This window comes from Oceaniglobus roseus, from assembly GCF_002869745.1.
Lineage (GTDB): Bacteria > Pseudomonadota > Alphaproteobacteria > Rhodobacterales > Rhodobacteraceae > Oceaniglobus > Oceaniglobus roseus.
Map to the genome: position 1 here is coordinate 56,719 of NZ_PNOS01000012.1, position 47,662 is coordinate 104,380.

Below are 47,662 nucleotides of genomic sequence, written 5' to 3' on the forward strand. Positions count from 1 at the left end.
CGGAGGTGCGGATCGACGCGCCGGTGGGCGGGGATGTGTCGGCGGTTGGCTTCTCGGTCGCGCTCGGCCCCGGCGCGACGATCGGGGGCAACGCGCGGCTCGGCGGCGGCTCGGTGCGAATCGCGGCGCCCGTCGCGGGGGCGCTGGCAGCCAGCGCCGGGGCGCTGACCCTCGACGCCCGGATCGGCGGCGACGCCCGGATCACGGCGCGCACGGTGACCTTCGGGCCGGACGCCACGGTGGCGGGCACGCTGCACCTCGCGACGGCCGAGCCGGTGGCCGTGCCCGCATCGGTGGCACCGCCCGAGCGGGTGGTGATCGGGCGGATCGCGCCGGACGACATGCCTATGCACGCGCCCGACTGGGCGCCGGGCTGGGTGCGCGCCTGGTCGGGGCACTGGATGCACGGGGCGGGGGAGGCGTGGCGGGCGCCGCCCCCGGCGGTCCTGCTGGCCGGGTCGCTCCTGACCTTGGCCTTCCTGTTGGCCCTCGGCGCCGCCGCGCTGGCCCTGCTGCCCGAGCGGGTCGAGACGCTGCGCCGCCGGGCCGCCGGGCACCCCTGGCTGGCGCTGCTGACCGGCCTGCTGGGGCTTGGCACCCTCGTCGGTCTGATCCCGGTGGCGGCGCTCACCCTGATCGGGCTGCCTCTCGTGCCGGTGGCGATCCTCGCCCTCGTCGTGGTCTGGACGCTCGGCTATCTCCTTGGCACCTACAGCGCCGCCGCCTTCGTGCTGGAAGGCTTCGGGCGGCGCGAGGGGCCGCAGGGCATGGCGCGGCGGCTGGGCGCGCTGGCGCTCGGGCTGGCGGTGGCGACGGTGCTGAACTTCATCCCCGTTCTCGGCTGGATGGCGAACCTCGCGCTGGTCCTCATCGGCATCGGGGCGCTGGCCGCCGCGGTCTTCGGCAGGCTCGGCGCGATGGTCTCGGCGGTTCCGCCGACCGCCGGGGCGGCATAGGGCTGGCGACGGCACGACCAGAGGGGCCGGATCGTCCGGCCGGACAGAAGCGGGAACAGCGCATGGACAGGATCAGGATCGAGAACCACGGCGGCATCGGCCTTCTCTGGCTGATCGGCTGGCTCTTCACGACGGGCTATCTTGGGCTCGGCTTTTGGCGGGCGGTGCTGGCCCTGCTGATCTGGCCCTACGACCTCGGGCTGGCGCTTGCAGCCCAGTGATGGCGCCCGCTCTGCCGCTGTCCGGCGATGTCACGGAATATCATGGAGAATCCATTGCCTGTTGATCGCCGTCAATGACCGGGGCGCGAGAGTCGGCGAAGCTGGGGCATCGAAGGTCGGGAACCAAGCAAGGCGGATCGCCAGTTCCCCAGACAAGCGGATCCGCCCGTCCATTCCGGGGTTTCCACGGCTTTCGATGGGACGGCCCCGGAAACCGGTCCCGTGATACCGGCGAAATACACGGTTTCCGGGGCAGTTGCCCTGTTTGATCGAGGCATTTGGAGAAGGAAGAAAGGGCAGGTGGAACCTGCCCTTCCATTTCCGTCCGCGCCCGGGTTTTCGGAGCCGTGGCCTGCGCCCGTCGCCGAAATCGGTGAACGGGCGCGGCGAGAATTCGTCAGTCCGCCTGCAGGCCCTCGAGGTACAGCGCCAGCGTCAGGATTCGGCCGTTGCGGTCGAGGACCGACAGGGCCTTGTCGCCGTAACCCTGGGTCTCCTCGTCGAAGAGCGGGCCGAAATCGGGCATGGGCCCGCCGTGCAGCTTGTCCTTCCAGGTGCCATTCAGCAGGTGGACGACCCGGAGCATCGGGAAAGTGCCGCCGTTGCGCGCGGACAGGCCGGTGAGGTCGGGCACCGGGATCGTTAGGAACGGCGACAGGATCCCTTCGCCTTTGGCATCGTCGCCATGACAGTAGGCACAGTAATAGGCGAAGAGTTCGGTGCCCGGGTCGATCTCCTGGGCCGGCGCGACGCCGGGCGCGGCCAAGGTCAGAGCAAGTGCAAGGTGGATCGGTTTCATGTCAGCCCTCCGCAGATAGACCCCATTGCTCGCATCGCCGCGGCGCGCGCGCATTGTCGGCCGTCAATCCGTCTCGCGCGGCGGGGCGGGCAGGGCATGGGCGGTGCGATTGATCCAGAGCAATGCCGCGGGTGCCCGCTCATGCTCGACTGGCCGCGGAGATGCCATGACCGACGACCAGACCGAGACCCGCGCCTTTCTCGCCTCGCCCGCCGCCTTCGGCGGGACCGGTCCCGTGCGCGTCGTCGAGACCCACGGCGCGCTGGTGTTCCTGGCGGGCGACACGGCGCTGAAGCTGAAGCGCGCGGTGGTCTACGACTACATGGACCTCGGGACCGTCGAGAAGCGCCGGGCGCTGCTGCTGCGGGAACTCGAGCTGAACCGCCCCGCCGCGCCGGAACTCTACCGCGACGTGCTTCCGGTCACGCGCGGCCCGGACGGCCGCCTCGCCCTCGGCGGCACGGGGGCGGCGGTGGACTGGGTGCTGCGGATGGCGCGCTTCCCGTCCGAGGCCGAGATGCCGGCCGTGATCGCGCGGGGCGGCTTCGACGATGCGCTTGCCGAGGGGACCGGGCGGATGCTGGCCGCCTACCACGCCGCCGCGCCGGTCCGCCACGGCCCCGGCGCCGCCCGGATGGCGGACATCCTCGACGAGCTCGACCGCGTCTTCGCCACCTTCCCGGCCAGCGACGGCACCGCCGGGGTCGCCCCCTGGCTTGAACGCGCGCGCGCCGCCCTTGCCGGGGTCACGGACCTGCTGGACCGGCGCGGCGCCGCGGGCCACGTCCGGCGCGGCCATGGCGACCTGCACCTCGCCAACCTCGTCGTCCTCGACGGCCGCCCGGTCCCCTTCGACGCGCTGGAATTCAGCGAGGAGCTCGGCACCTGCGACGTGCTCTACGACCTCGCCTTCCTGCTGATGGACCTCTGCCACCGTGGCCTAGACCGCGGCGCCTGCGGCGTGCTCGATGCCTGGCTGACCGCCGCCGCCAGGGCCGAGGACGAAGGGCTGGCGGCCCTGCCGCTGTTCCTGTCGGTGCGGGCGGCGATCCGCGCGATGGTCTGCCTCCAGACCGACGCGGCGCGGGGGCATCGCGGCGAGACGACGGAGGAGATCGCGCTCTACCTCGCGCAGGCGGAGACGTTCCTCGGGCCCGCCCCCGCCCGCCTGATCGCCGTCGGGGGCTTCTCCGGCACCGGCAAGAGCGTCCTCGCCCGCGCCCTTGCCCCAGGTCTCGGGGCGGCACCCGGCGCGGTCCTGATTGCCAGCGACCGCGAGCGCAAGGGCGGCGCCGTCGACACCCGTCTTGCCCCCGCGGCCTATGCCCCCGCGCAGCGCGGCGCGGTGTACGACAGGCTGTTCGCCCGTGCCGCGACGATCCTCACGGCGGGCCATTCCGTCATCCTCGACGCGACCTTCCTCGACCCCGCCCACCGGCAGCGTGCGCAGGCGCTGGCCGTGGTTGCGAAGGTGCCCTTCCACGGGCTCTGGCTCGACGCGCCCGATGCCGTGCTGGAGGCGCGGCTTGCGGCGCGGAGGGGAGATGCCTCGGACGCCGATGCCGCGGTCCTGAGGCAGCAGCGCCAGCGGGGCGCTGGACCGCTCTCGTGGGCGCCCCTGGACGCCTCCGGCACGCCCGGTGCGACGGAGGCGGCGGCGCGCGCGATCCTGTCGGGCAGGTGAGACGCCCTGATGGCAGGGACGGGCGGGCGAGGGTGGCGATAAAGCGTTGAGCGTCGTCAATGCGACGCCCCCTGCGCATCGCAGACTGCGCGGACGGACCGCGGCGCGAAGGTCGCGCCCGGCCACGCGGAACGATCGAAAGAGGCACGGTGCGGCGACGGGATGCACTTCTGCTCGGCTCCGGGGCGGCGCTGCTCGGCGCCGGACTGGCGGGATGGGGCGGTTATGGCGAGGCGGTGCGGCAGGCCGGGGTCCGCCTTGCCGGCGGCAGCGACCTCGTCCATCTCGGCATGGCCGAAGTGGAATACGCCATCGCGGGCGAGGGGCCGTGGGTGATGATGATCCACGGCACCGGCGGCGGGTTCGACCAGGGCCTGCTGTTCGCCACCGCCCTGCGCCGGAAGGGCTATCGCATCCTCGCGCCCTCGCGCTTCGGCTACCTGCGCAGCAGCTTCCCCGAAGATGCCTCCCCGGCCCGCCAGGCCGACGTGCTGGCTGCGCTCCTCGACCGGCTGGAGGTGGAGCGGCTGGCCGTGATCGGCGGCTCGGCCGGGGCGCTCTCGGCCGCCGAGTTCGCGCTACGCCATCCCGGAAGGTGCAGCCACCTCGGCCTGCTGGTCCCGGCGGCGAATCTCAAGGGCCGCGATCCGGTGGTGTTCACCGCGCCGCAGCGGCTTGCGGTGCGGGCCGTCCTCGGCTCGGACCTGCGGTTCTGGGCGCTCTCGCGCCTTGCCACGCGCCGCATGATCGGCACGCTCCTCGCCACCGACCCGCACCTGCTGGACGCGGTCGGCGCGGGGGAACGGCAGCGGGCGCTGGCGATCCTGACCGGCATCTTCCCGGTCGAGCGGAAGGCCCGGGGCCTTGCCGCCGACTCGGCCTGGGCCGGGGCACCGTCGTCCACCTGCCATGGCGACATCGCGGTCCCGACCCTGATCCTGTCCTGCGAGGACGACCGCTTCGGCACCGCCGCCACGGCGCGGGACCTCGCGGCGCGCATTCCCGGCGCCCGGCTGAGGGTCTTCCCGACCGGCGGACACATCTGGCTGGGCCGCGACGGCGCGGTGGCCGAGGCGCTGGACAGCTTCCTGTCCTCGACCCGGCCGGGGTGAGGATCAGGCCGTCATCCGGCGGGGCCGGTCGTGACGGGGAAGGCGACGTCGCGCGCTGCCGCGGGCCTCAGGCGGCGAACCTTGCCGACAGGTGCGCGAGATAGGCGTCGGTCTCGTCGATCTTGGGCGCCGCCCGCTCCAGGATCTCGGCCCGGCTCAGCGACCGGCCGTGTGACCAGACCTGAGCGCCGAGCGCGGCGCGCAGCGGCGCATAGTCCGCGCGCTCCAGCGCCGCGCCGATCCGTTCGTCCTGCCGCAGCCGGGCGAAGAGGCGGGCGGCGGTCAGGTTGCCGATGGTGTAGGTCGGGAAGGATCCGAAATAGTTGTGCGACCAGTGGACGTCCTGCAGGCAGCCCTGGCCATCGTCCGGCACCTCCAGCCCCAAGTCCTCGCGCATCGCCTCGGCCCAGGCGGCGGGAACGTCCGCGACCCTCAGCGATCCGTCGAGCAGCGCCATCTCGATGCGCACGCGCAGCATGATGTGGAGGTCGTAGGTCAGCTCGTCCGCCTCGATCCGGATGAAGCCGGGGCGGACATGGGTGATGGCGGCCAGCCACTCCTCCACGGTCACGTCGCCCAGCTGCTCGGGGAAGGTGTCGCGCAGGCGGGCGAAGTGCCGCGCCCAGAAGGCGGGCGAGCGGCCGACGTGGTTCTCGACCAGGCGCGACTGGCTTTCGTGCATCCCGAAGCTGGTGCCGCCGACGGCATAGAGGCCCTTCAGGTCGGTCGCATGGACGCTGCGGGTCAGGTCCGGTGCGACGCCGAGCTCGTAGAGCGCGTGGCCGGTCTCGTGCAGCGTGCCGAAGATCGCCATCGGCAGGTAGGACGGATTCCAGCGCGAGGTGATGCGCACGTCGTTGCGGGTCTGGCTGATCTCGAACGGGTGGACGGTGGTGTCGAGCCGTCCGCGCGAGAAATCGTAACCGGCGGCGGCGGCGATCTCGCGGCAGAAGCGCTGCTGGAGTTCCACGGAATAGTCGCGGAACAGGAAGTCGCGCCGCGGGGCGGGGCGGCCGAGGGGCGCGTCGAGGATCGGGCGGGTGCCCGCGCGCAGCCGGTCGGAGAGGCGGGTCAGGGACGCTGCCGTCTCGCCCGGTTCGAACAGGGCGACGAGCGGGTCGTAGGGGTGTTCGTCGTAGCCGAGGGCCGCGGCCTGCTGCTGCGCCAGTGCGACGGAGCGCTCGAGGTAGGGGCGGAAGATCGCGAAATCGGCCTTCGCCCGCGCCTCGGCCCAGGCGGCGTTGGCCAGCGCGGCGGATTCTGCCTGCGCCTGGAGCAGTTCGGCGGGGATCCGGGCGTGGTGGTCGCGTGCCTCCAGCATCGCCCGCGCCGCGCGCCGGGCGGTTTCGGTCGTCGCCGCTTCCAGCGCGGCCTCGGCCGCCGCGCCCATCTCGGGGGCAAGGATCATCCGGCGTGCGATGCCCTTCAGCGTGGCGATCTGCTGGCCGCGGGTTTCGGCCCCGCCCGGCGGCATCATCACCCGGGCGTCCCATTGCAGCGCGTTCACGGCGCAGAGCACGTCGTTGACGCGGCCCGCGAGGGTTTCGAAATCGTTCATGCCGCGATCTCCTCCGCCCCGGTGCCGCCGTCGTTCAGGTGGCAGGCGACCTGTCCGCGGTCCCCGGGCTTCAGCGCCGGAACCTCGGTTTTGCAGCGCGGCCCCGCGAAGGGGCAGCGGGGGTGGAAGGCGCAGCCTTTCGGCGGGTTCAGCGGAGAGGGGATCTCGCCCTTGATCGGCTGGAAGGCGGCGCGGCCGGTGCCGAGCGTCGGCACCGAGGCGAAGAGCGCCTTCGTGTAGGGATGGGCCGGGGCGGCATAGAGATCCTCGGCCGTGGCCAGTTCGACCACGCGGCCGAGGTACATGATCGCCACCCGGTCGCAGACGTGGCGCACCACCGAAAGGTCGTGGCTGATGAAGACCGCCGTCAGGTCCAGCCGCTTCCTGAGGTCGAGGAAGAGGTTCAGCACCTGCGCCTGGATCGACACGTCGAGCGAGGCCACCGCCTCGTCCAGCACCAGCAGGTCGGGCTCCATCGCAAGGGCGCGGGCGATGGCGATCCTCTGCCGCTGCCCGCCCGAGAACTGGTGCGGCAGGCGGTTGGCATAGGCGCCTTCGAGGCCGACCTGTTCCAGCAGGGCGCGGACGCGATCGCCGGACTCGGCCGCGGACCAGAGACCGTGCAGGCGCGGCCCTTCCGAAATCGTCTCGCCCACCTTCATCCGCGGATCGAGGCTGGCGAAGGGATCCTGGTGGATCATCTGCACGGCGGTCGTCAGCTTCTGCACGTTGCCGCCCGAGGACCGGGCGACCGCCTTGCCCGCCAGAGTCACGCGCCCGTCCGAGGGGGTGTAGATGCCCGAGACGATCCGCCCCAGCGTGGACTTGCCGCAGCCCGACTCCCCGACGAGGCCCAGCACCTCGCCCTTGTCCACGGTCAGGTCGATGCCGGTCAGCGCGTGGACCGTGGCGGCGGAGTTCTCGCCGGTGATCCGGTCGAGCAGCCGGCCCACGGCCCCGACGGGTTTCGAGAAGCGCTTGGACACGCCCTCGACGCTCAGCAGGGTCATGCGGGCACCTCTTCGGTCAGGGGATGGTGGCACAGGGCCATGTGGGCGTTCCCCGTGCGCGGCGGCTCGGTCGCGCAGATGTCGGTGGCGCGGGGGCAGCGCGGGCGGAACGGGCAGCCCGAGGGCAGGTGCGACAGCTGCGGCGTCGCGCCGGGGATCTGGGGCAGGGGGGTGCCGGGCGGATGCAGCGAGGGCACGCTGTCGATCAGGCCTCGGGTGTAGGGGTGGCGCGGTGCGGCGATGACCGCCCCGGCGCTGCCGCTTTCCACGATGCGGCCCGCGTACATCACGCAGATGTCGTCGGCGAGGGAGGAGACCACGGCGAGGTCGTGGGTGACCCAGACGATGGCGGTCCCGGTCTCGTCGGCAAGGCGGCGCACCTCGGCCAGGATCTGGCCCTGGATCGAGACGTCGAGCGCGGTCGTCGGCTCGTCCGCGATGATGACCGAGGGGCGGTGCAGGAGCGCGGTGGCGATGGCCACGCGCTGCCGCATGCCCCCGGACAGCTGGTGCGGATAGGCCTTGAGCCGCTCGGCCGGGGCGGGGATGCCGACGATCTCCAGCGCCTCGCGGGCCCGCTCCCATGCGGCGCGCTTCGAGACGCGGTCGTGGACGCGCACGGCCATCGCCATCTGGTCGCCCACGCGCAGCACCGGGTTCAGCGTCATCATCGGGTCCTGGAAGACCATCGACACCCGCCGTCCCCGCATCCGGCGCAGCGCGTCGGGCGAGAGGCGGCGCAGGTCGGTGCCGTCGACCAGCACCTCGCCGCCCGAGATCTCGCCCGGCTTGTCGATCAGGCCGAGGATGGAGAAACCGGTGACGCTCTTGCCCGAGCCGCTTTCGCCCACCAGCCCCATGATGCGGCCGGGGCTGACGGAGAAGCTGACGTCGTTCACGGCCGTGACCCATCCGCTCCGTGTCTCGAACCGGGTGGTCAGGCCCCGGACCTCGAGCGCGGCACTCATCGCTGGTTCCTCGGATCGAGGACGTGACGCACCTGGTCGCCCACGAGGTTGATCGCGACGACGGTGACCATCAGGAAGAGGCCGGGGTAGATCGAAAGCCATGTGCGGTCCGTGTGAATGTACTTGAAGCCGTTCGAGATCAACGAGCCGAGCGAGGGTTCGGTCAGCGGCAGGCCGACGCCGAGGAAGGACAGCGTCGCCTCCAGCGCGATGGCGCTTGCGACCTGCACGGTGGCCACGACGATCAGCGGCGGCAGGACGTTCGGCAGCAGGTGGCGGAACAGGACGCGGCGGGTCGGCAGCGGGGTGGAGCGCGCGGCCTCGATATAGTCCTTGCCGCGCTCGACCGTGGCGGCGCCGTGGGTGGTGCGGGCGAAATAGGCGTATTGCGCGACGACGAGGGCGAGGACGATCTGCGCCACCCCCTGGCCCAGCATCGCGACGAGGACCAGCGCCAGCAGGATCGCGGGCATCGACAGTTGCAGGTCGACGATCCGCATCAGCAGGCTTTCGATCCGCCCGCCGAAATAGGCGGCGGTCAGGCCGACGCAGATCCCCACCATCAGCGCCAGCGCCCCCGCGCTCAGGCCGATGACGAAGCTGGTGCGCAGACCGTAGAGGATGGCCGAGAGCATGTCGCGCCCGGCGTTGTCGGTGCCGAGCAGGTGGACATATCCGCCCGAGCCCTCGGTGCCGGGGTGCAGGAAGGCGTCCATCCAGTCGAGGCTGGCCATGTCGTAGGGGTTCTGCGGCGTCACCCAGGGCGCGCCGAATGACAGCGCCGCCAGAAGCACGATGACGACGAGCGAGATCACGGCCACTGGCGAGCGGCTGAAATCGGCCCAGAAGTTCTTCAGGCGCGTGGCGCGGCTGTCGGCCTTCGCGGCGGCGGGGGTGGCGAGGGTGGCGCCCTCGGGGCTGAGCGTGTCGGACATCATGCCCCTCCCTTCAGGCGCACTCGCGGATCGAGCCGGGCATAGACCAGGTCGACGGTCAGGTTGATGAGGACGAACAGGACGACGACCAGGACCAGGTAGGTGACCATCACCGGGCGGTCGAGCTGCAGGATCGAGTCGATGATCAGCTTGCCGACGCCGGGCCAGGTGAAGACGCTTTCGGTGACGACGGCGAAAGCCAGGGTCGAGCCGAGTTCCAGGCCGAAGACGGTGACGATCGGGATCGAGATGTTGCGCAGGACGTGGCTGAAGATGATCTCGCGGTCGGTCAGGCCCTGGGCGCGGGCGAACTTCACGTAATCTGTGCGCATCGCCTCGACCATGCCGGCGCGGGTCAGGCGGATCATCAGGCCCATCTTGAACAGCGACAGGTTGATCGCGGGCAGGATCACGTGGCTCCAGCCGTCGAGCGTGGCGAGCGAGGTGTGGATCCCGAGGACCGAGCCGACCTCGCCCCGCCCGCCCGAGGGCAGGACGCCGAGGTTCACGGCGAAGGTCATGATCAGCAGCATCCCGATCCAGAAGGTCGGCACCGAGAAGCCGAGGACCGAGAGCGCCATGATCGCCTTCGCGGCGATGCCGTCGGGGCGGTAGCCGGCATAGAGCCCGGCGGGAATGCCGATGAAGGTGGCGATGCAGACCGAGACGAAGACCAGCTCCAGCGTCGCGGGCAGCCGCGAGAAGACTAGGTCGACGACGGGGATGTTGTAGACCATCGAGGTGCCCATGTCGCCCTGGGCCACGTTGGCGATGAAGGTCAGGTATTGCCGCCAGAGCGGCTGGTCCAGCCCGTACTGGGCGATCAGCTTGGCGCGGATCTCCTGCGTCGCGCCGGGATCGATCAGCACGTCGATGGGATTGCCGATGGCATAGACGCCGACGAAGACGATGACGGACATGGCGAAGACCACGACCACCGCCTGAGCGAGCCTGCGGATGAGATAACCGAGCATGTCGTTCCCTGTCTGGCGCGGACGGGTCGGGGGGCCGGATCGCCCGGCCCCCCGGTGTTCACGGGCGGATCACTTCGCGGGGGTGATCGCGTAGGCGCGGGTTTCCTGGTCGACGCGCGGCGTGAAGTTCAGCGTGTCGGCATCCGCGGCCCAGACCGTCTGCAGGATCACGGTCGGGATCAGGGCGCGGTCCTCCATCGCGATGTAGGAGGCTTCCTCGTAGAGTTCCCGGCGCTTGTCGGCGTCGAGCGTCTGGGTGCCCTCGTCGAAGACCTTGTCGAACTCGGGGTTCGAATAGTCGGTGCGGTTGAAGTTGCCGAATCCCTTCTCGGCGTCCGCGGTGCGGATCATGGCGCCGTAGGTATAGGCGGCCTCGCCCGTCAGCGTGCCCCAGGCGGACATCGCCATGGAATATTCCTTCCGGGCCGCGGCCGGGAAGAATACGGTGCCGTTCAGCGCCTGCGCGTTCACCTTCAGCCCCAGCCGAGACCACATCTGCGCCAGCGCCTCGCACACGACCGAGTCGCCGGGGACGCGGTTGTTGGTGCAGGTGAAGTCGATCTCGAATCCGTCGGGATAGCCGGCCTCGGCCAGCAGCGCCTTGGCCTGCTCGATGTCATAGGGCTTTTCGCCGATCTTGTCGGTGTAGCCGAAGAAGCCTTCGGGCATCAGCTGGTTGGCGGGGGTGCCGAGCCCTTCGAGCACGACGTTCACCAGCACGTCGCGGTTGATCGCGAGGTCCAGCGCCTTGCGCACGCGGACGTCCTTCAGCGGGTTCTCGTCGATCTCCTGGCCGTTGACCTTGACCTTCTGCGGCAGCACGTCCGCCTGGCTGGGCTGGACGTTCAGGATGTAGATCGAGTCGGACACGAAGGTCTCGAGGTCGCCGTCGTTCTTCATCGCGAGGAAGTCGGAGGCCGGGACGTAGTTGATCATGTCGACCTGGCCCGAGCGCAGGGCCGCGACGCGGGCCGCGTCGTCGGGAATCTCCTTGCGGGTCACCGTGTCCCAGGCCACATCGCCGCCCCACCAGCCGTCGAACTTCTTCAGCACGAGGTCGCCCTTGGGCTGCCAGGAGACGAAGGTGAAGGGGCCGGTGCCGATCGCCTTCTCGCCCGAGTTGAACTCCTCGTTGCGGGCTTCCATGCCGGTTTCCGAAGGCACCACGAACAGGCGGGTGAAGTCGTTCGGCAGCGCGGGCGCGGTGCCCTTGGTGTGGACGCGCAGGGTGTAATCGTCGACCACCTCCACGCTCTCGACGTACTTGGTGTAGAGCGTCATCGCCATCGGGCCGGTCACTTCGGGGATCCGCTCGATCGAGAACTTGGCGTCCTCGGCGGTGAAGTCGGTGCCGTCGTGGAATTTCACGCCCTCGCGCAGCTTGAAGTCCCAGGTGGTGTCGTCCACCGCTTCCCACGACACGGCGAGACCGGGCTTCAGCTGGAGGTTCTCGTCCACGTCCACGAGCGTGTCGTAGATGTGGCGCAGGGCCTCGGCCTGACTGCCAAGGGTCGACCAGTGCGGGTCGATGGAATCGGGGCCGGCGCGCAGGCCCAGCACCAGGTCCTCTGCCATGGCGGGCATGGCCGCCAGCAACGCGATGGCGGCAACCGCGCTGCGGAATGTCTTAGAAGCCATAAAGCATCTCCCTGTGTTACATTATGGTGAAACACTACGGGAGGAAATTTGGATCGGTCAAGAAAGTTTTGATACGGTTGCACCGTTTGAGCGGTACAATCTTTGGCTACTGACTGGTTTTCACTCATATTCTGTCTTGGCAGAGCCTGTTTTTCAGGTAAGTGTTACAACATGAGCGATACACAGGCACAACTGGAGCAGGCGCTGGACCGGATCGTCACCGCGATCGACAGGGCCAGTCCGGTGTCCGTCTCGGTGCAGTTGCGCGGCGCGATCGAGTTCGGCATCGCCAGCGGCGAGCTGCCCGCCGGGGCGCGCCTGCCCTCGGTGCGGGGCATGGCCGCGCGCTGCGGCCTGTCGCCGGTCACGGTCAGCGGCGTCTATGCCGCCCTGCAGGAGGCCGGCCACATCGAGGCGCGGGTCGGCTCGGGCACCTTCGTCAGCGGATCGGGGCCCGCCCACTCTGCCGGGGCCGCGCGGCTGCGGCTTCTCGACCGCAAGATCGCCGAACTGGTGGGGCTGGGGCGCGAATGCGGGATCGGCCCGGCCGAGCTGTCGCTGCGCCTCTCCGTCGCAAGGCCCGACGCCGTGCGGCCCATGCGGCTGCTGATGGTCGGCAATTTCCAGGACGCGACCGAAGCCTATGCCGCCAGCATCCGCCCCCATCTCGACGACAGCGACACGATCCGCGCCGCCACGCTGCCCGAGATCACCGCCCGCCGCCCCGACGACGTCGACATGATCGTCGCCCCGCTCACGCTGCGTCCGCAGGTGCAGGCCCTGATCCCCGATCTTCCGGTCTTCGAGCTGACGCTGATCCCGAACGAGGCGACGCGGGTCGCGCTGGCCTCGATCCCGACCGAGGCGCGTGTGGTGGGCTATACCTATTTCCCCGAGTTCCTGACGATCATGAAGGCCGGGATCATGCGGTTCGCGCCCCATGTCTCGGACGTGGCGATGGCCGTGCGCGGGGACGAGAGCGCGGAGAGCATCATCGCCGGGGCCGACGTCCTGATCTACGCGACCGGCGCCGACTACCTGCTGAGGAACATTCCCGAGGGCTGCACCGCCTTCGAGTACCGCCACACGCCGGACAATCAGTCCGTGCGCCGAGACCTGCTGCCCGCGATCGAGGTCGCCCGCGCCAAGCTGAAGGAAAAGGAACCCGCGCCGTGAGAATATCCGAGACGAACTGGTTCGAGGTCGAGCGATACCTCGAGAACGACGACCGCTGCGTCCTGCCCCTGGGCTCGACCGAGCAGCATGCCTACCTGTCGCTCTCGGTCGATTCGATCCTGTCGGAGAAGGTCGCCGCCGACGCGGCCGAGCCGCTGGGCGTGCCCGTCTTCCCCGCCGTGCCCTACGGCCTCACCCCCTATTTCATGGCGTTTCCCGGCAGCGTGACGCTGCAGCTCACGACCTATGCGGCGCTCGTGCGCGACATCCTCGATTCGCTCTACAGGACGGGCTTCCGGCGGGTGCTGATCGTCAACGGCCACGGCGGCAACAGCCCCGTGCAGCCCGTGACGATGGAGTGGATGGAGGCGCACGAGGGCGCCCGCTGCCGGTTCCACGACTGGTGGCGCGCGCCGCAGACCTGGGCCTGCGTGCAGGAGATCGACCCGGTGTCGAGCCACGCGAGCTGGATGGAGAACTTCCCCTGGACGCGGCTGGCCAACCGCCGCGTGCCGTCGGAGCAGAAGCCCTTCGTGCCCTTCGACAAGCTGCGCGACCGGACGGCGGCGGGGGTGCGCGAGCTGATCGGCGACGGCAACTACGGCGGCGTCTACCAGAAGCCGGACGAGGTGATGGACCGGCTCTGGTCCACCGCCGTCGCCGAGACCCGCGCGCTGCTGGAGGGCGACTGGGCATGACGGTGCTGATCTGGGGCGCGGGCGCCATTGGCGGCATCCTCGGCGCCTACCTCGCGCGGGCGGGGCACGACGTGCACATGGTCGACATCGTGGCCGAGCACGTGGAGGCGATGCGCATCGAGGGCTTGCGCATCGAGGGGCCGGTGGAAGAGTTCACGCAGGTCCTGCCCGCCTTGACCCCGGAGGAGGTGACGGGCACCTACGACCGCATCATCCTGGCCGTGAAGGCGCATCACACCGAGGCGGCGCTGGAGCAGCTTCTGCCGCACCTGGCGGCGGGCGGGCATGTCGTCTCGGCCCAGAACGGGCTGAACGAGCGGGTGATCGCGGCGCGGATCGGGGCGGAGAACACCGTCGGCTGCTTCGTGAACTACGGCGCCGACTGGCTGGAGCCGGGGCGCATCCTCTACGGCAACCGCGCGGCGGTGGCGATCGGCGAGCTTGACGGGCGGATCACCGACCGGGCGCGGGAAATCCACGCGCTGTTCTCCATCGTCGAGCCCGACGCGGTGCTGACCGACAACATCTGGGGCTATCTCTGGGGCAAGATGGGATACGGTGCGCTCCTGTTCTGCACCGCGCTGACGCCCGACAGCATGTCCGACGCGATGGCCCGCCCCGAGCACCGCGCCGTGTACGAGGCGCTGGGCCACGAGGTCATGTCGCTGGCCGCGGCCGAGGGCGTCTCGCCGCTGGGCTTCAACGGCTTTGACCCCGAGGCCTTCCGCACCCGCGATGCGGCGGGCATGACGCAGGCGATGGACCGGATGATCGCGCACAACCGCAAGACGGCGAAGACCCATTCCGGCATCTGGCGCGACCTTGCCGTGCGCAGGCGCAAGACCGAGGTCGATGCGCAGATGGGCATCATGGTCGTGATCGCCGCGCGCCATGGCATGGAGGTGCCGGTGGTCGCGCGCCTGGTCGAGCTGATCCACGACATCGAGGACGGCCGCCGCGCCCAGTCCGCCGAACTGGTCGACCTGCTGGTGCCGCTGTGCGCATAGACCTCTCCGGACAGGTCTTCGCCGTCACCGGCGCGGCGCAGGGGATCGGCGCGGCGATCTGCGCCGAGCTTATCGCGTCCGGCGCGACCGTCGCCGCGGTGGACATCGACGCGGAGGGGATGGCGGGGCTTCAGGGAGTCACGCGGCACGCGGCCGACCTTGGGAGCCGCGACGGCGCCCATGCCGCGATGGACGAGGTGCAGGCGGCCCATGGCCGGATCGACGGCCTGGTCTGTTCGGCCGGGGGCGTGCGCGGGCAGGTGGGCCGGCCGGTCGAGGAGATCGGCGAGGACGACTGGCGCGCGATCTTCGCCGCCAACGTCGATGCCGCCATGTGGTGCGCCCAGGCCGTCGCCCCGGGCATGAAGGCGCGCGGGGTGGGGCGGATCGTGACGATCTCCTCCGGCGCGGGGCTGCGGCCCAGCCTGACGGGGATCCAGGCCTATGCCTCGGCCAAGCACGCGCTGGTCGGGCTGACGCGGCAGCTGGCGCTGGAACTGGGGCCCCACGGGATCACAGTGAACTCGGTCGCGCCGGGCTTCGTCATCTCGAACCCCTCGACCGCCCGCCAGTGGGAAGCCTTCGGGGCCGAGCGGCAGAAGGCGGTGCTGAACGGCATCCACCGCCGCCGCCTGGGCCGGCCCGAGGACATCGCCGCCGCCGTCGCCTTCCTGGCCTCGCCTCAGGCGGACTGGATCAGCGGCCAGGTGCTTTCCGTCGATGGAGGACATGCATGAGCGAACCGTGGGAATGGGACGAAGCGGAATGGCGCGGCCGCGTCGAGGCGGTGCGCGCGGGCCGGTCGCTGCGGCCCGAGCGCTGGCCGGGCGGCGCGCGCTGCGCCGTGGCGCTGAGCTTCGACAGCGATCACGAGACGAACGAGCTGCGCGACGGCGGAACTTCCGTCGCCCGGCTCAGCTGGGGCGAATACGGCGCGCGGCGGGGGATCCCGCGCATCCGCGAGGTGCTGGACCGGCACGGCGTGAAGGCCAGCTTCTTCGTCCCGGCCGTCGCCGCGCTGCTGCATCCCGAGGAACAGCGCGCCCTGGCCGAGGCGGGGCACGAGATCGCCCTGCACGGCTGGATCCACGAGCGCAACACCGATGTCCCTGCCGACACCGAGCGCGAGCTGATGCTGCGCGCCGCCGACACGCTGGAGCGGATCGCGGGGCTGCGGCCCGTGGGGATGCGCACGCCCTCCTGGGACTATTCGGGCGCCACGCTCGCCATCGCGCGGGAGCTGGGCCTGCTCTATGACAGCTCGCTCTTTGCCGATGACGACCCCTACGAGATCCTCGACCGGGGAGAGCCGACGGGGATCGTCGAGCTGCCGGTGGAGTGGATCCGCGACGATGCGGCCTACCTGATGATGAACCGTTTTGGCGCGCAACGTCCCTATACGCCGCCCGCCGACGTGCTCGACATCTTCCGCCGCGAATTCGATGGCGCCCATGCCGAGGGCGGGCTGTTCCTGCTGACGATGCATCCGCACATCACCGGCTACCGCTCGCGCGCCTTCATCCTCGACGAACTGCTGGATCACATCCGCGCCAAGGGCGATTGCTGGATCGCCACCCACGCTGACATCGCCCGCTACTGTGCCGAACAGGCCGGGCTGAAAGGCTGACATGACCGACAGACCCTATGCGCTGGCCATCCACGGCGGCGCCGGAACCATCCTGCGATCGAAGATGACGCCACAGAAGGAGGCCGCCTATCTGGACGGCCTGCGCACGGCCCTCGCGGCCGGGGAGGCGGTGCTGAAGGAAGGCGGCGCGGCGCTGGACGCCGTGACCGCCGCCGTCTGCGCGCTGGAGGACAACCCGCTGTTCAACGCCGGGCGCGGCGCAGTCTATACCACCGAGGGGCGGCAGGAGATGGACGCCTGCGTGATGGACGGGCGCGACCGGCGCGCGGGGGCGGTGGCCGGGGTCTTCGGTCCGAAGAACCCGGTCCGGCTGGCGCGGGCGGTGATGGAGCGCACGCCCCATGTCTGCCTGATCGGCCCCAATGCGCTGGAACTGGCCCGCGCGGCCGGGCTGGAGTTCGGCGACCGCGACTACTTCTTCACGCAATCCCGCTGGGATGCCCTGCAGAAGACGATGGAGATGCGCGCGAAGGGCGAGGAAAGCGACGATCCCGCGCGCCGTCACGGCACCGTCGGCGCGGTGGCCTGCGACCGGGCGGGCCACGTCGCGGCGGCGACCTCGACCGGCGGAATGACGGCCAAGCTGCCGGGCCGGGTGGGCGACACGCCGATCCCCGGCGCGGGCACCTTCGCCGACGACGCCACCTGCGCGGTCTCCGGCACCGGCCATGGCGAGGTGTTCATCCGCTGGACGGCCGGCGCCGAGATCGCCGCGAGGATGCGCCATCGCGGCGAATCGCTCGCCGAGGCCGCGCGCCATGTCGTGATGGAGGATCTCGGGCCGAACGACGGCTCGGGCGGGGTGATCGCCGTGGACGCGAAAGGCAATCTGGCGCTGCCGTTCAACTGCGAGGGCATGTACCGCGGCAGCGTCCGCGAGGGCGACGCACCCGTCTTGGCGATCTACGGCGACTGATCCGACTCTCCGGCGGGGCCGGTGCCGCACGTGCCGCTTTCCCCGGCCGGGGCCGGGAGCGGCAGGATCGGGGTCGTCGCAAGGATTCCGCGGCGCAGGTTCCTGTCCGCGCCTGTTCGACGGGCGCTGCGCCGCCTATCCATGAATCGTTCAATCCTCAGGACCCGCAGCAGACATGACCCTCAGCCACACTAGGCCCCAGATCACGCCGAAGGCGGCGCAGACCCTTGTCGAGAAGGCGCTGACCCACGCCGGTTCCGAAGGGTGGGAGGTCGCGGTCGCGGTCTGCGACCCGTTCGGCTATCTCGTCGCGTTCGGCCGCACAGACAGCGTCGCGCCTCCGATCGGAGAGTTCGCGCTGGACAAGGCCTATACCGCTGCCACCCTGCGCCGGTCGACCAGGGCCTTCGGAGAGCGCATGGCGTCGAGCCAGACGCTTTCGCTGGGCCTGTCCACGCGGCAGCGCTTCATCGCCTGGGGGGGAGGGGTCGCGATCTTCGAGGGCGGCGCCTGCATCGGCGGGATCGGCGTGTCCGGCGCCCAGGACCACGAGGACATCGCCTGCGCCGAAGCGGCGATCCGGGCGCTTGGCCTCGCGCCCGGCTGAGCCTCAGGGGGTGACGCAGACCAGCCGCATGATGGTCTCGATGTTGAAGGCCAGCCGCTCTTCCAGCGCCTCCGGCGCCATCAGGTCGCGCTTGAACACGATCGAGCCGGTGAACCGGTTGGTCAGGTAGTAGTATCCGATGGCGGCGATGGTGATGTTCAGCTGCACCGGGTCGATGCCGGGGCGGAACACGCCTTCGGCGACGCCGCGTTCCAGCAGGTCGCCGACCATCCCGACGAAGCGCCGGAACAGTTCGTCGATCTTGTCGGACTTCTTCAGGTGGCGGGCCTTGTGCAGGTTCTCGCTGTTCACGAGGGTGATGAACTCGGGGTTCTTCAGGTAGTAGGTCCAGGTGAAGCGGATCAGCTTCTCCAGCGCCTCGCGCGCCGGCAGGTGCTCCAACTCCAGCTTCTGCTCGGCGGTCCGGATGTCGGTATAGGCCTCTTCCAGGATGATGCGGAACAGGTCCTCCTTGTTGCCGAAATAGTGGTAGATCATCCGCTTGTTGGCCTTGGCGCGGTCGGCGATCTCGTCGACGCGGGCGCCGCCGAGGCCGCTCCTGGCGAACTCCTTCTTCGCCGCGGCAAGGATGCGGGCGCGCGTCGCGTCGGCATCGCGGGTCTTCCTGGGCGTGTTCGCAGCCATCTTCTCACTTCGACCTGATCCGGTTTCCAAGCACCTACTCCAGATTGTGACGGGCGGTCAAAGTCTTCGTCCCCTGTGCCGCAAGGCGGGTCTGTCCTAGCGCTCAGGGGGCTTGACGATTCGGTCTTTAAAGAAGTAACTGTTTAGTGCGTTAATTGGCGCGGGCCCCACAGGATCGGGGCGCGGCATCCCAAGATACTCGGGGCAGGACGCGCATTTGAGGAGCACGGCCGCAAGCCGTCCAGGGAGGAGAGACCATGTCCACGTTCATCAGGGACTTCATCGAGAAAGAGAAAATCAACCGGCGCAACTTCCTGTTCGCGTCGGCCTACGGCCTGGGCGGCGTCGCGGCGCTCGGCGCGCTCGGCCCCGGCATGGCGCGCGCGGCGCTGACCGACCCGACCATCGCCTGGTCCTACCGCAACCGCACGAACCCCTACTGGAACGAGATCGTGTCGGGAGGCGAGGCCTTCGTGCAGAGCCTCGGCATGTCCAAGGACGCGCTGACCCACCTGATCAACGAGGGCTCCTCGGAGAAGTCGCTGGCCGACGTGAAGGCGATCCTGGCAAAGACGGGCGGCAACCTCGCGCTGGCCATCGACACCAACGACGCGCCGAACGCGCGCCCGGTGGTCGAGGCCGTGGTGGCGGCGAACGCCTATGTCTCGACCCTCTGGAACAAGACCGACGACCTGCACCCCTGGGACTTCGGCGACAACTACGTCAGCCACATGAGCTGGTCCGACGAGGGCCCTGCCGAGGAGACGGCGCGCATCCTGCTGGAGGCGATGGGCGGCAAGGGCGGCGTCGTGCACCTGGGCGGCATCGCGTCGAACAACCCGGCGATCGAGCGTCTTCAGGGCCTGAAGAACGCGCTGAAGGATTACCCCGACGTCGAACTGCTGGCCGCCGAGCCCGCCGACTGGGACACGCAGAAGGCCAACCAGGTGATGTCGGCCTTCCTGACGCGCTACGGCGAGGAGATCACCGGCGTGCACTGCGCCAACGACACCATCGCCTACGGCGTGCTGGAGGCGCTGCGCGCCGAGGGGATCGAGGACATGCCGATCGTGTCCTACGACGGCAACCCGCAGGCGGTGCAGCTGGTGGCGGACAGAAAGATCCTCGCCACCGTCTTCACCAACCCGCACTGGGGCGGCGGCATCACCGCTTCGCTGGCCTATCACGCGGCCGTCGGCACGTTCAAACCCTCCGAGGAACCCAACGAGCACCGCGAATTCTACGGCCCGACCATCATGGTGCGGCCGGAGGACGCGCTGGAGTTCAAGGCCAACTACCTCGACAGCGTTCCGACCTACGACTGGACCGACTTCTGGGGGCCGTCGAACGGACCCATCGTCTACAAGTAAGCGCGGGTAAGGGGCCGGGCGGCACGTCTGTCCGGCCGGCCCCGTCACCGGGACCACGGCGTCTGAGGACGCCCGGCAGCTTCGGGGAGGAAGCGTCTTGGCCACCTTACAATCCACGACCACGGTCACGACCAGGGCACGGCCGCGGGCCGCGATCAGCCGCGACGCGCTGCTGAAATGGGCGCCCCTGCTGGTGCTGCTGGTGCTGTGCGCGATCTTCACGCTGATGGAGCCGCGGTTCCTGTCGATCCGCAACTTCGCGCGCATCCTGATCGCCGCCTCGCCCGCCCTCATGGTCGCGGTGGGCGTGACCTTCATCATCATCATGGGGTCGATCGACCTGTCGATGGAAGGCACGGTATCGGTCTGCGCGGTGGCCTTCGCCTTCTGCTTCCTGTGGCTGGGCGGCACGCTGGCCAGCTGGGCCTGGCTCGCGATTCCCTTCGCGATGCTGGTGGGCGGGCTTCTGGGCTTCGTCAACGGGCTGATCCACGTCAGGCTGAAGATCCCGTCCTTCATGGCCTCACTCGCGATGGGCTTCGTCGGCACCGGGCTTGCCATGGTGATGACCGGCGGCGACCGCATCCGCATCGAGGACGAGTTGTTCCGCTCGCTCCTGACCGAGCGCATCCTCGGCTTTCCGCTGATGGTCTACGTGGCCGGGCTGTTCCTGCTCCTCGGCTGGTTCATCCAGACCCGCACCACGCTGGGTCGGAACTTCTATGCCGTGGGCGGGGGCGAGGACCTGGCCGTCGCCTCGGGCCTGAACGTCGCACGGGTCAGGGTCCTGGGATACACGCTGGCGGGTGTCTTCTTCGCCGTGGGGGCGCTCCTGGCCGTGGGGCGGATCGGCATCGCCGAGACCGCCACCGGCAACAACTTCATGTTCATCTCGATCACCGCCGTCGTCGTCGGGGGCACCGCCCTCTGGGGCGGCATCGGCGGGGTCTGGAACACTCTGGTCGGCGTGCTGATCGTCTTCGTCATCGACAACGGCATGGTGGTGATCGGCCTGCCCGGGTACGTGCAGGACGGGGTGCTGGGCATCCTCGTGATCCTCGCCGTGATCCTGTCGACCGACCGCAAGTCCATCAGCTTCGTGAAATAGGGGGCGGGGCGATGTATCAGCTGAACAAGGTCGACAAGAAGTTCCCCGGCGTGCACGCGCTGAAGTCCGTCGACTTCACCATCGGCCGGGGCGAGATCGTCGGGCTGGTGGGCGAGAACGGCGCGGGCAAGTCCACGCTGATGAAGGTGATCTACGGCGCCTACCAGCCCGATGGCGGCACGATCACCATCGGCGGCAAGACGGTGCGCTTCCAGAACCCCCGCCAGGCCATGGACCACGGCATCGGCATGGTGTTCCAGGAACAGTCGCTGATCACCAACCTGACCGTGGCCGAGAACATCTTCCTCGGGTTCGAGCAGCAGTTCGTCCGCTGGGGCGTGATCGACTGGAAGGCGATGAACGCCGCCGCCCGTCGCCAGCTGGCCAAGGTCCGGCTGGACATCGACCCGGCGACCGTCACCTCGAAGCTGTCCTTCGCCCAGCGTCAGCTGGTGGAGCTGGCGAAGGTTCTGACGCTGGAAGAGCGGATCGACGGCGACCTGGTGATCCTGCTGGACGAGCCGACCAGCGTGCTCGCGCGCGAGGAGGTGGAGCTGCTGTTCCGCCTGGTGCGCGAGCTGACCAGCCGGGCGTCGTTCATCTTCGTCAGCCACCGGATGGACGAGGTTCTGGAACTGTCCGACCGCATCTACGTCATGAAGGACGGCGCGGTGGTCGACGTGGTCGCGCAGGACGCGGCAGAGGTCGAGGCGATCCAGCGCAAGATGGTCGGGCGCGACATCGACAAGGAATACTACCGCGAGCAGAAGCAGAAGCCCTACGATCCGTCGAAGGTGCTGCTGTCCTTCGACCGCGTCTCGCTCGAGGGCCGGTACGAGGACATCAGCTTCGACCTGCACGCCGGAGAAGTGCTGTGCCTTGTCGGCACCGAAGGCGCGGGCCGCGAGGCGATCCTGCGCACGGTCTTCGGCCTGGAACGGCCGACGTCGGGCAGGGTCAGCGTCAAGGGCGCGCCCTATGCCCGCACCAACGCGCAGGAGGCGGTGGCGCGCGGCGTCGGCTATGTTCCGCGCGAGCGCAAGGTCGAGGGCATCGTCAACGGCATGACCGTCTACGAGAACATGACCCTGAGCCAGATGAAGAAGTACTCCTCGGGCGGCATCCTGCGCATCGCCGAGGAGCGGGCGCTGGCCGAGGAGTGGATCCGGCGCCTCTCGATCAAGACGCCCGACGTGCACAAGGACTGCGGCGGGCTGTCGGGGGGCAACCAGCAGAAGGTGGTGCTGGCGAAATGGCGCTCGGGCGGGTCGGACATCATCCTGCTCGACCATCCGACCCGCGGTCTGGATATCGGCGCCAAGGAGGACGTCTACGACATGATCCGCGAGATGTCCGACGCGGGCGCGGGCATCGTCCTGGTGGCCGACACGCTGGAAGAGGCGATCGGCCTCAGCCACACGATCCTCGTCCTGAGGGACGGGGTCGCCCGGAAACGCTTCGACATGGCGCCGGGCGACAAGCCGTCGCTCTACGACCTTGTCCATCACATGATCTGAGGAGGGACCATGTCCATGGAAAAACTCAAGCCCTGGTTCCCGTGGATCACGCTGGCGGTGCTGGTGCTGCTGGTCGGCGCGGTCAACCCGGCCTTCTTCAAGCTCTCGGGCATGGTGGCGCTGGTGGCCGACATCGTGCCGCTGTTCATCATGGCGCTCGGCATGACCTTCGCCATCTACATCGGCGGGATCGACCTTTCGATGCAGCAGGTGGCGAACCTCGTGACCGTGGTGGCCACCGTCTATCTCGCGCAGTTCGGTCCCTTCGTCGCGCTGCTCTGCGTTGCCGCGGGCTTCGCGATCGGGGCCGTATCGGGCTGGATCACGACGCGCCAGTTCGTGCCGTCCTTCGTGGCGACCCTTGCGATGGGCTTCATCGCGCTCTCGGGCGCGCGGTTCCTGTCGGGCGAGCGGGCGCTGTCGATGAACGCCGAGGCGCGGGATGCGAGCTTCGGCTGGATGTTCGGCAACACCGCGGGCGTGCCGCACGAGCTGATCATCGCGGGCGTCCTGCTGGCCTTCGCCTGGTTCCTGCAGACCCGCACCACCTTCGGGCGGGCCCTGAAGGCGGTGGGGGCGGGGGAGCTTGCCGCGGTCGCCTCGGGGCTGAAGGTGGACCGGATCAAGATCCTCGCCTTCGCGCTCTCCGGCAGCTTCGCGGCGATCGCCGGGCTGATGTTCTCGGTCAAGCTCTCGGGCGGCGACGCCAACCTCGCCAACGGCTTCCTGATCCTCGCCATCGTGGCGGTCCTCGTCGGCGGCACGCCGCTGACCGGGGGCGTGGGCGGCGTGATCAATACGCTGGTCGGTACCCTGATCGTCGTCGTGATCCGCACCGCCATGGTCTATCTCGAGGTCGATGCGACCATGCAGCAGATGATCTTCGGCATCATCCTGATCGTCGCCATCGCCATGACCATCGACCGCTCGAAAATGCGGATCGTGAAATGATGCGCGCGGCGGTCCTGACCCGGCCCGGTCGCTTCGAGATCGAGGAGCGTCCGATCCCGGCCCCCGGACCGGGCGAGGCGCTGGTCCGCGTCGCGCGCGTGGGCATCTGCGGCACCGATCTGCACATCTTCAACGGGCACTACGCGGCCGAAAGCCTGCCCATGGTGCCGGGGCACGAGTTCACCGGCACCATCACGGCGCTCGGGCCGGGCGTCGCGGGGCTGGAGGTCGGGCGCAGGGCGGTGGTCGACATGAACATCGGCTGCGGGCGCTGCTTCTGGTGCCGCCGCAACGAGATCCTGAACTGTCCCGAGATGCGGCAGATGGGCATCACCATGGACGGTGCCTTCGCCGAGTACATGGTCGTGCCCGCGCGCCTCGTGATCCCGGCGCCCGACGACGTGCCCTTCGAGGTGCTGGCCCTGACCGAGCCGCTGGCCTGCGTCGTCCGCGCGGCGCGCAAGGCGCAGGTGACCTTCGGCCAGTCGGTGCTGGTGATCGGGGCGGGGCCGGTGGGCAACCTGCATGTCCAGTTGATGCGCACCATCGGCGCGGCGCCGGTGATCGTGACCGACCTCTCGCCCGAGCGGGTGCGGATGGCGCTGGACTGCGGCGCCGATGTCGGGGTCACGGACCCGGGAGGGCTGCGCCAGGCGGTGCTGGAGGCCACCGACGGGCGCGGCGCGGATGTCGTGATCGAGAGCGTCGGCAACAGGGCGCTCTATGCCGCGGCCCTGGGGCTGATGCGCAAGGGCGGCCACCTCGCGGCCTTCGGCCTGACCGGGCCCGAGGACCGGCTGGCGCTGCCGATCCTCGACACGATCCTGAACGAGAACTCCGTCGCGGGCTCGGTCGCGGGGATGGGGCAGGACATGCACGATGCGCTGACCCTGCTTGTCCACGGCCGCCTGACGACCGCCCCCTTCACCCGCGCGGCGTTCCCGCTGGACGAGATCCAGCAGGCCTTCGACAGCATCAACGACCGGCCGGGCGACCTGAAGACCCAGATCGTGCTCGGCGAGGAGGACACCCGATGACGACCGAAAGCTACACCTCCGTCCCCCAGGGCCGGATCCCGAACAGCCGCTTTCCGCTGCTGGTGCATCGCGGGGCCGTGCCCGGCGGCGGGGCCGAGGCGATCAAGGCGCTTTTCCGCGAGAACGGCTGGTCGAACAACTGGGATTATCCGGGCGTCTACGAATACGCGCATTTCCACTCCACCACCCACGAATGCCTCGGCTGTGCGCAGGGCTGGATGGAGTTCTCCCTCTCGGTCGGCGAAGGTGGCTGGACCCGGGTGCGGATCGAGGCGGGGGACGTGATCGTCATGCCAGCGGGCGTCAGCCACGAGATGGTCGCGCAGGCCGACGACATCCACATGTGCGGCGGCTATCCCGACGGGCGCGACTGGGACGACATCCAGGAGGCCTTCCTGTCGGACGAGGATTACCGGCGGGCCTGCAAGCGGATCATGATGCTGCCCATCCCCGCCAGGGATCCCGCCACCGGCCTTGCGATGCCCGAATGGCACGCCGCGCCGTCCTCGGTCGACGGCGGCTGGAACGACTGGCGGCACGCCCTGGACCGGCGCGGCTGAGAAAAGGAGACACCCCATGGACACCCTGAGCACGCGGCTGTCGCTGCCGTCCGAGCCGCGCACGTTCGGCTTCTTCCTCGATGGCGCCGAGGTGCCCGCCGGACCGCGCGAGGTCTTCCTGCGCCGTTCTCCCGGCCATGACGTCCCGGTGACGCGCATCCCCAAATGCACCTTGGCCGATCTGGACGCCGCCGTGGACGCGGCGCGGACCGCCTTCGACGACCGGCGCTGGTCGGGGCTGACCGGGCAGGCGCGGGCGGCCGTCCTGCTGCGCGCCGGGGCGCTGATCCGCGAGCGGGCCGAGGAGATCGCCTACTGGGAGACGCTGGAGAACGGCAAGCCGATCTCTCAGGCGCGGGGCGAGGTGGCGGGCTGCGCCGACATGTTCGAGTATGCCTCGGGCCTCGCGCGCTCCCTCCACGGCGACAGCTTCAACAATCTCGGCGACGGGATGTTCGGCTTCGTCACGCGCGAACCGGTCGGCGTGGTGGGGATCATCACGCCATGGAACTTCCCCATCCTGATCCTGTGCGAGAGGGTGCCCTACATCCTCGCCTCGGGCTGCACCATCGTCGCCAAGCCGTCTGAGGCGACCAGCGCCACGACGCTGATCCTTGCCGGGATCCTGGCCGAGGCGGGATTGCCCGCCGGCTGCATGAACGTGGTCACGGGGTCCGGCTCCACCATCGGGCAGGCGCTGATCGAGCATCCGCGCGTCGACATGCTGTCCTTCACCGGCTCGACCGCGGTGGGACGGCGCGTGGTCGAGGCGGCGGGCCGGTCGAACTTCAAGAAGCTGGGGCTGGAGCTTGGCGGCAAGAACCCGCAGATCGTCTTCGCCGATGCCGATCTCGAGGATGCGGCCGACGGCGTGGCCTTCGGCATCGCCTTCAACACCGGGCAATGCTGCGTCTCGGGCTCCCGCCTGATCGTTCAGCGCTCCGTGGCGGAGGACTTCGCGCAGAGGCTTCGGGACAAGTTCGCCAGGATCGTCATCGGCGATCCGCTGGACGCCGCGACGCAGGTGGGCGCGATCACCACCGAGGCGCAGAACCGCACCATCCTCGACTACATCGCCAGGGGACAGGCCGAGGGCGCGCGGCTGATCTGCGGCGGCGAGGCGCTCGATCTCGGGGGCGGCCGGTACATCGCGCCGACGCTGTTCGCCGACGTGACGCCCGACATGGCCATCGCGCGCGAGGAGATCTTCGGCCCCGTGCTGACGATCCTTCCCTTCGACACGATGGACGAGGCGATCGCGCTGGCCAACGACACCGAATACGGACTTGCGGCCAGCGTCTGGAGCAGGAACATCGACAAGGCGCTGACGGTCACGCGCCGGGTCCAGGCCGGGCGGTTCTGGGTGAACACCACGCTGGCGGGCGGGCCCGAACTGCCGCTCGGCGGGTTCAAGCAGTCGGGCTGGGGGCGTGAGGCGGGCATGTACGGCGTCGGGGAATACACGCAGGTCAAGTCCGTGCACGTGGAGATCGGCAAGCGAACGCCCTGGATCGCCTGAGGCGCCCGCGGGGCGGCGGACGTGCCGGGACGGGAAAGAGTGGGGGGAGTTATGCCGGAAGGCTTCGATTACATCATCGTCGGCGGCGGATCGTCGGGCTGCGTGCTGGCCAACCGGCTGACCGCGGAGTCCGCGGCCCGGGTGCTGCTGCTGGAGGCGGGCGGGAAGGACAGCCATCCGCTGATCCACATGCCCGTGGGCTTTGCCAAGATGACGACCGGCCCGCTGACCTGGGGGCTGGTGACGGCGCCCCAGAAGCACGCCGACAACCGTGAGATCCCCTACGCGCAGGCCCGCGTCATCGGCGGGGGTTCGTCGATCAACGCCGAGGTCTTCACCCGCGGCAACCCCGCCGATTACGACCGCTGGGCCGGGGAAGAGGGGGCGGAGGGCTGGGCCTTCGCCGACGTCCGGAAGTATTTCCTGCGCTCCGAGGGCAACACCTTCCTCGCGGGCGAATGGCACGGCACCGAGGGCGAGCTGGGCGTGTCGAACGTCCCGCAACCCCAGCCGATGACCCGCGCCTTCGTGCAGGCCTGCCAGCAGCGCGGCATCCCCTACAACCCGGATTTCAACGGGGCGGTGCAGGAAGGCTCGGGCGTCTACCAGACCACGACGCGGAACGGCCGTCGCTGTTCGGCGGCCGTGGGCTATCTTCGCCCGGCCGCGAAGCGGCGCAACCTGACGGTCCGGACCGGCTGCCTCGTGCACCGCATCGTCATCGAGAACGGCCGCGCCACCGGCATCGAATATGCGCAGGACGGCAAGCGGGTGACGGTGCGCGCGGAGTCCGAGGTGCTGCTGACCTCGGGCGCCATCGGGTCGCCGAAGATGATGATGCTCTCCGGTCTCGGCCCGGCGGCCCATCTGCGCGAGAAGGGCATCGCGGTGCACGCCGATCTGCCCGGCGTGGGCGAGAACCTGCAGGATCACTTCGGCATCGACATCGTGGCCGAACTGAAGGGGCACGACAGCCTCGACCGGTACAACAGGCTGCACTGGATGATCTGGGCGGGCGCGCAGTACTATCTCTTCGGGGCCGGGCCCGTGACCTCGAACGTGGTCGAGGGGGGCGCGTTCTGGTACGCCGACCGCAGCCGCCAGATCCCCGACCTGCAATTCCATTTCCTCGCAGGCGCGGGGGCCGAGGCGGGCGTGCCGTCGGTGCCGAAGGGATCGTCGGGGATCACGCTGAACAGCTATGTCCTGCGCCCCCGGTCGCGCGGCACGGTGCGCCTGCGCTCGGCCGATCCGAAGGCGCTGCCCGTGGTCGATCCGAACTTCCTCGGCGATCCCGACGACCTGAAGACCGCGGTCGAGGGGGTAAGGATCAGCCGCGAGATCTTCGAACAGGCGGCGCTGCAGAAGCACATCCGCAAGATCCGGTACCCGGACGAGAGCGTCAGGAGCCAGGCCGAGCTGGAGGCCTATGCCCGCCAGTACGGCCGCACGTCATATCATCCGACCTGCACCTGCAAGATGGGCGCCGAGAGCGATCCGATGGCGGTGGTCGATCCGAAGCTTCGGGTGCGCGGCATCGACGGGCTCAGGATCTGCGACAGCTCGGTGATGCCGAGCCTCGTCGGATCGAACACCAATGCCCCCACCATCATGATCGGCGAAAAGGCCGCCGACCTGGTGCGGGGAAACCGCTGACTCCTCCCTGTCAGTGACTGGGGCGGCCATGGTGCCGCCCCTTCTTTCCCGTCAGTCGAAATCCGGAGCGTAGGGCACCAGGTCCTTGCCGACGATGCGATAGCCGGTCTTCGTCATCTCCTCGATCCGGTCCATGTCGATCGAGGACAGGGTGAAGTCCATCACGTCGAAATTCGCCGCGATGTTTTCGGCCTTGGTCGACATGGTGTTGATGCTGACGCCCTTCTGCAGGATCCACCGCAGCACCACCTGCGCCGCGCTCTTGCCGTAGGCCTTGCCGATCTCGGCGAAGATGGCATGCCTGAACACCTCGCCCCGCGCGACCGAGCAGTAGGAGGCCAGCGGGATGCCGGTTTCGGTCGCGGCGGCCAGCAGCCTGTCTTGGTTCAGCAGCGGATGGAACTCGACCTGGTTGGTGACGAGCGGCGCATCGACGATGGCGCGGGCGTCGCGCATCATCTGCGCGGTATAGTTCGAGATCCCGATGTGCCGCGCCAGTCCCCGGTCGAAGGCCCGTTGCAGAAGCTGGAGCGAGAGCCTGATGTCGCCGCCCGGGGTCGGCCAGTGCAGCAGCAGCACGTCGGCCTGTTCGATCTGCAGCGCCTTCAGGCTGGCCTCGACCGAGGGGAGGAACTTCTCCTCGCTGAAATTGGCGATGTCGACCTTGGTGGTGATCAGCAGATCGCTGCGCGCCAGCCCGGTGGCCTTCAGCGCCGCGCCTGTCTCGGTCTCGTTCCCGTACATCTGCGCGGTGTCGAAGGCGCGGTAGCCCACCTCGGCCGCCGCGAGGACCGCGTCGTGCAGCTCCTGCCCCTTCAGCGGGAACGTCCCGAAGGCGCGCTGATAGGTCTTCTCGAAATATACGGTCACGGCTGGCCCTCCCTGGCTGGATACCCGCGTTTTCCGCACCGGCGGCGGCACATCGGGGTTGATTGCCGCCATGCTTGGCGGCATATTGACAGTAACCATTTAGTTACAAAGAGGCAACCGGAGATGTCCAAGATCGCCACCGCGCAAGAGGCCGTCGGCCGCATCGGGGATAACGCCACCATCGCCGTGAACTCCTCGAGCGGGCTGTGCTGCCCCGACGCGGTGCTGGCCGCCCTGGGCCGCCGCTTCGACGAAACGGGGGCGCCGCGCAACCTCACCTCGATCCACCCGATCGCGGCCGGGGACATGTTCGGCACGCCCGGCGTGGATCACATCGCCAGGCCCGGCCTGCTGTCGAAGATCATCGGCGGATCCTATCCGTCGGGTCCGACGAAGGCCGAGCCGCCGAAGATCTGGCAGATGATCACCGCCGGGCAGGTGAAGGCGTACAACATCCCCTCCGGCATCATCTTCGACATGCTGCGCGAGGGCGCGGCCAAGCGGCCCGGCGTTCTGACCAAGGTGGGGCTTGCCACCTTCGTCGATCCGGACCTGGAGGGCTGTGCCATGAACGACGCCGCCCGGGCCGAGCCTGTCGTCTCGCACCGCGAGTTCGAGGGCGAGGACTGGCTCTATTTCCCGGCGATCCGGCCCGACGTGGCCATCATCCGCGCCACCACGGCCGACGAACGCGGCAACCTGAGCTTCGAGCAGGAAGGCGCCTACCTGGGCGCGATGGAGCTGGCCCTTGCCGCCCGCAATTCCGGCGGCCTGGTCATCGCGCAGGTGAAGCGCGTGGCGCAGAACGGCTCAATCCGGCCCCATGACGTGCGCGTGCCCGGCATCCTCGTCGATCTTGTCGTCGAGGCGCCCGAGCAGTTGCAGACCACGGCGACCCCCTATGACCCGGCCATCTCGGGCGAGCTGATCCGCCCGCTGCACAGCTTCCGCAGCGCCGAGTTCAACGTGGGCAAGGTCATCGCCCGCCGGGTCGCGCAGGAGCTGCGACAGGGCTGGGCGGTGAACATCGGCTTCGGCATCTCCGCCAACGTGCCGCGCATCCTTGTCGAGGAGGGGTTGCACGGGGCGGTGACATGGATGATCGAGCAGGGGGCCGTCGGCGGGGTGCCGCTGCTGGATTTCAAGTTCGGCTGTGCCGCCAACGCCGAGGCCTTCGTCGCCTCGCCGCACCAGTTCACCTATTTCCAGGCCGGGGGCTTCGACGCCTCGCTCCTGTCCTTCCTCGAGGTCGGCCGCGACGGCTCGGTCAACGTCTCGCGGCTGCGCGGCGTGCCGCACCGCACGGCTGGGGCGGGGGGATTCGTCGACATCACGGCGCGCGCCCGCAGGATCGTCTTCTCCGGCAACTTCAACGCCGGGGCGAAGATGCACATCGAGGAGGGCAGGCTGGTGATCGACACCGAGGGCAAGGTGGCGAAGTTCGTCGACGCGGTGGATCAGGTCTCCTTCTCCGGGGCGCGGGCAAGGGAGCAGGGGCAGGACGTGACCTATGTGACCGAGCGCTGCGTGATCCGGCTGGTCGACGGCGAACTGGTCGTGACCGAGATCGCGCCGGGGCTGGACGTGCAGCGCGACATCCTGGACCGGGCGGCGACACCGCTGAGGGTCGCCAACGACCTGAAGACGATGGACGCCCGTCTGTTCGACCCGGCGCCCATGCAGCTGGCGTTGGCCGGCGCATGAGCGGGCACGAGGCCTTCGCGCTGACGGTCGGGGCGGGCGTCGGCACCCTTCGCATCCGGCGCGAGGACAAGCGCAACGCGCTCGACGCGGCGATGATGGAGGCCCTGGCCGGGCTCTGCCGCGAGATCGAGCGGCGCGACGACATCGGCGTGCTGATCCTCACCGGCAGTGGCCGCAGCTTCTGCGCCGGAGGCGACATCGCGGCCTGGAGCGGCGAAAGCCCCGCCGCCTTCGCGCGCCACTGGGTGCGCGACGGGCACGAGGTGTTCGACCGGCTGGCCCGGCTGCGCCAGCCGGTGATCGCGGCGCTGAACGGTCCGGTGCTGGGCGGCGGTCTGGAGCTGGCCGCCTGCGCCGACTACCGCATCGCCGAGGCGCAGGTGCGCTTCGGCCAGCCGGAAACCGGCCTCGGCATCATCGCAGGGTGGTCCGGCACGCAGCGGGCGGTGCGCCGCTTCGGGGCGCAGGCGGTGCGGCGGATGGCCCTGTTCGGCGAGGTGCTGACGGCGGAACAGGCCCTGCTGGCGGGGCTGGCCGACCGGGTCGTGCCCGAGGGCGAGGCGCTGGGTGCGGCGCAGGCGGTGGCGCGGTCCCTCCTGACGCGCGGACCGCTGGCCACGGAGCTGACCAAGATGCTGATCAACGCCGCCGAGGGCGAGGAAGGCGGGCGGGTGCTGGAATCCTTCGCGGGCCGCATCTCCGCCGCCAGCGACGAGTTGCGCGAGGGCGTGACCGCCTTCAGGGAGAAACGCCGCCCGGACTTCGGCGGCAGGGGAGATTGAGACATGATCCGACATCTTGTGCACCTGCGGTTCCGCGACGACGTCGACGCGGCGACGAAACAGGCGCTCTACGACCGGCTGGCCGGCCTGGGCGCCCGCATCGACGGCATCGCCGACTTCCGGCACCGCCGGAACGTCTCGGTCGAGACGCCGCTGGTGCGCGGCTTCCTCGACATGTTCTGGTTCGACTTCCGGGATCTCGCGGTGCGCGACGCCTATCTGGTGGACGAGGTGCACCAGGCCATCGGCGGCGACATCGTCGCCTGCCTCGACGGTGGGGCCGAGGGGGTCTTCGTCTGCGACATCGAGGTGTGACGGCCTTCGGCAGCGGTCCTGCCGGGGTCGCACCCGGGCGCCCCGGCGCAGGGCCGACCCGCCGTCACGCGTGGATCATCAGCCGGTTCACCCCGCGTTGCACCGTCTCGCCGCGCTGGTTCGTCACCTCGAACTCCAGCGTGGCGATGCCGCGCCTGCCGTCCGACGTCGCCCTGAGCGCCGTCACCGTGATCCGCGCGGCGATGCTGTCGCCCGCGAGCACCGGCGCGGCGAAGGTCCAGTCCCAGCCGAGCGAGGCGATGGCGTCGAACTGCGCCGCCGCCCGGTTCTTCAGCCCGTCAACCATCGACAGCACCAGAAGCCCGTGGGCGACCCGGTCGGAAAATCCGTGCCGCCGCGCACCTTCCGCCGTCATGTGGATCTCGAAGCGGTCGCCGGTCAGCGCGGCGAAGGCGTCGATCGTCTCGACGCCGACCACCTGCCGCGCGGTCTCGATGACATCCCCCACCGAAAGGTCGGCCAGGCCATGGCGGCCCGGCCCGAGGCGTCGGCCGCTCACGGTGTGGGCGCGTCTTCGCGCAGCAGCCCCTTCGCCTTCAGGTCCGCCCAGAACTGGTCCGGGATCGGGTGGCTGAACCAGGCGAGGTTCTGCTGCAACTGCTCGACCGTGCGTGTGCCCGCCATGAAGGTCGGCACCGCCGGATGGGCCACGACGAATTGGAGCGCGGCAGCGGGCAGCGGCACGTCGTACTCGGCGCAGACGGCCTCGATCCGGCGGACCCGGTCCATGATCTGGGCCGGGGCGGGGGCGTAGTTGTACTTCGCGCCCTCCACCGCCCCGGTGGCCAGGATGCCCGAGTTGAAGCCGCCCCCGACCACGACCGCCGCACCGCGTTCCTCGCAGAGCGGCAGGAAGTCGTTCAGCGAATCCTGCTCCAGCAGGGTATAGCGCCCGGCCAGGAGGAAACAGTCGAAGTCGCGCTGTTGCAGGGCCGCGTGGCACACCTCCCATTCGTTCACGCCGACGCCGATCGCCTTGACCACGCCCTGGTCGCGCAGCTCCGACAGCGCCTTCCACGCACCGTCCATCGCTTGGTCGAAGACCTCGGGCTGTTCCGCGCCGCGGGTGAACACGTCGATGTCGTGGATGAAGCAGATGTCCATCCGCTCGAGGTTCAGCCGCTGGAGGCTGTCCTCGAAGCTGCGCATCGTGCCATCGTAGCTGTAGTCGAAGTGCATCGTGAACCGCCCGGCGTTGGTCCAGGGCGCATAGTCGATATCTTGCCTGCGTGCGGGTTTCAGGATCCGCCCGACCTTGGAGGACAGCACGAAATCGTCGCGCTCCTTCCAGCGCAGCGAATGCCCGGTGCGCAGCTCGGCCAGCCCGTGGCCGTACATCGGCGCGGTGTCGAAATAGCGCACGCCGCTGTCCCAGGCGGTCTGGATCATCGCGTCCGAGGTGCCCTCGTCGATCTCGCGGAAGATGTTGCCGATGGGGGCGGTGCCGAATCCGAAGGGCGTGACCTCCAGATCGACCCGCCCGAACTTGACCTTCTCGTCAGGGTTCATGCCGTCCTCCCATAAGTAACCGTATAGTTATATAAGGCAGATCGGACGCCGCAAATCAACCCTCTTCGGGGCTTGACCGGGAACCCGGTTGCACCGTAAAAGTAACCAAACGGTTACTGTGGGAGGCGGGATGTTTCTGACCGAGATGCACGTTCAGGTGCGCGACATGACGCGGGAGTTCGCTCAGGACGTCATTCGCCCCATGGCCGAGGAGCTGGATAGGGAAGAGCGCTTTCCGTCCGAACTCTACGACCGGATGGCCGAGCTTGGGCTGTTCGGGATCAGCGTGCCCGAGTCGATGGGCGGGCCGGGCTTCGACACGGTCACCTACGCGCTGGTGATGGAGGAGCTGTCGCGCGGCTATGCCAGCGTCGCCGATCAGTGCGGTCTGGTCGAGCTGCTGTCGACCCTGCTGGTGCAGCACGGCAGCGACGCCCAGCGGGACCGCTGGCTGGTGCCGCTTCTCCAGGCGAAAAAGCGCGGCGCCTACTGCATCACCGAACCCGAGGCCGGCACCGACGTCTCGGGCATCCGGACCACCGCCGTGCGCGACGGCGACGGCTGGGTGCTGAACGGCGGCAAGATCTGGATCCACAACGCGCCGGTGGCCGATGTCGGCTTCGTGCTGGCCCGCACCGACCCCGCGGCGGGGCATCGCGGCATGTCGATCTTCATCGTCGACCTGCACGCCGAGGGCGTCTCGCGCGGTCCGAAGGAGCACAAGATGGGTCAGCGCGCCAGCCAGGTCGGCGCGCTGAACTTCGACAACGTCCGCATGCCCGCCGAGGCGCTTCTGGGCACCGAGGGGCGCGGCTTCCACATGATGATGAGCGTGCTCGACAAGGGCCGCGTCGGCATCGCCGCGCTGGCGGTGGGCATCGGTCAGGCGGGGCTGGAGGCGGCCGTGGACTATGCCCGCCAGCGCAAGCAGTTCAAGAAGCCGATCGCCGAATTCCAGGGCGTGCAGTGGCTGCTGGCCGACATCGCCAAGGATGTCGAGGCGGCGCGCCTGCTGGTCCTCAGCGCGGCGCACAAGATCGACACCGGCGGGGACGCGACGCGCTTCTGCTCGATGGCGAAATGCTTTGCCGGGGACATGGCCGTGGCGCGCACGGCGGACGCGGTGCAGGTCTTCGGCGGCTCGGGCTACATCCGCGGCTTCGAGGTGGAACGGCTCTACCGCGACGCCAAGATCACCCAGATCTACGAGGGCACGAACCAGATCCAGCGCATGATCATCGCCCGCGAACTTCTGGCCAAGGGGGCGGCGGCATGAGCAGGCAGGTGGCCCTCGTCACCGGATCGAGCCGCGGCATCGGCCTGGCGACGGCGGTGGCGCTGGCGCGCGAGGGCTTTGCCGTCGCTCTCAACGGACCGGCCGACGACGCCGAACTGCGCGCCGCGCTGGCCGAGGTCGAAGCCTGCGGCGTGCCCGCCCACGCCGCGCCCTTCGACGTCACCGACCTGGCCGCCCACGATGCGGCCCTGGCGGGCATCGAGGATGCACTCGGTCCGCTGACGACTCTGGTCAACAATGCCGGGGTCGGGGTCATGCAGCGCGGCGATCCGCTGGAGGCGAGCGAGGCGAGCTATGACCGCTGCCTCGCCGTCAACACCAAGGCGCCGTTCTTCCTGACCCAGGCCTTCGCGCGCCGGCTGCTGGGGCGTCGGCGCGATCCCGCGCTGTTCCACGCCATCGTCAACGTCACCTCGTCCAACGCCGTCGCCGTGGCCGAACCGCGGGGCGAATACTGCGTCTCCAAGGCCGCCGCGGCCATGTCGTCGAAGCTCTGGGCGGTGCGGCTGGGCCGCGAGGAGATCGCCGTCTACGACGTCCAGCCTGGCCTGATCGCGACCGAGATGACCGCCCCGATGATCGCGCAGTACGAGGAGCGCGCGAAGGCGGGGCTGACCCTGTTCCCCCGCGTCGGCCAGCCCGCCGAGATCGGCGGGATCATCGCCGCGCTCGCCTCCGGGCGGCTGCCCTACACCACCGGACAGGCGATCTCGGCGGATGCCGGGATGCTGGTGTCGCGCTTCTGAAGGAGACCGCGCTTGAAGATTGCCCTTCCCGACACCTCCGGCAGGCTGACCGACTACATCCTGACCGGCACCCCCCTGCCCGAATCCCGGCTGCCCGCCGATCCGGCGCGCATCGTCTATTCCGCCGCCCACGTGGTGGCCGATCCCTTCACCGCCAACGATCCCTCCGGCCTCGCGACCGTGGACTGGGAGGCGACGATGCGCTTCCGCCACCACCTCCACGGCCTCGGCCTTGGCATCGCCGAGGCGATGGACACGGCGCAGCGCGGCATGGGGCTGGACTGGGACGGCGCGCTGGAGCTGATCCGCCGCACCCGCGCCGAGCTGCCCGACGCGCTGGTGGCCAACGGCTGCGGCACCGACCACCTGGCCCCCGCAGAGGCCCGCAGCGTCGACGACGTGCGGCGTGCCTACATGCATCAGCTCGACGCCATCCAGGCGCTCGATGCCCGGGTGATCCTGATGGCCAGCCGGGCGATGGCGCGGGTGGCCTCGGGGCCGGACGACTACATCCGCCTCTACGGCGAGCTGCTGTCGGCCTGCGACCGCCCGGCGATCCTGCACTGGCTGGGCGAGATGTTCGACCCCGCGCTGGCCGGCTACTGGGGCAGCGCCGGGTTCGAGGAGGCGCTCGACACGGTCCTGACGATCATCGAGGCCAACGCCGCCAGGGTGGACGGGATCAAGATCTCGCTTCTCGACAAGGACAAGGAGATCGCCCTGCGCCGCCGCCTGCCCGAAGGCGTCAGGATGTATACCGGCGACGACTTCAACTATCCCGAACTGATCGAGGGCGACGCGCAGGGCTTTTCCCACGCACTGCTCGGCATCTTCGACCCGCTCGCCGTCGCCGCCGCCCACGCGGTGGACCGGCTGGGGCAGGGCGATTCGGCGGGCTTCCGCGCGACGCTGGACCCGACCGTGCCGCTGGCGCGCCTGATCTTCCGCGCGCCGACGCAGTACTACAAGACCGGCGTGGTCTTCCTGGCCTGGCTGAACGGGTTCCAGGACCATTTCGTGATGCTGAACGGCGCGCAGGCGATGCGCCCGCTGCCCTATTTCACCGAGGTCTTCCGCCTGGCCGACGGCTGCGGCCTGCTGCGCGACCCGGAGATGGCGGTGGCGCGGATGAAGCGGCTGCTGGCGCTCCATGGCGTGACCTGATGCGCGACTTCTCGCAGGACACCTCGGCGCTGGCGCTGAACACCGCGACGCTGGGGCACAACCTGGAGGGCCACGGCGCGGGGTGGTCCCCGGAAAGGCTGATCGACGCCTGCACCGAACGGGGCTTCGGCGGGATCGTCTTCTGGCGGCGCGAGATCGGAACACGCGCCGCGCAGATCGGCGAACGGGTGCGCGCCGCCGGGATGGCGGTCGCGGGCCTGTGCCGGACGCCCTACCTGACCGGCCGCGACGCCGGCTCGGATGACGAGATGCGCGGCAGCATCGACATGGCCGCCGCGCTCGGCGCACCGGTCCTGACCATCGTCACCGGCGGGACCGAGCCCGGCACGACAGGGCTGGGCGAGAGCCGCAAGCGCCTTGCCGACCGCCTCGCGCGGCATGTCGAGCACGCCCGCGCCGCCGGCGTCAGGCTGGCGCTGGAACCGCTCAACCCGATGTTCGGCGGCAACCGCACCTGCCTGTTCACCGTCCGCGATGCGCTGGACCTCTGCGACACCGTCGGCGATCCGCAGATCGGCCTCGCCGTGGACGTCTATCACGTCTGGTGGGACCGGACGCTGGGCGAAAGCCTGGCGCGGGCAGGGGGGCGGATCTTCGGCTATCACCTGTGCGACTGGCTGGAGGACACGCGCCACATGCTGCTGGACCGCGGCATGATGGGCGACGGCGTCGCCGACCTCGGGGCGATCCGCGCGGCGGTCGAGGCGGCCGGTTACGCGGGCCACTGCGAGGTCGAGGTCTTCTCGGCCGCCGACTGGTGGCAGCGCCCGCCGGAGGTGGTGCTGGACACCGTCGTCGAACGGTTCCGGACGGTGTGCTGACCGGTCCCGTTTTCGCGTAGCAGCCCCATCCGCGACGCCATTGCCGCACCCGCGACCGTGCCCGGTACACTTCGGCCGCGTTTTGTGGTCTTGGGACGGCGTGACGGGTGTTCGGGCGTTTCTGCGGGAAGGAACAGCGGATGGGCGTGAAGGAGCGGGACTACGACGCGATCGTGCTCGGGGCGGGCGGCGCGGGGCTGATGGCTGCGGCGACCGCCGGTCAGGCCGGGGCGCGCGTCCTCGTGATCGACCACGCCGACAAGCCCGGCAAGAAGATCCTGATTTCCGGCGGCGGCCGCTGCAATTTCACCAACACCGGGACCGGCCCCGAGAACTTCCTGTCCGAGAACCCCCATTTCGCCAAATCCGCGCTGAGCCGCTACACCCAGTGGGACTTCCTCGCGCTGGTCGAGCGGCACGGCATAACCTGGCACGAGAAGACCCTGGGCCAGCTCTTCTGCGACGGCAGCGCCCGGCAGATCGTCGCCATGCTGCTCGAGGAATGCCGCCGGGGCGGGGTGGAGATCCGCCTCTCGACCAGGATCGGCGAGATCGGCCATGCCGACGGGCGGTTCCGCGTGGCGGGCGCGGCGGCGCCCCGGCTGGTGATCGCGACCGGCGGTCCCTCGATCCCCAAGATGGGGGCGAGCGGCGCCGCCTACGACATCGCCCGCCGCTTCGGCCTCGACGTCGTGGCGCCCCGCCCCGCGCTCGTCCCCTTCACCCTCGGGGAGGAGGACGCGCTCTTCAAGGCGATCCCCGGCGTGGCCTTTCCGGCCGTCGCCCGCGTGCGCGACGTCTCCTTCCCCGAGGCCGCGCTTTTCACCCACCGGGGCCTGTCGGGGCCCGCGATCCTTCAGGTGTCCTCCTACTGGTCGCCCGGCGATCCGGTGTCGCTCTGCCTGCTGCCCGACGCCGGGGCCCTCCTGCGCGCGGCGCGACAGGAGATGCCGCGCGCCCATCTCAAGGCGGCCCTCTCCCGCCACCTCCCGCTGCGGCTGGCCGAGGCGATGGCGACCCGGATCGGCCTTGCCCGCGAGCTCGGCAACTGTTCGGATGCCGAACTCGGCGAAGCGGCCGGGATGCTTACCGCGCTCACCTTCCACCCGACGGGCACCGAGGGTTATGCCAAGGCCGAGGTCACGGCGGGCGGCATCTCGACCGCCGCGCTCTCGTCCAAGACGATGGAGGCGCGCAAGGTGCCGGGGCTCTACGCCATCGGCGAGGCGGTGGACGTGACCGGATGGCTTGGCGGCTACAACTTCCAGTGGGCCTGGTCCTCGGGCGTCGCGGCCGGTCGCGCCCTTGCCGGGGACCCCGGGGGCAGGTGACGAAGGGGCGCGGTGACGGCGCGCGAGGCGACGCGCGGACCGGGCAGGATTTCCGACCGCTCCGACATCCACGCGGTGCCGCCAGTCGCGCCATCGGAGCAGGGCGCCGGGGCGTCGTCGGAACATCCTGACGGCGGGAACGTTCACTCCATATTCGCAGGAGGGAAATCCATGGCCCAGCACGCCACGACCTGGTCCCCCGGCGCGGCGCTGAGTGCGCTGGCCGCATTCGCGGGAGCCGCGATAGCGGCGATCCTATACCTCACGCCGCTCACGGGGGTCACCGGCACGATCGGCGCCCTGATCGTCCTGGGCGCATCGCTGCTGGTCGGCATCGGCGCGCTGCTGCTGATGGCCACCCGGCGCGCCCTCTGGCTCTGGCTCACGCTGCTCGGCGGGATCGGCACCGCCGTCGCGGCCGCCTTTCTCCACGCCTGGTGGATCGTGGTCCTGCTGGCGGTCGTGCTCGTGGGGCTGGTGATGGAACGCCTGACCCTTACCCGAAGCAGGAAAGCGAGGACCTGATGATCCGTACCGGCACAATCGCGCTGGCCGCCGCGCTGGCGGCGGCCTCTCCCGCCGCGTCGCAGGACAGCGGAAGCGGCACCGCCGTCACCGACGACCAGCCAGCCACTGCAACGGGTGGGGGCGAGGTGGTCGACACGCTGCTGGAATCGGCCGCGGACGGCTCCGCCACTCAGGAAGACCGGACGCAGGAGAAGCCGCGGCGCGACCCCGTGCCGCTGGTGCCGAAGACGGCGACCTGGAACACGTTCCACGGCCAGCTGTCCGCGCAGAAATATTCCCCCCTGGACCAGATCAACCGCGAGAACGCCGGCAATCTCGAGAAGGTCTGGGAGGTCCACACCGGCGACGTTTCCGACGGCACGGGCGACCTGCCGACAACGGTCTGGTCGGCCACCCCGATCTATGCCAACGGCATGCTCTACATCGGCACGCCGTTCTACCGCGTCCTCGCGCTCGACCCTGCCACGGGCGAGGAGATCTGGAGCTTCGATTCCAAGAGCCGCCTCGAGGCGCTGACCCAGCCCGCCCTGAAGAACCGCGGCGTCGCCTACTGGGAGGCGGCGGAGCCGCAGGAGGGCGAGGCCTGCCAGAAGATCGTCTATCTCGGTACGATGGACGCCCGGCTCTTCGCCATGGACGCCGACACCGGCAAGCCCTGCGCCGATTTCGGCGACAACGGCGCGCTGAACGTCAACCAGTGGAACACCACGAACGACAAGTGGCCCTTCTCGCTGCTTCAGCCGCCCACCGTCTCGGGCGACCACGTCATCATCGGCTGGGCCGGGAACGACTGGAAATATGCCGAGGCGCCGCCGGGATCGGTCTTCTCGGTCGATCCGCGGACCGGCAAGCTGCAATGGGCGGTTGACACCATTCCCCAAGACATCCGCCGGCAGACCGGCACCGCCAACGTCTGGACGGCGATGTCGGTGGACGAGGAACTGGGGCTCGTCTATCTCCCCGTCGCCTCGCCCTCGCCGAACTACTGGGGCGGTAACCGCACGCAGGAGATCCCGCTCGCCACCTCGACCACGGCCGTCGACATCGAGACGGGCAAGGTCGTCTGGTCGCGCCAGTGGGTGCATCACGATGTGTGGGACTACGACATCAACTCGGCCCCGACGCTGATGGACATCACCGTGGACGGCAAGGAGATCCCGGCGCTGATGCAGGCGACGAAGATGGGCTTCCTCTTCGTCGTGAACCGCGAGACGGGCGAGGATGTCTGGCCGATCGAGGAACGCGAGGTGCCCCAGGGCGACGGCTCGGTCGAGGGGGAGGTCTATGCGAAGACCCAGCCCTTCCCGACGAAACCCGCGCCGCTGCTCGACCAGGCGCAGAAGGAGGACATCTGGTGGATCGCCGACGCCGTGGGCTTCGGCCAGTGTTCGAAGCTCTTCGATTCGCTGTCCTACGAGGGGATGTACACGCCGCCGACGACCAGGGGCAAAGGCGTCTATACCTTCCCCGACAGCTCGGGTGGGGTTCAGTGGGGCGGCGTGGCCTTCGACCCCGAAAGCCAGACCGCCGTCGTGAACACCTCGCACATCGCGCAGTACATCCAGCTTTACCCGCGTGACGAGTTCGACCGGATCGAATCGGGCTCGGGCAACGAGGCCGGGTATTATCCCCAGATCGGCGCGCCTTACGGCATGTCGCTGAAGGTCGCGATGAACTGGCTCGGGATGCCCTGCTGGAAGGCGCCCTATGGCGAGCTGGTGGCGATCGACATGAAGACGGGCGAGGTCAACTGGCGCAAGCCGCTGGGCTCGTCGCAGAAGTTCGGCTTCTACATGCCCGAGAGCATGGGATCGCCCACCATCGGCGGACCCGCCGTCACGGCGGGCGGGCTGATCTTCATCGGCTCGACCATGGACGCCAAGGTGCGCGCCTTCGACATCGCGACCGGCGAGGAGCTGTGGGAGGACATCGTCGGCGCGCCCTCCGTGTCCAATCCGGCGGTCTACGAACACGAGGGGCGCGAATACGTCGCCTTCATCGGTGGCGGCAACACGATCCTGAAGCCGCAGGTCAGCGACCACATCGCCGTCTACGCCCTGCCGGAGTGAAAGGCACAGCGGTGGGCGGGCCGTGACCCCGCGGTGAAAACGAAACGGCCCGCCGCTGCACGGGGCAGGGCGGGCCGGGCGGTAGCGGGGGCGGCGTGCCTGCCTGTCAGCCCTTGCGCCGCGGCGACGGGGCGCTGCCCTTGCCCCCCGCGCGCTCGGCCGGATCGTCGAGGTTCCCGGCGATCGGGCCACCCGGGGGCGGGCCGTTCTCGGACGAGGGATCGGCCTCGCTGATCTCCTCGGCCTTGACCTCGTTGGCGGCGCGCTGCCAGTGCTCGTCGTGCTTGCCCTCGGGGCGGCCTTCGCGCTCCCAGATGTCGTGCGCGCGCTGTGCGATGCGTTCGTGATTGCCGTCTTCCATGTGCGACCTCCGTGTCATTGCCTGCACCTTGCGGAAAACCTGCGGGACCGCCGAATGTTCCCCGCGCCCCGAGTGCGGAACGGACCGGGCATCCGGCAGTTGGTCCCGGAAATCCATGACCGGCGTGCCTGCACAGGCACCGCAGATGATACGGAGGCCCCATGTGGGACTGGTTCTCTCAGCACATTCCCGCGGTCCAGGCGATCTCGGGGCTGGCGATGCTGTCGGTCTGGATCGTCTACCTGCAGACCTTCCTGTTCGGCCATCGCCGCCAGCAGCGCTCGGAGGTGGTGGTGGACACCGGGCCGGGCATCGGGCTCGACCGGCGCTGCTTCGTGGCGAACCTCGGGCTTCAGCCGATCTATCTCCAGGACGTGGTGGTGCAGCTGAACCATGACGACGGCAGCGCCCCGCGCCACGTGGTGACGGACCGCACGGAACTGAGGTCGGACCAGTTGACCCGGCCCGGCGAGGCGACGAACCGCGGTCCGTTGGAGAGCGGCGGGCTGATCGACATCGGCAGCTTCTCGACCCTGCTCGCGCGGGCGAACCGCCAGCCCGACGATCCGGACCTGGAGCGGCTGACCTCGGTCGAGGTCACCGTGGCCGCGATCAACGCCGCCTCCTCGGCGGTGATCGGCGGCCGTCGCTGTTTCGCGATCCGCAAGGATCCCGAGGGGTGGAGCGTCGTTCCCGAAAGCGTGACCACCGACCAGATCCGCTGGCCATGGCGCCGCCGCCGGCTGATGCGGGAACTGGAGCGCGAACTGGACCGCAAGGGACGACCGAAGCCGTCCCGCCAGCGCCGGGGACACTAGGGCGACGCCCGCGAGACGGACCGGCGGACCGAATCGGGTGCGATCCCTAACTCCTTGGAACATTCGTCCAGGGCACCCGTTTTTTCACCAAGGCCGCACCCCGACGCACGAGGCGGCGCCTTGACGGACCGTGACGCCCGGCAGGGGCGGCAGCACAAATGCCTGAGAGGATGCCATGTCAGCACCCAAGACGAACACCGAACGCCAGGTCCAACGACACCGTTGGTCGCTCTTCGGAGCGATCGGGCTGTCGGCCCTGGCCAGCGCGATCATCGGCCTGCTGATCTTCTGGGAGGGCACCGACGACGCCAACGCCCCCAGGACCCCGGACGAGATCGTGGACGGCCGCACCGGCGAGATCGAGGAGACCGACAGGCCCATCGAAGCGCCGATGCCGACGATCGGACTGGAGTCGGACCAGGGGCGGGAGCCGGTCAGGGAGAGAGCCGTGAGCCCTTCCACCGACCTGCCGGACGTGGACCCCACCGACTAGGACAGGTCGCGTCCCTACTGCACTGGCGCGAGGGCGACCAGCGACAGCGGGGGGCGCCGGCCCTCGGCCGCCTCGGCCTCGAGCCGGGCGCACCGCTGCGCCTCGCGGTCGCAAAGCACCATCCTTTGCCCGTTCAGGGCCAGCACGCGGAACGACAGCGCAATCGCATGCTGGACACTGGCCCGTCGCGCCGTTTCCAGGGCCATGACGTCCCCCTTCACCAGCAGCGGATCCGGCAGGTGGGCATGCGCCTCGGCGAAGGCACGGGTTTCGGCCTGCCAGGGACGGAAATCGGCGAAGCGCTGGAAGGTCAGCGCCATGCAGAGGGCCACGATCGCCACCGGAACCGCGACGAACAGGCGCGATGCGTCCTTGCCGGACCGGACGAAGACCGCCGCCCGCCCGACGAGGACCGCATGGAAGATCCAGGCGAAGACGAAACTGCGCGGCGGCACCTCCACCCCGAGCTTCAGCACCTGCACCGCGCAGAGCGCGAGGCTGAGGAACAGCCCTGCATGGAGATACAGCGCCTCCTTCGGCGCGTGGCGCGCCAGGTACAGCGTCGCGATCACGAACGCGGTCGCCTGGAGCACGACCAGCGGGTAGATGCCGAAGCTGCTTGCCATCACGAGAGAGCGGAAGGTGGCCCCGAGCAGCGGCAGGTTGTCGACCAGCCCGGAAAGGCCCGTCGCGGGCGCGGCCTGCCGCCAGTCCGCCAGCGGGACGCCGAAGATCCCATGGACCTGCCAGTTCAGCGCATAGGTCGCCAGCACCGCCGCCGCGAAGCTGGCGGTGAACAGCGCCAGCAGCCCCGCGAGATCGCGCAGCGACCGCTTCCGCGTCGCGAAGAGGCAGACGGCAAGCAGGATCAGCGGATAGGTCGTGTAGGCCATGAAGGTCACGACCGTGAAAACCGGCAGCAGGGCGCGGTGATGGCGCGGCGCCATCCGGCAGCCGAGCACGGCATAGAGCGCCACCAGCGCGAGGCCGGGGATCAGCGTGTTGAACCAGAGCGCGATCATCGAGGCCGGGGGCGCGACCGCGATCAGCAGGGCGAGCAGGACCATGCCGCCGACCGGCGCGGCGCGCCCGCGTTCGGAGGGAAAGGCGGCCACGGCCAGCGCGGCGGCCAGCAGCGCCCAGAGCGCCTGGTACACGGCGAAGTTCAGCCAGGCCGGCGTCACGACCCCGCGCAGGTGCCACAGCCAGTTGACCCAGCGGCCCTCGTGCAGGGTCTTTTCCCAGAACCAGTCCGCCCGGGCCAGGAGTGCCGGGTAATCGTCGAAGCGGATCATCGGATCGGCGAGGTTCGGCAGCGAGAAGGCCAGCGTGCCGACCAGGGCGATGGCGAAGACCGGCAGGAGCGGCGCGGCGGCGGTGCGGGGCGCGGCGCTCCAGCCCGGCAGGGAGGCGTCGGCCGCGCTCATGCCATGCGGGTCCGGAGGCCCGCGCGAAGCTGCGCGATGCGGGTGACGGTGCCCTGCGGCAGGCAGGACACGACGCCCCGCCGCAGCCGCCACAGCGCATCGCCGCCCTCGCGCAGGCGCACGCCGGCGGGCAGCGCGGTGGCGCGCACCACCTCGGGCAGGCCCTGCGCCCCGGCGGCGTTGGCATAGAGGACGGCGTTGTAGCGATACCACGGCTCGACCGCCCGGTTGCCCTTCAGGGCGGGGCGCAGGCAGTCGTAGGCGCGGAAGCCGCGGGCGGCGAAGAGCGCCTGCCAATGGCTCAGCGGCTGCTCGTTGACGTGGAACTCGCCCCCCTGTCCGGGCACGGCGGCCGAGAACAGGACGCGGTCGGCGGCGCGGGTCAGGCTGTCGACAAGGGTGGCCGCGGCGGCGGCGGGCAGGTGCTCGCCCACCTCGAGGCTCTGGGCGAGGTCGAAGCGCTCGCCGGTGTCGAGCGGCCGGGTCAGGTCGGCGGCACGGAAGCAGTGCTGCGGCACCGCCAGCTGGCTCTGGTCGACATAGGCGCCGTCGACCCCGAGGACGCGCGCGGCGCCGCAGCGGCGCCACTCGTCAAGCCAGACGCCGCGCCCGCTGCCGAGGTCGATGACCGAGGCAGGCCCGAGCCAGGGCTGGAGCAGACCCAGCACCGCGCGGGCCGAGCGGCGCGCGCCGCCGTCGATGTAGTCGAAGAAGGTGTCGGAATAGACGTGGCTCATCGTGCCTGGGCTCCGGGAAGGTTCTGTCGGGAAAAGACCCAGAGGGTCATGAGAAGGAAGTTCTGCACCGGCAGCAGCAGCGCGACCGCGGCAGCGGACAGCGCGTCGGAGAGGCCGAGGCGCGGGCCGAGGATCCCGGTGACCAGCGCCGAGGTCGCGAAGCCGCAGCCGATCATCAGCGCAAAACGGCCGATCTGGCCTCCGTCGGCAAGGCGGCGGCGATAGGTCAGCCGCGCCTGGCCCAGGTACTGAAGGACGACGGCAAGCGCGAAGGCCAGCGCATTGGCCGCGGCACGGTCCAGCCCCGCGGCCTGGAAGGCGAGGTAGAGCAGCACGTAGCTGCCCGCCACCGCCGCGCCGACGAGGGCGAAGCGCAGCAGGGTCGCGGCCCGACCCGTGCCGAGATTCATGCCGGGATTCATGCCGAGGCCAGCTTGCGCAGCGGCACCGGTGCGGCCGATGCGGCCTCTTCGGTCTCGCGCGTGTCCTCGGCGATGAAGTAGAGCGGGCGGCCCTTCGCCTCGACGTAGAGGCGGCCGATGTATTCGCCGAGGATACCGAGGGTCAGCAGCTGGACGCCCGAGAACAGGCTGATCGCCAGCACCACCGAGGCCCAGCCGGGGGCGGTCTGGTAGACGATCAGGGAATGGGCGACATAGACCATCATCAGCCCGGAAAAGCCGAGCGCGGCGAAGGACATGCGGGTGGCGAAGCGCAGCGGCCGGGTCGAGAAGGCGGTCATGGCGTCGGTCGCGAAGGCGATCATCTTGCGCAGCGGATACTTCGTCTCGCCAAGCGCGCGGGGTGCGCGGGCGTATTCGATGCCGACCTGCCGGAAGCCCGCCCAGGCGAACATGCCGCGCACGAAGCGCGCCCGCTCGGGCATCGCCAGCACGGCGTCGAGCGCGCGGCGGCTGACGAGGCGGAAATCGCCGGTGTCGCGGGGGATGGCGACGTCGCTCATCAGGTTCAGCGCCCGGTAGAAGGCCCAGGCCGAGGCGCGCTTGAACGCCGTCTCGCCCTGCCGCTCGGCCCGGCGGCCATAGACCACGTCATAGCCGCGGTCCATCATGCCCATCATGTCGCCCAGCAGTTCGGGCGGATCCTGGAGGTCGGCGTCCAGCATGAACACCCGCTCGCCCCGCGCCGCCCGAAGTCCCGCGGTCAGCGCGATCTGGTGGCCGCGGTTGGCCGAGAGGCGCAGGCCGACGACCAGCGGGCAGCTGCGCCGCGCCGCCTCGATCGCGGCCCAGGTGGCGTCGGTCGAGCCGTCGTCGACCAGCACGATCTCGGCCCGGTCGCGCCAGGGGGCGATGACCCGGGCAAGGCGCTCGACGAGGGCGGGGATCGAGTCCTCCTCGTTCATGCAGGGCACGACGACTGAGACTAGCATCGGGGCTCCTTCCTTTGGCTGCCCGAGGCTAGGAAGGGCTTGTGTCCGAAATTGGGCCGATCCGGGTTGATACCGGGGAGTGTGGAGGGAATGGCGACACAGGCTGCGGCCCGTCGCAGCGCCGACCCTTACAACTCCTCAGCCGTATCGACGAGAAGCTGCCCATCCCCATCGCCTGCCGATTCCGGATCGTGGTTGCGGCGGTCCGCGGCCTCTGCGCCGGATTCGCCTCCCGAACGAGGCGGCGAAGGGTGCGAAGGTGATGGCTGCACCGGGACTTCCATCGTCGGGAGTCGTCTACTTGGAGACGATCTCCTCCGGCAGAATACGGCGTGACTGCATCAGCGCGTGAATCTGCCGATACAGCGTGCGACCGTTGATGAACCAGCTGAGGTCCGGCTCCCAGTCCAATTCAAGTTCCTCGATGCCATAGGGTGACAGGACCGTGCAGAACAGCGGGAGTGTCAGGTTTGCCTGTGAAGCCGGGGTGTTGCAGGCATCGACATCGAAGTCGAGATTGACATGCTCGGCAACCTGGCGTGCAATCTCGACAAGCACATCCGCCTTCGGGTGATTGTGCGTGAGCATCGAGCGGCGGGGCCGAGACAGGATGAAGTCCAGGGCCTTGTAATCGCAGATGCCTTCTCTGCGCATCATTTCGAGTCGATTGAACTCGAACCGTTCCTTGTGACGGAAATCCGTCAGGCCGTTCTTGAACCGGGCAACGGCCACGTCCAGCCCGAAGTTTTCGATTTCTTGAGCGCAGATCTGCCAGTTTATAACCCCATGCGCAGATTTTGCCGAGGGCGCCGCGCAAAGGGAAAAGAAGCCATCGAGAAAAATGTATGGCATGAACCCGGCTCTGTTGCACAAATCCCGTGAGGGATTCATCTCGTGAATCCAGCGTGGTAGCTGGTCAGCATGAGCAGACACACACCCCCGACCTACAGAACCAGGAACTGGCCGGCCTATAACGAAGCGCTCA

Annotated in this window: 48 protein-coding genes (1 of these 48 cut by a window edge); 31 read left to right on the plus strand and 17 right to left on the minus strand. The window is 69.6% G+C overall.

All coding sequences use genetic code 11. The annotated features are described in order from the left end of the window. Positions 1 to 956, plus strand: partial view of a DUF8173 domain-containing protein gene (locus A7B20_RS08070; RefSeq protein ID WP_102108058.1) — the 3' portion only. 259 nt of this gene lie to the left of the window's left edge; the window shows 956 of its 1,215 coding nt (coding positions 260-1,215); its start codon lies off the left edge, out of view; the stop codon is at positions 954 to 956. A 62-nt stretch (positions 957 to 1,018) separates the two neighbouring features. Continuing rightward, entirely contained in the window at positions 1,019 to 1,177 is a 159-nt protein-coding gene (locus A7B20_RS21410) for a hypothetical protein (protein ID WP_172960977.1), read from the plus strand. 397 nt (positions 1,178 to 1,574) lie between these two features. Here the strand turns inward: A7B20_RS21410 and A7B20_RS08075 are convergent, their stop codons facing one another. Next, on the minus strand, positions 1,575 to 1,976 hold the full coding sequence (locus tag A7B20_RS08075) for a c-type cytochrome (RefSeq protein ID WP_102108059.1): 402 nt from the start codon (positions 1,974 to 1,976) through the stop codon (positions 1,575 to 1,577). A gap of 166 nt (positions 1,977 to 2,142) precedes the next feature. On the opposite strand from A7B20_RS08075, the gene A7B20_RS08080 reads away from it, so the two are divergent. Both A7B20_RS08080 and A7B20_RS08085 read left to right on the plus strand, forming a co-directional pair. Next, the gene (locus tag A7B20_RS08080; protein WP_102108060.1) at positions 2,143 to 3,660 is read left to right on the plus strand and encodes a bifunctional aminoglycoside phosphotransferase/ATP-binding protein; all 1,518 of its coding nucleotides are present in this window, start codon (positions 2,143 to 2,145) and stop codon (positions 3,658 to 3,660) included. Between the two features lie 149 nt (positions 3,661 to 3,809). Continuing rightward, positions 3,810 to 4,772 carry an alpha/beta fold hydrolase gene (locus A7B20_RS08085; protein ID WP_157937631.1) on the plus strand — a complete coding sequence of 321 codons (963 nt, stop codon included), beginning with the start codon at positions 3,810 to 3,812 and terminating at the stop codon, positions 4,770 to 4,772. Between the two features lie 67 nt (positions 4,773 to 4,839). Here A7B20_RS08085 and A7B20_RS08090 read toward each other — a convergent pair whose 3' ends face one another. The 6 genes from A7B20_RS08090 to A7B20_RS08115 all read right to left on the minus strand — a co-directional run bounded on the left by A7B20_RS08090 (position 4,840) and on the right by A7B20_RS08115 (position 11,855). Beyond that, entirely contained in the window at positions 4,840 to 6,330 is a 1,491-nt protein-coding gene (locus A7B20_RS08090; RefSeq protein WP_102108062.1) for a carboxypeptidase M32, read from the minus strand. Beyond that, a complete protein-coding gene (locus A7B20_RS08095) occupies positions 6,327 to 7,340 on the minus strand; it encodes an ABC transporter ATP-binding protein (RefSeq protein WP_102108063.1) in 1,014 nt (337 codons plus the stop codon). The genes A7B20_RS08090 and A7B20_RS08095 overlap by 4 nt, the downstream gene beginning before the upstream one ends. Then, the gene (locus A7B20_RS08100) at positions 7,337 to 8,308 is read right to left on the minus strand and encodes an ABC transporter ATP-binding protein (protein ID WP_102108064.1); all 972 of its coding nucleotides are present in this window, start codon (positions 8,306 to 8,308) and stop codon (positions 7,337 to 7,339) included. Before A7B20_RS08100 ends, A7B20_RS08095 begins: the two co-directional genes overlap by 4 nt. Next, entirely contained in the window at positions 8,305 to 9,243 is a 939-nt protein-coding gene (locus A7B20_RS08105) for an ABC transporter permease (protein ID WP_102108065.1), read from the minus strand. The genes A7B20_RS08100 and A7B20_RS08105 overlap by 4 nt, the downstream gene beginning before the upstream one ends. Continuing rightward, positions 9,243 to 10,217 (minus strand): ABC transporter permease, encoded by a 975-nt coding sequence (locus A7B20_RS08110; protein ID WP_102108066.1) that lies wholly within the window; start codon positions 10,215 to 10,217, stop codon positions 9,243 to 9,245. Before A7B20_RS08110 ends, A7B20_RS08105 begins: the two co-directional genes overlap by 1 nt. A 69-nt stretch (positions 10,218 to 10,286) precedes the next feature. After that, the gene (locus tag A7B20_RS08115; protein WP_102108067.1) at positions 10,287 to 11,855 is read right to left on the minus strand and encodes an ABC transporter substrate-binding protein; all 1,569 of its coding nucleotides are present in this window, start codon (positions 11,853 to 11,855) and stop codon (positions 10,287 to 10,289) included. 171 nt (positions 11,856 to 12,026) lie between these two features. Here A7B20_RS08115 and A7B20_RS08120 point away from each other — a divergent pair, with 171 nt between their 5' ends. From A7B20_RS08120 to A7B20_RS08150, 7 genes are all read left to right on the plus strand, one after another. Continuing rightward, positions 12,027 to 13,031 (plus strand): GntR family transcriptional regulator, encoded by a 1,005-nt coding sequence (locus tag A7B20_RS08120; RefSeq protein ID WP_245866709.1) that lies wholly within the window; start codon positions 12,027 to 12,029, stop codon positions 13,029 to 13,031. Further along, positions 13,028 to 13,729 (plus strand): creatininase family protein, encoded by a 702-nt coding sequence (locus A7B20_RS08125; protein ID WP_102108068.1) that lies wholly within the window; start codon positions 13,028 to 13,030, stop codon positions 13,727 to 13,729. Before A7B20_RS08120 ends, A7B20_RS08125 begins: the two co-directional genes overlap by 4 nt. Continuing rightward, positions 13,726 to 14,736 (plus strand): ketopantoate reductase family protein, encoded by a 1,011-nt coding sequence (locus A7B20_RS08130; protein ID WP_102108069.1) that lies wholly within the window; start codon positions 13,726 to 13,728, stop codon positions 14,734 to 14,736. The genes A7B20_RS08125 and A7B20_RS08130 overlap by 4 nt, the downstream gene beginning before the upstream one ends. Beyond that, positions 14,727 to 15,473 carry an SDR family NAD(P)-dependent oxidoreductase gene (locus A7B20_RS08135; RefSeq protein ID WP_102108070.1) on the plus strand — a complete coding sequence of 249 codons (747 nt, stop codon included), beginning with the start codon at positions 14,727 to 14,729 and terminating at the stop codon, positions 15,471 to 15,473. The genes A7B20_RS08130 and A7B20_RS08135 overlap by 10 nt, the downstream gene beginning before the upstream one ends. After that, positions 15,470 to 16,363: a polysaccharide deacetylase family protein gene (locus A7B20_RS08140; RefSeq protein ID WP_102108071.1), complete on the plus strand. Its 894-nt coding sequence runs from the start codon at positions 15,470 to 15,472 to the stop codon at positions 16,361 to 16,363. Before A7B20_RS08135 ends, A7B20_RS08140 begins: the two co-directional genes overlap by 4 nt. A 1-nt stretch (position 16,364) precedes the next feature. Continuing rightward, complete coding sequence (locus A7B20_RS08145) at positions 16,365 to 17,300, plus strand: isoaspartyl peptidase/L-asparaginase family protein (protein ID WP_102108072.1); 936 nt, start codon at positions 16,365 to 16,367, stop codon at positions 17,298 to 17,300. Between the two features lie 175 nt (positions 17,301 to 17,475). Next, the gene (locus A7B20_RS08150) at positions 17,476 to 17,907 is read left to right on the plus strand and encodes a GlcG/HbpS family heme-binding protein (RefSeq protein ID WP_102108073.1); all 432 of its coding nucleotides are present in this window, start codon (positions 17,476 to 17,478) and stop codon (positions 17,905 to 17,907) included. Positions 17,908 to 17,910: 3 nt separating this feature from the next. Here A7B20_RS08150 and A7B20_RS08155 read toward each other — a convergent pair whose 3' ends face one another. Then, a complete protein-coding gene (locus A7B20_RS08155) occupies positions 17,911 to 18,552 on the minus strand; it encodes a TetR/AcrR family transcriptional regulator (RefSeq protein WP_102108074.1) in 642 nt (213 codons plus the stop codon). Positions 18,553 to 18,809: 257 nt separating this feature from the next. On the opposite strand from A7B20_RS08155, the gene A7B20_RS08160 reads away from it, so the two are divergent. The 8 genes from A7B20_RS08160 to A7B20_RS08195 all read left to right on the plus strand — a co-directional run bounded on the left by A7B20_RS08160 (position 18,810) and on the right by A7B20_RS08195 (position 28,270). Continuing rightward, entirely contained in the window at positions 18,810 to 19,922 is a 1,113-nt protein-coding gene (locus tag A7B20_RS08160; RefSeq protein ID WP_102108075.1) for a sugar ABC transporter substrate-binding protein, read from the plus strand. Between the two features lie 97 nt (positions 19,923 to 20,019). Beyond that, positions 20,020 to 21,030, plus strand: a complete 1,011-nt coding sequence (locus A7B20_RS08165; RefSeq protein WP_245866713.1) for an ABC transporter permease — start codon at positions 20,020 to 20,022, stop codon at positions 21,028 to 21,030. 11 nt (positions 21,031 to 21,041) lie between these two features. Beyond that, positions 21,042 to 22,547 carry a sugar ABC transporter ATP-binding protein gene (locus A7B20_RS08170; protein WP_102108076.1) on the plus strand — a complete coding sequence of 502 codons (1,506 nt, stop codon included), beginning with the start codon at positions 21,042 to 21,044 and terminating at the stop codon, positions 22,545 to 22,547. Between the two features lie 15 nt (positions 22,548 to 22,562). Continuing rightward, positions 22,563 to 23,498 (plus strand): ABC transporter permease, encoded by a 936-nt coding sequence (locus A7B20_RS08175; RefSeq protein WP_245866715.1) that lies wholly within the window; start codon positions 22,563 to 22,565, stop codon positions 23,496 to 23,498. After that, positions 23,498 to 24,535 (plus strand): zinc-dependent alcohol dehydrogenase, encoded by a 1,038-nt coding sequence (locus tag A7B20_RS08180; RefSeq protein WP_245866718.1) that lies wholly within the window; start codon positions 23,498 to 23,500, stop codon positions 24,533 to 24,535. Before A7B20_RS08175 ends, A7B20_RS08180 begins: the two co-directional genes overlap by 1 nt. Next, complete coding sequence (locus tag A7B20_RS08185; protein ID WP_102108079.1) at positions 24,532 to 25,095, plus strand: cupin domain-containing protein; 564 nt, start codon at positions 24,532 to 24,534, stop codon at positions 25,093 to 25,095. Before A7B20_RS08180 ends, A7B20_RS08185 begins: the two co-directional genes overlap by 4 nt. Before the next feature lie 16 nt (positions 25,096 to 25,111). Further along, positions 25,112 to 26,614, plus strand: coding sequence for an aldehyde dehydrogenase family protein (locus tag A7B20_RS08190; RefSeq protein WP_102108080.1), 1,503 nt, complete (start codon positions 25,112 to 25,114; stop codon positions 26,612 to 26,614). A 51-nt stretch (positions 26,615 to 26,665) separates the two neighbouring features. Next, positions 26,666 to 28,270: a GMC family oxidoreductase gene (locus A7B20_RS08195; protein ID WP_102108081.1), complete on the plus strand. Its 1,605-nt coding sequence runs from the start codon at positions 26,666 to 26,668 to the stop codon at positions 28,268 to 28,270. Positions 28,271 to 28,321: 51 nt separating this feature from the next. On the opposite strand, the gene A7B20_RS08200 is transcribed toward A7B20_RS08195, so the two are convergent. Continuing rightward, positions 28,322 to 29,140: an aldo/keto reductase gene (locus tag A7B20_RS08200; protein ID WP_102108082.1), complete on the minus strand. Its 819-nt coding sequence runs from the start codon at positions 29,138 to 29,140 to the stop codon at positions 28,322 to 28,324. 123 nt (positions 29,141 to 29,263) lie between these two features. Between A7B20_RS08200 and A7B20_RS08205 the strand changes: the two genes are divergently transcribed. From A7B20_RS08205 to A7B20_RS08215, 3 genes are read left to right on the plus strand one after another with little or no spacing between them, the layout of a single operon-like run. Further along, positions 29,264 to 30,844, plus strand: a complete 1,581-nt coding sequence (locus tag A7B20_RS08205; protein ID WP_102108083.1) for an acyl CoA:acetate/3-ketoacid CoA transferase — start codon at positions 29,264 to 29,266, stop codon at positions 30,842 to 30,844. Beyond that, on the plus strand, positions 30,841 to 31,626 hold the full coding sequence (locus tag A7B20_RS08210; RefSeq protein ID WP_102108084.1) for an enoyl-CoA hydratase/isomerase family protein: 786 nt from the start codon (positions 30,841 to 30,843) through the stop codon (positions 31,624 to 31,626). The genes A7B20_RS08205 and A7B20_RS08210 overlap by 4 nt, the downstream gene beginning before the upstream one ends. A 3-nt stretch (positions 31,627 to 31,629) precedes the next feature. Next, entirely contained in the window at positions 31,630 to 31,941 is a 312-nt protein-coding gene (locus A7B20_RS08215; RefSeq protein WP_102108085.1) for a Dabb family protein, read from the plus strand. Positions 31,942 to 32,005: 64 nt separating this feature from the next. On the opposite strand, the gene A7B20_RS21570 is transcribed toward A7B20_RS08215, so the two are convergent. Both A7B20_RS21570 and A7B20_RS21575 read right to left on the minus strand, forming a co-directional pair. Beyond that, the gene (locus A7B20_RS21570; RefSeq protein WP_102108086.1) at positions 32,006 to 32,461 is read right to left on the minus strand and encodes a MaoC family dehydratase; all 456 of its coding nucleotides are present in this window, start codon (positions 32,459 to 32,461) and stop codon (positions 32,006 to 32,008) included. Further along, entirely contained in the window at positions 32,458 to 33,471 is a 1,014-nt protein-coding gene (locus A7B20_RS21575; RefSeq protein WP_102108087.1) for an aldo/keto reductase, read from the minus strand. The genes A7B20_RS21570 and A7B20_RS21575 overlap by 4 nt, the downstream gene beginning before the upstream one ends. Before the next feature lie 130 nt (positions 33,472 to 33,601). Between A7B20_RS21575 and A7B20_RS08230 the strand changes: the two genes are divergently transcribed. The 7 genes from A7B20_RS08230 (at position 33,602) to A7B20_RS08260 (ending at position 41,448) form a co-directional block, all read left to right on the plus strand. Next, positions 33,602 to 34,747, plus strand: coding sequence for an acyl-CoA dehydrogenase family protein (locus A7B20_RS08230; RefSeq protein ID WP_102108088.1), 1,146 nt, complete (start codon positions 33,602 to 33,604; stop codon positions 34,745 to 34,747). Beyond that, positions 34,744 to 35,514, plus strand: a complete 771-nt coding sequence (locus A7B20_RS08235; protein ID WP_102108089.1) for a 3-ketoacyl-ACP reductase — start codon at positions 34,744 to 34,746, stop codon at positions 35,512 to 35,514. Before A7B20_RS08230 ends, A7B20_RS08235 begins: the two co-directional genes overlap by 4 nt. Positions 35,515 to 35,526: 12 nt before the next feature. Further along, complete coding sequence (locus A7B20_RS08240; protein WP_102108090.1) at positions 35,527 to 36,678, plus strand: dihydrodipicolinate synthase family protein; 1,152 nt, start codon at positions 35,527 to 35,529, stop codon at positions 36,676 to 36,678. Beyond that, on the plus strand, positions 36,678 to 37,520 hold the full coding sequence (locus A7B20_RS08245; protein WP_102108091.1) for a sugar phosphate isomerase/epimerase family protein: 843 nt from the start codon (positions 36,678 to 36,680) through the stop codon (positions 37,518 to 37,520). Before A7B20_RS08240 ends, A7B20_RS08245 begins: the two co-directional genes overlap by 1 nt. A 140-nt stretch (positions 37,521 to 37,660) precedes the next feature. Continuing rightward, positions 37,661 to 38,851 (plus strand): BaiN/RdsA family NAD(P)/FAD-dependent oxidoreductase, encoded by a 1,191-nt coding sequence (locus A7B20_RS08250; RefSeq protein WP_102108092.1) that lies wholly within the window; start codon positions 37,661 to 37,663, stop codon positions 38,849 to 38,851. A gap of 171 nt (positions 38,852 to 39,022) precedes the next feature. Then, positions 39,023 to 39,376, plus strand: coding sequence for a hypothetical protein (locus A7B20_RS08255; RefSeq protein ID WP_102108093.1), 354 nt, complete (start codon positions 39,023 to 39,025; stop codon positions 39,374 to 39,376). Further along, positions 39,376 to 41,448, plus strand: a complete 2,073-nt coding sequence (locus tag A7B20_RS08260) for a pyrroloquinoline quinone-dependent dehydrogenase (RefSeq protein ID WP_102108094.1) — start codon at positions 39,376 to 39,378, stop codon at positions 41,446 to 41,448. Before A7B20_RS08255 ends, A7B20_RS08260 begins: the two co-directional genes overlap by 1 nt. A gap of 106 nt (positions 41,449 to 41,554) precedes the next feature. Here A7B20_RS08260 and A7B20_RS08265 read toward each other — a convergent pair whose 3' ends face one another. Further along, positions 41,555 to 41,809, minus strand: coding sequence for a DUF2934 domain-containing protein (locus A7B20_RS08265; protein ID WP_102108095.1), 255 nt, complete (start codon positions 41,807 to 41,809; stop codon positions 41,555 to 41,557). Between the two features lie 161 nt (positions 41,810 to 41,970). Between A7B20_RS08265 and A7B20_RS08270 the strand changes: the two genes are divergently transcribed. Then, positions 41,971 to 42,627 (plus strand): hypothetical protein, encoded by a 657-nt coding sequence (locus A7B20_RS08270; RefSeq protein WP_102108096.1) that lies wholly within the window; start codon positions 41,971 to 41,973, stop codon positions 42,625 to 42,627. Positions 42,628 to 42,802: 175 nt separating this feature from the next. Further along, positions 42,803 to 43,120 carry a hypothetical protein gene (locus A7B20_RS08275; RefSeq protein WP_102108097.1) on the plus strand — a complete coding sequence of 106 codons (318 nt, stop codon included), beginning with the start codon at positions 42,803 to 42,805 and terminating at the stop codon, positions 43,118 to 43,120. Positions 43,121 to 43,134: 14 nt separating this feature from the next. Here A7B20_RS08275 and A7B20_RS08280 read toward each other — a convergent pair whose 3' ends face one another. From A7B20_RS08280 to A7B20_RS08300, 5 genes are all read right to left on the minus strand, one after another. Beyond that, complete coding sequence (locus A7B20_RS08280) at positions 43,135 to 44,547, minus strand: hypothetical protein (protein ID WP_102108098.1); 1,413 nt, start codon at positions 44,545 to 44,547, stop codon at positions 43,135 to 43,137. Continuing rightward, a complete protein-coding gene (locus A7B20_RS08285; protein ID WP_102108099.1) occupies positions 44,544 to 45,284 on the minus strand; it encodes a methyltransferase domain-containing protein in 741 nt (246 codons plus the stop codon). Before A7B20_RS08285 ends, A7B20_RS08280 begins: the two co-directional genes overlap by 4 nt. Next, positions 45,281 to 45,694, minus strand: a complete 414-nt coding sequence (locus A7B20_RS08290) for a GtrA family protein (protein ID WP_102108100.1) — start codon at positions 45,692 to 45,694, stop codon at positions 45,281 to 45,283. Before A7B20_RS08290 ends, A7B20_RS08285 begins: the two co-directional genes overlap by 4 nt. 8 nt (positions 45,695 to 45,702) lie before the next feature. Further along, entirely contained in the window at positions 45,703 to 46,677 is a 975-nt protein-coding gene (locus tag A7B20_RS08295; protein ID WP_102108101.1) for a glycosyltransferase family 2 protein, read from the minus strand. Between the two features lie 297 nt (positions 46,678 to 46,974). Further along, the gene (locus A7B20_RS08300; protein WP_102108102.1) at positions 46,975 to 47,529 is read right to left on the minus strand and encodes a WcbI family polysaccharide biosynthesis putative acetyltransferase; all 555 of its coding nucleotides are present in this window, start codon (positions 47,527 to 47,529) and stop codon (positions 46,975 to 46,977) included. Positions 47,530 to 47,662: the final 133 nt, after the last annotated feature.

Excerpts from the sequence above, each read along its gene's own strand:
- A7B20_RS08215 (WP_102108085.1), top strand. The coding sequence starts at position 31,630 with ATGATCCGACATCTTGTGCACCTGCGGTTCCGCGACGACGTCGACGCG.
- A7B20_RS08190 (WP_102108080.1), top strand. The coding sequence starts at position 25,112 with ATGGACACCCTGAGCACGCGGCTGTCGCTGCCGTCCGAGCCGCGCACG.
- A7B20_RS08180 (WP_245866718.1), top strand. The coding sequence starts at position 23,498 with ATGCGCGCGGCGGTCCTGACCCGGCCCGGTCGCTTCGAGATCGAGGAG.
- A7B20_RS08205 (WP_102108083.1), top strand. The coding sequence starts at position 29,264 with ATGTCCAAGATCGCCACCGCGCAAGAGGCCGTCGGCCGCATCGGGGAT.
- A7B20_RS08075 (WP_102108059.1), bottom strand. The coding sequence starts at position 1,976 with ATGAAACCGATCCACCTTGCACTTGCTCTGACCTTGGCCGCGCCCGGC.
- A7B20_RS08300 (WP_102108102.1), bottom strand. The coding sequence starts at position 47,529 with ATGCCATACATTTTTCTCGATGGCTTCTTTTCCCTTTGCGCGGCGCCC.
- A7B20_RS08280 (WP_102108098.1), bottom strand. The coding sequence starts at position 44,547 with ATGAGCGCGGCCGACGCCTCCCTGCCGGGCTGGAGCGCCGCGCCCCGC.
- A7B20_RS08130 (WP_102108069.1), top strand. The coding sequence starts at position 13,726 with ATGACGGTGCTGATCTGGGGCGCGGGCGCCATTGGCGGCATCCTCGGC.
- A7B20_RS08080 (WP_102108060.1), top strand. The coding sequence starts at position 2,143 with ATGACCGACGACCAGACCGAGACCCGCGCCTTTCTCGCCTCGCCCGCC.
- A7B20_RS08120 (WP_245866709.1), top strand. The coding sequence starts at position 12,027 with ATGAGCGATACACAGGCACAACTGGAGCAGGCGCTGGACCGGATCGTC.
- A7B20_RS08210 (WP_102108084.1), top strand. The coding sequence starts at position 30,841 with ATGAGCGGGCACGAGGCCTTCGCGCTGACGGTCGGGGCGGGCGTCGGC.
- A7B20_RS08155 (WP_102108074.1), bottom strand. The coding sequence starts at position 18,552 with ATGGCTGCGAACACGCCCAGGAAGACCCGCGATGCCGACGCGACGCGC.
- A7B20_RS08290 (WP_102108100.1), bottom strand. The coding sequence starts at position 45,694 with ATGAATCTCGGCACGGGTCGGGCCGCGACCCTGCTGCGCTTCGCCCTC.
- A7B20_RS08265 (WP_102108095.1), bottom strand. The coding sequence starts at position 41,809 with ATGGAAGACGGCAATCACGAACGCATCGCACAGCGCGCGCACGACATC.
- A7B20_RS08175 (WP_245866715.1), top strand. The coding sequence starts at position 22,563 with ATGGAAAAACTCAAGCCCTGGTTCCCGTGGATCACGCTGGCGGTGCTG.
- A7B20_RS08195 (WP_102108081.1), top strand. The coding sequence starts at position 26,666 with ATGCCGGAAGGCTTCGATTACATCATCGTCGGCGGCGGATCGTCGGGC.
- A7B20_RS08255 (WP_102108093.1), top strand. The coding sequence starts at position 39,023 with ATGGCCCAGCACGCCACGACCTGGTCCCCCGGCGCGGCGCTGAGTGCG.
- A7B20_RS08285 (WP_102108099.1), bottom strand. The coding sequence starts at position 45,284 with ATGAGCCACGTCTATTCCGACACCTTCTTCGACTACATCGACGGCGGC.
- A7B20_RS21410 (WP_172960977.1), top strand. The coding sequence starts at position 1,019 with ATGGACAGGATCAGGATCGAGAACCACGGCGGCATCGGCCTTCTCTGG.
- A7B20_RS08105 (WP_102108065.1), bottom strand. The coding sequence starts at position 9,243 with ATGTCCGACACGCTCAGCCCCGAGGGCGCCACCCTCGCCACCCCCGCC.
- A7B20_RS08295 (WP_102108101.1), bottom strand. The coding sequence starts at position 46,677 with ATGCTAGTCTCAGTCGTCGTGCCCTGCATGAACGAGGAGGACTCGATC.
- A7B20_RS08160 (WP_102108075.1), top strand. The coding sequence starts at position 18,810 with ATGTCCACGTTCATCAGGGACTTCATCGAGAAAGAGAAAATCAACCGG.
- A7B20_RS08170 (WP_102108076.1), top strand. The coding sequence starts at position 21,042 with ATGTATCAGCTGAACAAGGTCGACAAGAAGTTCCCCGGCGTGCACGCG.
- A7B20_RS08115 (WP_102108067.1), bottom strand. The coding sequence starts at position 11,855 with ATGGCTTCTAAGACATTCCGCAGCGCGGTTGCCGCCATCGCGTTGCTG.
- A7B20_RS08235 (WP_102108089.1), top strand. The coding sequence starts at position 34,744 with ATGAGCAGGCAGGTGGCCCTCGTCACCGGATCGAGCCGCGGCATCGGC.
- A7B20_RS08245 (WP_102108091.1), top strand. The coding sequence starts at position 36,678 with ATGCGCGACTTCTCGCAGGACACCTCGGCGCTGGCGCTGAACACCGCG.
- A7B20_RS08110 (WP_102108066.1), bottom strand. The coding sequence starts at position 10,217 with ATGCTCGGTTATCTCATCCGCAGGCTCGCTCAGGCGGTGGTCGTGGTC.
- A7B20_RS08250 (WP_102108092.1), top strand. The coding sequence starts at position 37,661 with ATGGGCGTGAAGGAGCGGGACTACGACGCGATCGTGCTCGGGGCGGGC.
- A7B20_RS08230 (WP_102108088.1), top strand. The coding sequence starts at position 33,602 with ATGTTTCTGACCGAGATGCACGTTCAGGTGCGCGACATGACGCGGGAG.
- A7B20_RS08090 (WP_102108062.1), bottom strand. The coding sequence starts at position 6,330 with ATGAACGATTTCGAAACCCTCGCGGGCCGCGTCAACGACGTGCTCTGC.
- A7B20_RS21575 (WP_102108087.1), bottom strand. The coding sequence starts at position 33,471 with ATGAACCCTGACGAGAAGGTCAAGTTCGGGCGGGTCGATCTGGAGGTC.
- A7B20_RS08185 (WP_102108079.1), top strand. The coding sequence starts at position 24,532 with ATGACGACCGAAAGCTACACCTCCGTCCCCCAGGGCCGGATCCCGAAC.
- A7B20_RS08150 (WP_102108073.1), top strand. The coding sequence starts at position 17,476 with ATGACCCTCAGCCACACTAGGCCCCAGATCACGCCGAAGGCGGCGCAG.
- A7B20_RS08145 (WP_102108072.1), top strand. The coding sequence starts at position 16,365 with ATGACCGACAGACCCTATGCGCTGGCCATCCACGGCGGCGCCGGAACC.
- A7B20_RS08275 (WP_102108097.1), top strand. The coding sequence starts at position 42,803 with ATGTCAGCACCCAAGACGAACACCGAACGCCAGGTCCAACGACACCGT.
- A7B20_RS08100 (WP_102108064.1), bottom strand. The coding sequence starts at position 8,308 with ATGAGTGCCGCGCTCGAGGTCCGGGGCCTGACCACCCGGTTCGAGACA.
- A7B20_RS08270 (WP_102108096.1), top strand. The coding sequence starts at position 41,971 with ATGTGGGACTGGTTCTCTCAGCACATTCCCGCGGTCCAGGCGATCTCG.
- A7B20_RS08260 (WP_102108094.1), top strand. The coding sequence starts at position 39,376 with ATGATCCGTACCGGCACAATCGCGCTGGCCGCCGCGCTGGCGGCGGCC.
- A7B20_RS08140 (WP_102108071.1), top strand. The coding sequence starts at position 15,470 with ATGAGCGAACCGTGGGAATGGGACGAAGCGGAATGGCGCGGCCGCGTC.
- A7B20_RS08095 (WP_102108063.1), bottom strand. The coding sequence starts at position 7,340 with ATGACCCTGCTGAGCGTCGAGGGCGTGTCCAAGCGCTTCTCGAAACCC.